We start from the raw sequence: 57,671 nt of genomic DNA on the forward strand, positions 1-57,671 counted from the left end.
ATGAACGGTTTTCATATAGAGCTTACTAAAAATATTATCGGCTTAAATGGGGATATAGTGATAAATCGGCAAGGTGGTAGTATTGATAACTATGAAGAGATTAAAGCCAAACTCCTAAAACAAGATTATGTAAAGCATGTAACATTCATTGCTCACGGTCAAGCTTTGGCTCTTGGTAAAAGTAATAATAGCGGTGTGCTTGTTAAAGGTATGAAATTAAAGGATCTAAGTGTAAGAAATGAAATTTTTAAAAATGTCAATTTTGGTAGTTTTGATAATTTTCACGGCAAAAACGTAATAGCACTCGGAGAACAATTAGCAAGCAATTTAGGCGTAACCGTTGGGGATAAGATTAGATTAATTTCACCGAATTCAGTTTCTACCGCCTTTGGTAGTATGCCAAGATCAAAAGAATTTAAAGTTATAGCAATTTTCAATAGCGGTATGTATGATTATGATTTGACAACGATATTAATGCCGCTTACCGCAGCACAAAATTTCTTATCTCTCGGCGACGATATTAATTTAATCGAAATTAATAGTCTAGATCCCGATAAAGCTCTCGCATATTCATATAAAATACAATCACTATTAGGTCCAACCCTATATGTATTTAATTGGCAAATCTTAAATTCACAATTTTTAAGTGCTCTTGCTGTTGAGCGTACTGCTATGTTTACTATTCTATCTTTAATTATTACGGTTGCCGCATTTAATATTATTTCAAGCTTATTTATGCTTGTTAAAGATAAAACTTCAGATATTGCAATTCTTAGAACTATGGGAGCAAGCACTAAGCAAATAATGCTTATTTTTATCTATAACGGAATGTTTATAGGATTACTTGGCACAACACTAGGTGTAATCCTTGGTGTTACCTTTTCTTATAATATTCAAACTATCAAGAATTATTTGGAGCGTATAACCGGTACTAAAATTTTCGAGGCAGCTATTTATTTTCTTTATAGTTTACCTTCAAAAGTAAGAGCTGAGGATATTATTTTAATTACCTCTTTATCTATAATATTGTGTTTTCTTGCGACAATTTATCCTTCTTATAGAGCCTCAAAATTAAATCCCGTGGATGCCCTAAGATATGAATAATACAGTCCTCATTTTAAAAAATATCTCAAAACATTACAGCCAAAGCAAAACTATTGTTAGAGTACTAGATAATCTTAATCTAACGGTTAATGAAGGTGAATTGATCGCTATAATAGGTTCTTCAGGTAGCGGCAAATCAACTTTACTACATATTGCCGGCTTGCTTGATAAACCTACAAACGGTCAAGTCATCATACCAAATAGCAAGTATCAAAAATATCATCTCATTCGTCTTCATTATTTAGGTTTTATCTATCAACAACATCACTTACTTAAAGATTTTACCGCTCTTGAAAATGTTATTATGCCAAGGCTTATTAGTGGTCTTGATCAAAAAAAAGCAATAGAAGATGCAACAAAGATATTAGATGATTTAGGGCTTGGGAAAAAACTCTATAATATGCCCGGAGAATTATCGGGAGGAGAACAACAACGGGTCGCTATAGCTCGGAGCTTAATTAATACGCCGAAAATTATTTTAGCAGATGAACCGACAGGTAATTTAGATCCCAAAACTACAAATGAAGTATTTAATTTATTTTTAAAAGTAGCAAGAGAACAAAATACCGCAGTTATTATGGTAACACATAACCATGAGTTAGCACATAAAATGGATAAATTATATAAGCTAAAGCACGGATTATTAAATATAGCTTGATTTAAAGCTCAAAAATTCTAATAATTATATGTAGGTGCTGTGAAGATTTCTAAAAAGATTTAATTTTGGCTCTTTTTTGCTGCAAATTATAAGATTTTTTTGAAATATGAATAACTATTCCTTCAAAAACCTTATTAATTTGCGCTAAAAAATATCTTAAAAATAGTAAATCAATTAGAAATTTTCACAGCACCTAATATTCTTTTAATAAAGGTTAGTAATGGCTGAGCCTATTATATTTACTCTTTTACTTGGAGATGAAGATCGGATATTAGAGACAATAAACAAGCAGGAAGCCCAAAATAAACTGCCTATTATCAGGCTAGAAGTTAATAAAGCATCACATATACCCGATAAAGAACGTATTTTTTCGGAGATCTTACAAGAATCCCGCAAAAAGGGCAAAACACCGATTTTTAATATTCAACTTAATAACAATAATATACAACCTATTTTTAGGGTACAAGATTTAATTAATTTACAAAATTTAAATATAAAAACTACTATTACTTTTGATCAATATAATTCATTACCCCAAAATTCTGAACTAGAAGCTTATTGGAAGCAAATTATGAAAAAAGTTGATCATGTTTTTTTTACAAATGAAGCAGATCAAAATTTATCTATAGCCGATGGTATAGTACCAAAAGATAAAGCCACTACAATTACGGATATAAGTTTAGTAACATCTGTTTTTAACAATCTTGTATATGATCATAAAATTGATCAATTACTTTCCGGTACAATACCTGATAAAGAAAAGCTAGATAAAATAATAAAAAACGCTAAAAATCAAGGCGGTAGAGTGATTATAGAAACTTGGCCTCTTTCTGCAGACGAAGCAACAAATCTGATCACTGCTAAATTCGGTATTACCGCTGAAGATCAAATTTACGGATTAAAACTCGAAATTAATGAAATCTTAAAAGATTCAAATAATGCTGCTGAAAACTTAAAAAAATATGTATCACAAATATCTAGGCAATTTCAAAAAGATTTAGGTAAAACTGCGGTAAATCCTATTGACTTTAATTTTAATACAAAGAAAGTTATGAATGATAGACCTAAGGATATACAAGTAGAGCAAACAACATCATATGAACCTCCAAAAGCAAACCAACCACAACCGCAAGGTTTTTTTAAAAGAATTTTTAACTATTTTAAAGATATAATAACTAGTTTTAAAGAAGCAATATTCGGCACAAAAGAAGAACCTAAAACTCACGAATCAACAACTCTAACTACGGAAGCAAAGCCGACAATAACAGAAGAACCACTAACCACTGTTGCATCTTCTATAAATCCACCGCAACAGCAAGCTCCCGCTAATAATCAAAAACCATGGGAAAAATTAGGAATTCCACAGGAAATGTATAAGGAATCTCTAAAAGCAGAACAACAATTAGCCAAACCAGTAATAGAGCCAAAACAGCAGATACCTGAAAAAAAATCATCACCAGTTATAAATACTGAAGATCAAGTTGGTGTTTATAATACAGGAAATATAAAACAACCTACTTATTTATACACTGAAGATGATATAAAAAATATATTGGAAGCAAATATAGATAATAATATGTTCTCTATATTTCATCATGCCTCTTTAGAAGAGCCGGAAATACTAAAAGATACTCTTCGTGTTACAGTAGAGGGTTTAATACTAGATAATAAGCCTGCAATTATACCACTAAATACAGGACATAAACATTGGTTACTCTTAATGGCTAGTAAAGATGATAAAGGTAATATAAACTTTATGTATAATGATCCCTATGGTGAGCCATTGGAATCTCGACCAAAAGTAACAGAATGTATTACCGAAATTTATCCCGATGCAAAAATAACAGACCTAAATACCAAGCAACAAGAAAATGTATATGATTGCGGAGTTTTCGTATGCGATAGTGCGATAAAACTCTCTAAAGGGCAAAAAATTCTAACTACTGAAGAATCTAAAGAACAAGGTATAAATTTAAGGAAAGCTCAAGCTAATACATTATTAATACAGCAACAAGCAATAGCGATTGGACACGAATCACGCAAGACATCATCTACAAATAACAAATTTCAAAATCTTATTAACAGCCGAAAAACAAAAGATACTGCAAGGAGTCGTTGATAACAAAAAAACATTAGGCAAAATCTATAATTACTAATATAATTATTTATAGTTAATTTATATTTTAACAAAGAATGACTACCATACTTGTGATCGTTATTATAATAATGATCGCCTTATCTGCTTTATTTGCCGCTACCGAAACTGCTATTACCGCTTCTTCCCCAGGGAAGATTCATAAGCTTAAAATCGCCGGTAATAAGCGTGCTAAAACAGTTTTAGAGGTTCTTAAGAAAAAAGAAAAGGTCATAGGAACTTTATTAATAGGTAATAGTTTAATCAATACTGTTTGTACTACTATTGCTACTACTCTCTTTATTAGCTTTCTTGGAGATAATGGACCCATTGTTGCTTCCGGCGTTATGGCTTTTATAATTATTGTTTTTGCCGAAGTAGTACCGAAAGCAATAGCCGTTGCTAAACCTGAACAATTAGCATTAAAAATGGCTTCAACTATCGTAATATTTTTAAAGCTTTTCAAACCTATTAATATTGCTCTTGATTACATTACAAAAATATTTTGCTTCATATTGCGTATTAATTTAAATCCTCAAATATCAGGAACGGAAGAAGTAAGAGGCGTGATTGAGCATTACCATCAAGAAGGCGGAGTTTATAAATCTGATCGTAATATGCTCGGCGGGATATTAGATATACGTAATATGACGGTATCGGAAATTATGACTCACAGAAGTAGTATTATAGCCCTTAATATCGACCTACCTCATGAAGTGATAATTAAAACTTTATTATCGGGTGCTCATACACGTATACCTTTGTGGCAAGATAATAGAGATAATATAATAGGGATTTTTAATCTAAAAGATTTGCTTAAAGCATTATACGAAAATAATAATGATGTAAAAAAAGTTGATATTAATAAACTTCTAACCCCACCTTGGTTTATCCCTGAGAATGCACTTGTAGTAGACCAGCTACATGCATTTAGAGAACGTAATAATCATTTTGCGTGTGTTGTAGATGAGTATGGTACTCTACTAGGTATTATTACTCTTGAAGATGTTATAGAAGAAATCGTAGGACCCATTACTGATGAACATGATAGACTTAATAATGAAATTATCAAGAAGTCTAATACCGAGTTCATTATAAAAGGAACTACGACTATTAGAGATATTAACCGAGAACTTGATTGGAATTTATCGGATGAAGATGCAAACACTATAGCAGGATTAATAATCCATAAAATTGCTAGAATTCCAAATCAAGGGGAAGTAATTGAAATATTTAATTTAAAGGTAATTATTTTAAAGAAAATTGCCAATAAGATTGATAGCGTAAAAATTACCGTATTACCTACTACCGAGGAAACAATAAGCAGTGAGTGAAATCGGTAATTTTTTACTGCTAACAACGATGTGCTTGTCGGTTATCGGTTTGTCTTTTGTCTTTTATGTAATTCCTGCGAAAGCGGGAATCCATAAAAAATCTCTATTTTATAGACTGGATTCCCGCTTTCGCGGGAATAACAACTACCTCTTTACTTTCCCCTTCTACATAGCTGCCTCATGTGCTATACTTGCCTTTTTTACCCTAGTCTATGCTTTTATTATCTCTGACTTTTCACTACAAAATGTTTTCTTAAATTCCAGTACTTTAAAACCTTTAATATATAAAATAGCCGGTAGTTGGTCGAGCCACGAAGGCTCAATGTTATTATGGTTTTGTTTATTACAAATCGTTAGTTGCTGTTATATATTTTTACTTGAAGATAACCGTCTTAAATTTTTATCTATTATTATTCTATCAGCCATACAATTATTTTTTAGCAGCTTTATTTACTTTACCTCCAATCCTTTTAACGTGTTTTCTTTCGTTCCTAAAGAAGGGTTAGGCTTAAACCCGATGCTACAAGATATTGCTTTGAGCATCCATCCTCCTCTGCTTTATTTAGGCTATGTTAGCTATGTAGTACCGTTTACTATTGTTTGTGCCTCTATGTCATTCTCATACCCACTTATGTCATTCCCGCGAAAGTGGAAATCCATTAATAACATAAGACTTCTCAAAACATTTTCCAATATCGGTATCTTATTTACTACCATAGGAATTAGCCTTGGTTCTTGGTGGGCATATAGAGAACTCGGCTGGGGCGGATTTTGGTTTTTTGATCCGGTAGAAAATATTTCACTATTTCCTTGGTTATCCGGAATTATGCTCCATCATTCTATAATTGTAACAACAAAAACCGGACGTATGCAAAACTGGACGATAATTTTATCCATCATTACTTTTTTATTAGTAATATTTAGTACTTTTTTAGTACGTTCCGGTTTTATTACCTCAATTCACTCTTTTACATTCTCACCTGAGAGAGGAATATACTTGCTCGGGATATTTTTGATTATGGGGATTGGTAGTATTGGGTTGTATACTACCACGTCATTGCGAAGAAATGCATTAGCATTGACGAAGCAATCTCAGGAAACTAGCCGAGATTGCCACAGCCACTTTCGTGGCTTCGCAATGACGAATTGTGGAAAGTCCATACTCCTCGGTAATATATTCCTCCTTCTTAGCCTTATTGTGCTAATAGCTGTCACACTTTATCCACCAATTTACTCTTTATTCGACGATAAAACTATTATTATTAGTGAAACATTTTTTGTTAATAATTTTATTATATTCGTTATCCCTATTCTTGGTACCATAGGATTATTTACTACCAGAAGCTCTATTAAAAAACATATTATAATTCTAATATTATCTCTAATAATTACTTATTTAATATCATTAAAAGTAACATTTAGTGTTATATCGATTTTAACTATAATCGCATCTATATTTCTTATGCTTCATAATATTCATTATCTTTTGGTTAAAACTAATTATTGTAGAAATAGACTTAAAGCAAGTAACGCTAGTATGATCCTTGGACATTTTGGTTTTGCACTAATTAGTTTTAGTATTACTATGAATACATTATTACAAAGTGAAATGGATTTTACCGGCAGAGTAGGAACAAGTAAAACATTTAACGAATTTAAAGTAACATTGCAAAATATTAAGTTTGCTCAAGGTAAAAATTATTATAGACAAATCGCTGAATTTTGGCTTGAGGATAATAGCCGTAATATAACTATATTAAAGCCAGAAAATAGACTTTATATAGTTGAAAAGAGTTTATCGCAAGAAAGTGATATATACTCTTACTTATCATATGATCTTTACGCAGTTTTAAGTAATATAGACGGCGATATAATCCATGCTAAAATATATTACATGCCAACGATGAGCTTTATTTGGCTTGGAATTATTCTTACCGCGTCCGGTTTTTTTATTGCACTAATCAGAAAAAATTCTAGCTAACTTGAACCATCACATTTAAGGTTTAAAATTTTTATACTATTCGGATGATCAGCTCCGAATTGTTCTATCTGATTATTACGGAATTTTTCATACCAAAATTTCTTAGGTAAAGTACAACTAGCTTTAGCGGCTGTAAAAATACATATTACTTATTATTGCATATACATTTTTCATATTTTCTTTATAGTTATTCCAATATATATTTTCAGCAGTAGCATAAGTATCTACCGCCTCTTCATTTTGATTACATAACACTAGTGCATCCCTTTCAGCAACAAACGTTTTTGCCAAATCTATATCCGGTGATATAATAATCTCTTTGTTAGGTCTAGTTGGATTATTAAGAAAAATTGTTTTAGCTTTTTTATTCTAGAGCTTCGGTAACATCACCTAAACCTAGTTTTGCTCTTGATTTTTGGGTAAAAATTCGTCCAAATACTTGATTTTCCTTTTTTTTACTCGACTTATTCATATCATATACTTGTTCTAATAAAGAAAGGGCTTCCTGATGTTTCTTAAGATTATTTAATACATCTAATTTAATGAGATATGAACCGGTAAGAAATAAATCTTGAGGTTTCATCCCGTTTTCGATACAAGCATTTATAGTATCGTCAATTCTTCTTAATGCTTCATAATTTTTACCTTGGATATTAAATAATTTAGATCTACTAGATTTTGATTGAACATATCTTCCATCATTTGGATATTTTTTTTCTGCTTCTTCTAGATTTCCTAGCTGAATATTGGATATAGCCGAACCAAAAACTACATTACATTTTATGGAATCATATCCTTTCACTTCATCAAATACCTACTTAACTTTCTTATCATATTCAATTGCTTTTTTAGGATCTGACCAAGTTCTATAATACCACCCTATGCGTCCTAAATATGCAGCATAAGCAAATTTTTCTTCATTATTCATTGTCCATAATTTAAATTTACCTTTTTGATCGTTTTTATCAAACCAATTTACTAATTTTTTTGAGTTATATAAATCGGAAGAATTAGCATATTGTATTAATAAATTTATAACTCTAAAATTTTATATATCGATATATCGTATTTTTCTGCATTTTTTGTAATTAATCCGGTATAGTTTTAGCATTTCTAAAAATACGCCCCTGTACTAAACTTTTAGGTATAGAATTTAAAAGATTAGTAACACTACGTTCAAGATATTCTTTATTTCCTTTATCTACATTTATTTGTAATATTTTTTCAGCTATAACATCATGCATTTCAAATATCGGATTAACTTCATTAGGTTCAATATTAGAGATCAAAGCAAATTTAGAAAGCTGATAAATATCATCGTCTAGACTATGCTTATCTTCAGTAATAGAATTTAATAATTCTTTTGAAAAACTTTGATTATTAAGCAATGCTATCCCATCTAGCAATCTCTTGGCACTAGGCTTTAATTCATTGCTAACAAGTTTTATATTTAAATTTTATCCTTAGAGGCTTTTATCTTTTTCTTGTATTTCTCTAAGTTTAAACCTTGTATTTGATTTAATATTTGTGCTCCTTGAACTACGAGAATCGGATAACCTCCAAATTCTCGAGTCAAAAAATTTATTAATTCCGGATTTTTATTTTCCAATATATTTTTTGCAAGTAATGCAGCTTCCGGCTTAGTGAAAGCGTTTGCTTTGATTATGTTAGATAATAATTCATCGTCTTGGGAACAAAATATAATATTACCGTTATACTCCCAATTAATAAAATCCTCTATTTTCTTATTCTCGCCTATTTTTAAATTATCAAACACCAATAACCATTTATCTTTACTTGCTAGATAAACCATTAAATTTTTCTTCATCACTGCCATATCTTCTGAAATCACCGGTGATTTTACCTCGGTATTAATAGCTTTAGATAATTTGAGTAATTGCTGCTCTATATTTAGATTACAATTAATCAACCAAATTATGTTATAGTTATCTTTATTTTCATAAGCGTACATTCTAGCAAGCTGCGTTTTACCCACACCGCTTACCCCTACTACACTAGATTGCTTATATTTATTAAGATTTTCTTTTAGTTTTTTCAATTGGGATACATGATTTATAAAATAGCTAACCGGTATAACTAAATTGGATATTTGACTTTGAGCAAACATACTTCCGCTTATTAGAAGCATAATAATCACTAATATATATTTTTTCATAATATTTATTAATTTTAAATTTTTAGCTGTAAAAATTTATATCTTTTCGACTAGAAGTCAATAAAATTTGAGGTTAGTGAAGGTATTGCACGGGGTGGAAAAATTTAAAGATTATACACAATAAGTTTGTAAAATTAAAAGCTCAAATTATCTCGCTTTTTTCTGGATCCCCGCCTACGCGGGGATGACATATAGTAGGTTTTTTGAGCCATACAACAAGGCATGTAGGCAGGAAGAAAGAACAAACAAAGCCCCCTTTTTTCAAAGAGGGCTTTTTTCTTGAGGAACTTATAAACTTGCTAATCGGGAGCGATTAGAAGTTTACACGGACTTTTAGAGTACCTTGATGTGCAGTATATTTACTTGCAATCTGAGCATCGTAACCGATTCCGTACTCCATCTTAGCATCAGGTCTTATGCTTGCACTTAAACCTAAATTATAAGATGTTTTAGCGGTTCTGTCAGGCTGGCTAATACACGGAGTAACTTGTCCGTCTAATACAGACTGAGTTTTAGATAATCTACCTTTTACTTTGTGAACCACAAAAGCGTGAGCTTCTGGATATACCGCAAGATCAGTTATGTTCATAGTACCGCCGGCTACTTTAGCACCTACTATTAAATCGGTTCTATCGCTAAACTTGCTGTTAACTTGCTTGTTTGCAACTGTTGTACCGGTTTCTTTGTAGTTTTCGTCAGAAGACTTTAAGTAGCTAAGTCCTGCCATTGGAGTTACTAACACACCTTGCATTGCATTGTAATCATAACCGACTGTTAAGTTACCACCGAATGTCATGTTATCATAATTACCGGCAGCAATTTGCTTGCTCATATTACCGTTAGCATCGAAGAAGTAACGCTGACTTTTGTTCTTCACTTGGTTTAAGCTAAATATTGCACTACCTTGAGCAAAGAAGTTCTCAACAAGCTGCTGGGCACCATATAGAGAGAATGAGAAACCGTTAACGTTGGTTTTATCACCTTTCTTATAATCTTGGTGTTTTATATCAGTTTTAGTGATACCGATAGCAGCACCAATCATTAAGTTATCGTTAGCTAGCGTATCTAAACCAATTACGACACCGGTGGTTTTAGCTTTATAACCAGCTAAACCACCTTTCTTACTTTGATGTGCATCAGTATAGAAAGGTTTTGTCCATATACCGTAAGCTACATTATCCACAGCCTCGTCACCTGCAGCAACCGCAGCCGGTATTGCTCCAGCTTCAGGTCCAGCCATTTCAGCAGTTTCAGGAGTACCTAAATATCTAAGAGCACCTAATCTGTTACCAAGTTGAGCTTGGATATCTTTAGCTACATCTAATTGTGCATTAGTTACGGCCGCACTTGTATCGGTAACGATAGCTCCGACAAAATTAGCAGAATCAGCACTATTTTTAGCTAAAAGAAGATTATTATAGGCTGCAGTATTAGTTGCATTTACAAATGTTGTAACGTTCTGACCTACACCTGGTGCACCTCCAAACGAACTATTTGCGATATCATTAGTAACTACGTTTTCTGCATTGTTAGTACGTGTTATTACATAATCTTGGTTAGCAGCACGTATTAAACCGTAATTTACGAAACGATTACTTCCGGTTACAGCAAAGTTAGGACCTCCTAAAGTACCGTTAAATCTAGCACCACCTTGGATTAAAGTATAAGTTTGTGTACCACTGAAATTTGCATTGGTATTATCTTGTACGTTAATGGTTGTAGTTCCTGTGGTTGTTGCATTAACTTGAGCACCTTCCGCGATAACGATGTGACCTATATTACCGTTTGCTACTGTTAAAGTAGTTTTAATAGAAGTATTGTTTCCCCATGTTGAAGTACCACTTGCAAATGTTAAAGTATTTGTAAGAAGATTGATTGCACCGTTAATAGCAGTAGTACCGCCGCCTAAAATTACATTAGAATTTAAAATATTTAAGTCATAAGTACCAAAGTCTATTACTTGTGAATAAATATTTCCTTGTAATCCTGCCCCATCATCACTACCTGTAAATCTAACAGAAGCTACAGGAGTATTTGAATCACCTATATTACCGACGCATGCATTACCTAAATAAGTTACAGTACCGTTATTAGCTTTAGTAGTAACAATCATACTTGTAGAATTAGAAAATATACCGTCAGCAAATCTTACATTAGCGTTACCGTTAACACTTCCAAGAGTAATTTTACCGTCAAAATCTGTTCCGGCTATACCGCCTGTAGTAACAGTTACACCGTCATTAATTGTTGCGTTAGTTGCAATAATATTACCTAAGTTGTTATAGTCTGTAGTAAACGTTACTTGCTTTAACTGTGAAGCGCCAATACCTGTGCCTAAGCCATAAACTGTACCAGGGGTATTAGGAACACCACCGCTAAGTGTGACAGTACCTTGATTATTGTTTATAGTACCGATACCTGCATATAATGTAGTAGCATTAACGATTATGCCGTTATCGCTTCCAAGACCTAGACCTACGATATTATTTTGATCACCGATTACTTGACCGTCAGCGATGACACTATCAACACCTAAAACAATCACTTTAGGAACATCAAAACCTGTAGCTGTTTTATTACCTACGGTACTTTTAATTGTTAAAGGCATTGTGTTGCCTGCATCATTGAATGGAATGCCGCTAGGTAAGAATAAAGCTGCACCTAAACTTGAATTTTCAAAAGCAATCGTATCAGTCGCAGCACCAGGATTATTACCTGCATTACCTACCCCATTAACCACTACGTTACCGGGACCAGAAACCGTTATTTGTTTTAAATAACCAACAGGTGCAGCTTGTTTGTTTAATGTTACGGTAATAGGACCGGTGTTAACGAATTCTACTATACCGGTACCATCGGCAGATGCAACAAAGTCTGCAGTATAGTTACCACCGATTTGTAAGGTAGAATTAGCTTCAATTGTAGTTTCACCGTTAAATGTTGCATTACCTAAGAACTTAACAGTAGTACCGTTATCTAATGCTACAATATTAAACTTATTACCTTGTTGTCCACCGACTGTACCGCTTACTATATTTGTTCCACCGGCATTAAAGACGAAAGAACCTACGTTAGCATCAGTAGTAGTAATATTAGTAGCATATAAATTTACACCTTCACCAACATTTAATATAGTATCAGCATGAGCCCCTTTAGATCCAAAATTAATTTCTGCAAGTGGATTTGCAGCACTACCTAAATTTGTACCAGCTGCAAGAGTTGTATTATTATTTACAACAGGATTAAATATTATTTTACCTTGATCAGCAGCATTTGTAGTGCTTGTTATTAAATAATTATTATGAGCGAATTGTACTGAACCGTTATTTCCAATAACTAACTCGTTAATAGCAACATTACCGCCATCTAAAGCTGTTTTACTTGAGCCAATATTAAATTGTCCAAGAGTTTTATTATTAGCTCCAATAGTACCGATTGTACCGCTAATAGTTAAAGTTTGAGCATTTGTTAGGCTACTCGCATCAACAACACCTGTTTGATCAGTAGTTATATCTAAATCAAAATCAACTAAAATATTATTTTGAGTACTTGTTAATTTAATAGTACCACCGTTAGCTTGGAAATCAATCGTTCCACCGACAGCACCGATAATATTTGCTCCACCAAGTGTTAATGTTTTTGTAGCATCGTTAGCTAAAGTAATGCCTTGTAACGCAGCAGCACCGCCACCGTTACCTATATCACCGGTAATTGTAGCACTACCATCTAAGGTAATAGCACCGGCTGCAAGAGCACCGCCGACAACAGCAGTTTGGTTAACTTTACCGTTTATAACTGTACCGTCAGCAAGTTTAAAGACAGAACCGGCATTTCCTAAACGTAACTCGGCAGTATGTGTTCCTGATAATTGGACAACTCCGATACCTGATGCTTCAATTGCTGTAATATTATTTGTCACCGCAACATTTGCATCTGCACTAGCACTTGCTAAAGTACCGTTAGCAGCAAAAGTGATCACACCTGCAGTGTTACCGGGATTGCTAGCATCACCTGTAAAATTACCGGTAAGGGTCATAGTATCAGGAACTGTAATCTGTGCTGCAAGATTACCGAAATCAGTAGTACCAAAGTTTGAGTTTTGGGTTATTGCAACTTTAGAAGCTGCTGTTTTAAAGGCAGTAGTACCGTCTGTACCAACGTCAACTATGTGTCCAAAATTTACTTGTCCGCCTGCATTAGCACTTTGTATAACCATGTCTTTAGCATAAACTTGTCCAGCGATTGTTGCTGCATTACCATTATCTACGCTAACAACAAATCCTGCAGCTCTACCTGCGCCATTATTAGTACCTATTACTGCATTAGCAGGGCCTGCATTAGCTATAAGTTGACCGGCTACTGCAACAGTGTTAAATGTGATTATACCTTTTAGATTACCGCCTAAACTTCCTGTAACGTTAAAGTCGGTAGCAGCACCATTCTTACTTAATAATACTAATCTACCCGTACCGTCTGTTCCATTAAAATTAATAGTAGCACCACCTGCTTGTAAATTTAAAGCATTACCGACAGTAGCATCAGTATTGAAAATGAAACCTTGACCGTCATCGATATTAATTGCCTTAACAGTAGCAAAACTTTTATCTGAAACTTGAATAAATCCATTAGTAACATTTAATGTACCGTTAACACCATTAGCTATTACAGTATTATTTCCAAGTACAAGAGGAGCTTTTTGAGTTGTAGGATTTGCTAAATTAAATACTAATGTAGAATCCGCAGCACCCCAGTCTATTGTTCCTACACCGCTAAGATCATTATTGGCAATAGCAGCACCACCATTAAATTGTGCAACAACATTTTGAGCATTTTTTGTAACAGCAGCTTGTGCATTAGTAATACCTTGACCTGTTATAGTAAGAGTTTTACCAGCACCAAGCATAAGGTCAAAGGAGTTACCTTGATTAGCAGCATTAGTGATGAACCCTAAGGTAGTATCTGCACTCACTGTCACTGCTAAATTGTTTGCAGTATCTAAAAACAAACCGTTAAAACTACCGGCTGGAGTATTTAAATTAATACCATTATTAGCATTAGCAGTAATAACTGCATTTAGAGCAACCGCAACATTTGCAGGAGCGACAGTTTGGTCAAATCCCGCACCATCAACAGTTGTAGCAGCTCTGTTTGTTGTTCTATTCTGCTGTGTAGCAGCACCCATAGCTGAACCTGCAAAACTGGCTACTATGGTAGCTGTAGAAGCAGTTACCAACCCTGCGGAAATTAATTTTTTTAGAAAATTTGGTTTTTGAGCCATAATTTTTGTCCTATATTTAAGTTAAAATTTAGTATATAGTATTAAAACAAACTTATCAAATGTGATTCAAGATATCCCACATTTGATAAGGAAATAACCTAACATTTTGTTTCAATAGTTTCTAAACTACGGACTGTAGCATACTATATATTGTATATAATTACAAGCATCACTATAGTTTTTTTATAAAGTTTTAATAAATGTTATATTTTTACCACATTGGCGTTATGCCTTATCAGTGTCATCCCGTGGTCAAGTCACGGGATGACATATTTTCGTCTCACGGAATGACAAACTAATTATCCCCCTACTCTTCATTAAATATTAGCACTTCAGCAGTATTTGCCCATTTTAGCATTTCGTCATATTTAGTATGCCAAATACGCATAATTTCTTTTTCATATTCTACAATTTGCTCTTCTAATCCTTCAAATTGTTTCACCATTTGACGTGCTTTAGAAAGTATCATGTCATTAGTAACGTCAAAAACTTTTTTCACATGACGGTCTTGTTCTTCTTTATAATTTAAATGAGCTGCTCTACCAAGCTCGGCATCTTTATGCATATCTTCACTTCTTATCTGTATTTCAAAATTACGTTTAGAGTATAAAAGCTGCATTATATTATGAAGAGACTGATAGCCGTTGCTTTTTGGTCTATTGATATAATCTTTGGTGTATAACCAATCTAAATGCGTAGAACTTTTAACTACATCCAAAGCATTATAGCATAGAGCTTTAGATTTAACTATAATCCTACATGCAATTAAGTCTTTCAATGCACCAATCGGCACTGCTTTCCTTTTCATCTTTTTTAAAACAGAATAAGGTTCTTTAAGACGCATATATATCTCATTTTCTATATCTGCTTTATCTAAATCTTCTTTAAGCAGATTAATAATATCACAAATCAAATCCCCTCCTGCTACCTAAAATTCTCTATATCTCTATTCTTAGTAAATATTACCTATAGCTTTTAGAACTTAAATCCACAAGACTGTTCATAACACTATTCAAGTAATTTATAAAATAAATTCTTTAACTAAAAATTAAAAAACAGATTAATAGTAAAAATAAATTTTTTCAATATAATGGTTTAATTGAATTTTAACTTAGATTAATTGTATAAGTTTCTTAATAGCCATTTTACGGCTAAATACCTGCCGTTGTGCAGTTCCGTTGTCATCCCGTAGCTATTGACCACGGGATCTTGCATCAAAGACTGTGTCCTAAGATACCGCGGTCGAGCCGCGGTATGATATTAAATGAATAATAGCATTAAGCAATAAACAAGTCAGAAAATTTATCTATAGAACTTTCCGAAACACTACCTAGAACTTCAGACATTTTGTTAAATTCTCTGCTACATTCAAGCACTATATCTACGCCTGCATCTAAAACTGCTTTGGTCATATCTGCCATACTACCGCTTAAAGCTTTCATATCTATTGCATCGGAAATAATAAGCCCTTTAAAGCCGATATTATTTTTAATATAGTCTATAACTTTTTTTGATAGGGTAGCAGGATTCTCAGGATCAAGAGCTTTGTAAATTATATGTGCCGTCATAGCAAGTTTAATATTATCGTGCTTCGCTAGCTCCTTAAATACTTTAAAGTCTGTTTTTTCTAACTCTTCTATATCAGTATCGACAATCGGTAATTTTTTATGGCTATCCACCGTAGCTCTACCATGGCCCGGAATATGTTTTATACAAGCCCTGACTTTCTCTTCTTGTAATCCGTCTATAGCAGCTAAACATAAAGGCACGACTACTTCCGGCTCCCCGCCGAAACTTCTATCGCCGACTATCTTGTCTCCTCCTTCGTGGATCAAATCCGCTACCGGTGCAAAATCTAGATTAATGCCTACTTCTCTCAGCGCTTTCGCAATATCACTATAATTTTGTTTACATGCTTGGGGATCAGTAAAAGTTTGAGCAGCCGGAGCGTCATAAAAAGTCGGTGCTATGAGCCTTTTTACTCTACCGCCTTCTTGATCTATAGAGATGATAGTATTTTCCCCTAATACTTCTTTTATATCTGCAATAAGCTTAATAAGGGCTTCTTTGTCCTGCACACCATTATCATTCTTTCTAATATTACGACGGAATAAAATTACACCTAAAGGATTATGCTCTTCAAATAATGCTCTTTCGGCATCGGTTAATTCAGGACCAGAGATACCTATAATTACTGGCTTTACCATTTGTCTTATTGTCATAATATGCCCCTTTCTGTTCTTTAAAACGTGATATGACAAGTACTATACGCGAGTCATCGAGGAATCGGCAAGAATTTTTTTTATTTGAAGAGACAAATTATAAGTTGGTAAGTAATATATCGATTCTAGCGGTAGAAAGAGATGTAATATCTTTATTTAAAGATTTTTGGAGTAGATCAATATCATTAGCAGTATAATATTTTCTATTATTTATTTTATAATTAGATAAATCAGGGCTTTTTGTCTCTAGATATCTTAATTGATGTAAAGCAATATTTAAATGCTTAATCACTTCACTAGCAGAATAATATTTTTTTGTTAGCTTATTGTTTGTCATATACTCCGAATACAGATTTTGTTGCATGTCTCGGAAAATGCTTTTTATGTCATTCCCGTGTAGGCGGGAGTCCCCAAATAACCTTAATACACATTATTGACACAATAAACCTAAAAAAACAAGTTTTTTATATGTTTTACTGGATTCCCGCTTTCGCGGGAATGACATAAAAAGCATTTTCCGAGACATGCAACAAGCCAACAAATTATAACGAAGTTCATCGAGTAGATTCATTAATTAAAGCTTTTAATTTAGAAGAAGGGACAAAACGTAAATGCTTTTTTGATTCTATAATTACCGGTGCTTTGGTATGAAAATTTATTCCGGGACGTGGATTTTGTTGTTTAACCTCAAAGCTACCAAAATTCTTTAAAGTTAATTTTTGCTCTTTTGCTATTTCTAAAATATTAGAAAAAACCGTATGAACTATTTCCTCGCATAAATTATTTGAAAAACCCAATTTAGAGCTTAATATAGCTGCAATTTTTTTTTGTAATAGTCATAAATAATACCGGTTTTTAATATATTGTCCGCAGTCATTGCAAGGAGAAACTATAAGTTTCGACGAAGCAATCTCAGGAGTTTATCCTACTTTATGAGATTGCCGCGTCGATGCTACGCATCTCCTCGCAATGACGTTAAAAAATTACGAATTTGCTGTTGTGTAATCCTTGGTAGACAAATCTGCAAAAATGCTAGGTGTTAATAATAAAGTAGCGGTAGCACCTAATGTTATTAAAATTTTTTTCATTATATTCTCCAATTATTTATGTTTATTATTATATTGTTCAACTTTCTTACTTAAATCATCAAGTTTTTTCACAAGAGTTTGTCTATATTCTTCCACTTTATCATCTTTAATTTTCTGATAATCCTGTAACTCTTTCGTTAAATTTTTATATTGCTCTTTTATAGTTTCTAAAGAATGGTCTTTACTATCCTTATCCTATTCCTCTAAATCATTAATTTTGACGGATAATTTATCCGCTACTTCATGACATTTTTTATTAAAATCGACAGTAATAATTTTAGCAGAGTCCTTAAGATTTTTATGTAATGCTTCAAGTGCGTCACTTATAGTTCTCATAAAACCTCTTTATTGAAATAGTTAATAAAAATTAAACTTAAGTATTATTATATACCGGTATCATAAATAATATAATTATAAAAAGCAATTTTAAAAAGTACATATTGAATATATAGTTATTGTATCAAATAAATTTGAGGGTATTATGACATTAGAACTAGGAAAAAAAGTTCCTGATTTATCTTTACACATAGGTAAAGATAACGTAATCAAACTATCGGATTTAAAAGGAAAATTTGTAATATTATATTTTTATCCGAAAGACGATACACCTGGATGTACTATTGAAGCACAAGATTTTAACAAGCTAAAACCGGAATTCGATAAACTTAATACGGTAATTATCGGAGTATCCAAAGATAAGCTTGACTCTCATGATAAATTTAAAGAAAAATATAGTTTAGGATTTGATTTAGCCTCTGATGCAAATTCAAATTTATGTGAACAATTAGGGGTATGGATAGAAAAATCAATGTTCGGTAAAAAATATATGGGTATTGATAGAGCTACATTTTTACTTGATAAGGAAGGCATAGTTAAGCATATTTGGCGTTCGGTAAATGCTAAAAATCACGCTCAAGAAGTACTTGAGAAATTACGGACTATGCTTTCTTAAAATGTCATACCGTGGCTTATTTTTTTGTCATTGCAAGGAAATTGCACAGCAATTGACGAAGCAATCTCAAGATATTTGACGAGATTACCACGCAGCCTACGGCTGCTCGCAATGACGTTTCATTCCTTCCATCTATTGTGAAACCAAAACCATTGAGAAGGATTTTGCTTAACCCATTCTCCTAGCATTTGATTAATATTAAGCATAATATTATAGCAATCGGCTTTATTATCGCCGGTTTGCTCAAACTTTAATTGCGGGTGAACTATTACTTTAAAATAACTGCCTTTAGTTCTAATGATTTGGCAAGGTATAATTGGATATTTATACTGCAAAGCAATTTTAGCGATGGCGCTTGCAGTCATAGCAGGATGCCCCAAAAAAGGCACTTCAATTCCATCGTTCATTTTTTGATCAACAAGCATAACAATAGATGTACTCTCCTTGATAGCCCTGACTAAAGCTCTGCTACCTTCAGGACCTTTCGGTATAAGTCTTAATTTATCACCGGCACGACTTTCATTAACCAACTTATTAACATACGGGTTATTTGCTTTACGATAAATTACGGCAACTTTCGGATAAAATTTATGAAGAAGCTTAAGACTAATATCCCAATTGGCAAAGTGACCGCTAAATAATAAAAAAGGTTGTCCTGCAAGTTTTTTAATATTTTCTATACCGATTATTTCGATTCTACGCTCTAACTCGGCTTCATCCATCTTGCCAACATATGTAAATTCACCGATAAACCTACCGAAATTATCCCAAGTTTGATCTATGATTTTTTCAACATCATACATATCGCCGAATACTACTTTAATATTTCGTCTAGCAATTTTATTAACAGCAAATAATATACCGACTTTTCTTGCTATAAAACTACAAATATCCGCCGCTTTATCTACACCGAATATTCCTATTACTTTCAGGAATATAACAACGATAAAATACTCAATTAAATATCTGAGCTTTTTTAAAAATTTTTTCATTTAATAAATCAGGATTATTTATAGATAACTCCACATCTAGACAGATAATATTATTATTTAAATCATTAAACTTAACATGATCTTTTCTTGTAGTAACTAAGGTAGCGTTATGCTCTTTAGCTAATGAATATAAATTTTCTAAATCTGCTTGTAAATAATTATAATGATCAGGAAAAATTTTGTAACCGGTTATATTTAATCCGTAATTTTTTAAAGTCGCAAAGAAACGCTCAGGATTACCGATACCGCTAAAAGCAAAATAATTTTTAGTTTTATCTATATTATTTGAAGGAACTATTTGAGCATTTATTAACTTATTGACATAAGGAGTTAAAATATTCGGTATTTTATCTTGGTGGCTACTGACTAAAAAAATTAAATCAGCTGCATCAAGGGCTTTATTTGGATATTGTCTTAAAGGACCGGCAGGAATTAGAAAACCGTTGCCGAAAAGCCTTTGTCTATCTACTGAGACTATAGTAAAGTCTTTATGAAAACAAGGATTTTGTAGGAAATCATCAACTATTATTATATCAGGTTTAAGCTCGTTAATTAACGGCACAATCTCTTTAATATTTTTAGTAGCAATAACTGCTCCGTACTTTGCAAGTATTACCCCCTCATCTCCTGCCTCTAATGCTGTATGTCCTTGATGTATGGTAGTTGCACTTTTAAGGTTACTACCATAAGCCTTAGTTACTATTACAAAACGTACATTTCTAGCTTTTAGTAATTTGGCTAGATACATTACTATCTGCGTCTTACCCGTACCTCCTACGCTACAATTACCGACACAAATAACTTTAGCAGGCAACATAATAGGACGTGCTAAACTAGCTCGTAAATAGCCTAAAAATTGATATATCAAGCTTATAGACAAAAGCAAATAAGCTATAATATTTCGCTTCTGCCAAAATTCAGGATATAAAAGTTTGATCATAGTTTAACATTTACGGTAGTTAAAAATAAAGTCAAATGGATTGATTACTTTATTATCTAACAGAATTTCAAAATGCAAATGTTCACCCGTTGCATTACCAGTGCTTCCTTGTATACCGATAAATTGACCACGCTTAATTTTATTTCCTTCCTTGACTGATATTTCTTTTAAATGAGCATATTTCGTAACAAATTTGCGTCCATGTTTAATCTCAACAAAATTCCCGTAATCAGGTGCTCTAGCGGCTTTTATAACAATTCCGCTTGCTGCTGCATATATCGGTGCTGCTTTTTTAGCTTGTAAATCAATACCGCTATGGAAACATTTTTTTTTTCTTTTCTTTTTATGAGGACTTGTCCTAGTTCCGTAATGGCTAGTAATTTTCGGCTCATATTCCGGCATCATAAGCGGTATTGTACTAATTATTTTATCAAGCTTGGTTAATTCCGAGATATTATTCCTATGAGTTTGTTTTTTTGCAAAATAGCTAGCTTCCGGTTTAGAGAGAAACTTATATTTTGAATTTAGTTTTGTTACAACTGCCTTTATATCAGCTATTTTTATTTCGGCTGCTTTATTAAATTCTGCCGGGTTTTTATTATGGAATTTGTGTAAAAAAATCTTATTTTGTTTAGGGTTATTAATTATTAGACCTAAGTTTTTAGCATATATACATTTGCTATTTTTGTTTGTTAAATCATACTGTACTACTAAATCCGCATGGCTGATTTTATATTTTTGCTTTAATTGAGATAAAGTAGTAGAAAGTAACGTAGTACCACTAGATTCTTTAATACTGCTACAACCTTGAACAAGAAAAACTATAAACAATAAAAAGATATATTTTTTAAAAGACATTAAAGATAAATGTATGTAAATTTCAAATTAAGAGTGCCACTTAAATATTCTGTTAATTTCTCTAATTCTCCTCTAATATTTGGAGGGTTAATTAACATTAACCCACACTTTACCATATTTTTATCACTATTTAAAAGCTCATATTCAATAATCATAGTTTCTTTAAATCCGATATTTTTGTAATTGTGGTAAAAATCACGGACTAAAGATAAATCTTTTATAGGATACCAAATTAAGACAGTATTATTAAGAACTCGTAGCTTAATTTTTTTAAGTGCTTCAAGTAATTTTTGAAACTCATTTTTTACTTCAAAAGGCGGATCAAGAAAAATTAATCCTCTATTCTCTTTAAATGGTAGCAAAGCTTTGATAGCATCATAAGCATCTATATTATGCGTATCATTTGGTAATAATTTTTTTAAACTTAAATAATCGCTTGGATGCAGTTCGCAGGCAATTAAGCGATCATTTGGTCTTAATAATTGTTTAATTATAAAAGGTGAACCTGGGTAGTGACTTTTGCCTGCTATATTTATTATATTTAAAAAAGTTTGTAAGAGCTGAGGAATAGGATCGGTCGCTTGCAGTAATTTATTAATTCCCGTATCGCTTTCTAGAGTTTTAGAAGCTGCCTCCGAGTTTAAATCGTAAAGACCTAGCCCAGTAAAAGCATCTAAAACCGCAAAAGGTTTTTCTTTTTGCTTGAGCTGTGCTAAAATACTAATGAGGACTAAATGTTTGACTATATCGGCAAAATTGCCTGCATGATAAATATGACGATAGTTCATTTTAAATTAATCATAAATTTCACTTCTATGACCAACTCGCGGGAATGACATAGAGCATATACTTTATAAACCATATTTAAGCATTCCGTTGCTTCTGCTGAAGTAAATAATTTTTAATGGCTTCTCGTATTAGTTTAGATTTAGGCATCTCGTCTAATTTAGCTACAGTAATTATATATTATATCATAGTATAATTTACTGTGCAATCTTTCGTAAAAGCATTGTAGATTAATACTATAGCCCTTAATTAGATGTTCTTTAAGTAAGTTAGTAGCCCATTTTCTGAAAGCGATCCCTCTCTTAGCATTTACCCTATATCCTATTGATATTATCATATCTAAATTATAGTATTCTACTTGGTATGTTTTACCATCAACGGCAGTACGTGCAAAATTTGTACATACTATATTGTCTAGTTTTCTTTCTTTTAGAATTTTATTAATATGTTTTGTAATAACTGTTCTATCTTTGTCAAAAAGTTTAGCATTGCGTAGAAAAAGTTGTTTTATAGTGTAGTTTAGCTTTCCGATGTCATTCCCGCGTAGGCGGGAATGACATCGAGTTTTTTATTTACTATCATTTAGTTAGCAATGCCTTGCTTTAAACATTTTTTATAAGCGTAAGCCATTCTTCTTCATCAATAATTTTAATATTAAGCTCTTTAGCTTTTTTAAGTTTACTGCCTGCATCAACACCGGCTACAACTAAATCCGTGTTCGATGATACGCCAGCTGTAACTTTAGCCCCAAGTTTCTCAGCCGTTGCTTTAGCTTCCGCTCTAGATATAGTCGGTAAACTACCGGTAAATACTACTATCTTGTCCGTTAAACTACTCTGTTCTCTAGTCTCTTTATAATCTTCAATATTTAATATTTCACCAAGTTTTTTGATAAGCTCAATATTTTCTTTAACATCAAAAAAATCAATAATATCTACTAAAATCTTATCACCGATTCCTTCTAAATTGTTTAGTTTTTGATAAATATCAGGCTCATTTGTTCTAAGCAATTCCATTTGAGCTATAAAATTATTATAGCTGCCAAATTCTCTAGCAAGTAATTTAGCATTTTGTTCACCGATATGCCTTATGCCTAATGCATATATAAATCTTGGCAAACTAACGTTTTTTGATTTTTCTATATTTTTAAAAAGATTTTCTACTGATTTTTTACCCCATCCATCCATATTTTCAAGTTTTGCTAAGCTAGAGTCATTTTTTTCTTTTAAAAAGAAAATATCTAAAGGATTACTAATCAATCCCTTATCTATTAAAAATTCAACTTGCTTACGCCCAAGCCCCTCAATATCCATAGCATTTTTCGATACAAAATGACGGATACGCTCATAATTCTGAGCAGGACAGTTAAGGCCATTATCACAGCGTATAATAATATCTTCAGGCATGTAATGCAACTTAGAATTACATGACAGACAAAATAAAGGAGTATCAAACGTTGCTGTATCATTAGGACGTTTATCAAAATCAACTCCCATGATTTTAGGAATAACGTCACCAGCACGTTGCAGGAATACATAATCCTTAATGCGCACATCTTTTCGTGCAATTTCTTGGAAATTATGTAATGTTGCTCTGCTAACAGTTACCCCGCCTATTTCTATGGGTTCAAGTTCGGCTACCGGCGTTAACGTACCAGTTCTACCAACCTGTACAGTAATAGAAAGTAACTTTGTTTGTCCTATTATTGCAGGAAATTTATGAGCGATAGCAAAGCGTGGACTTCGTGCAATAAAGCCCATTCTATTTTGCAGTGCAAAATCATTTAGTTTATATACTACTCCATCAATTTCATAAGGTAAATCTTCTCTATTTGTTTTGAGATATTCGTAAAAGGCGAAAATTTCTTCTTCAGAACTCGCAAGTTTAGATATTTCATTAATGTTCAAGCCGCATTCTTTTAATTTTGTAAGTAATTGATCTTGTGAAGAAGCAAGATTCTGTTCAGTTACCCCTCCTGAATATACAAAATATTTGAGCGGTCTTTTAGCCGTAATAGAAGCATCAAGCTGACGAAGTGATCCGGCAGCAGCATTACGAGGATTGGCAAATTTATCCTTGCCCTGCTCTTCTTGTTCTTTATTTAGATTTAAAAAATCTTGTTTTTCAATATAAATTTCCCCTCGTACTTCTAAAAACTCCGGAACATTATCTATTTTATGAGGAAAATTTTTGATTGTTTTAATATTTGCTGTTATATCTTCACCGACATATCCGTCACCTCTTGTAGCTCCCGTTGTAAGCACCCCGTTTTTATAAACAGCAGAAAAAGACAAACCGTCTATTTTAGGTTCACAAAAGATAGGAACAAACTCATTAAGGCGTAAGAAATTTTTTATACGGTCTACAAAATCTCTCACATCTTGCTCATCAAAAGCATTACTGAGAGATAGCATAGGCACTTGATGCGTAACTTTAGCAAATTTATTTGCTATTTTAGCCCCTACTTTTTTGCTAGGACTATTTTCTAAAATTAAATGAGGAAATTTTTGTTCTAACTTGAGATTGGTATTAAATAGCTGATCATACTCGCTATCAGAAACTAAAGGATTATCTTCTATATAATAAGCATGGTTATACGCTGCTATTTTATCAGCGAGTTCTTCTAGTAATTTTTGTGCTTCCTCTTCAGATATTAAATCAATATTTTGCATTAGTAGTTCATACTTTTATTTTAATTTACAATCAAATCCAATTCCTAAAATTTTTATTTCCTTCAAAATCGCTAATTGCTCGTTTTAGTCTTTCAGCATTTTTAGGACTTTTTAACAAGTATAGTTTCCTCCATAGCATTATGATCTTCAAGCGACATAATAACCACCGGTTTTTGTTTTTGTCTAGTTATAATCACTGAAGTGTGATCTGCACAAACTTTTTTCATAACATAACCTATTTAAGTAAGTTTACATGTAATAAGGCATGTTTTATAACTAGTCACTTTAAGAATCAAAATCAAAATCTTTACCTAGTTTAATATATGCTCTAATACGGCTCATGAGATTTTGGAAATATGTTAAATTATGCCATGTCATTAGCATAGAGCCAAGTATTTCACCGATTCTAACTAAATGATGTAGATAAGCTTTACTATAGTTTCTACAAGCAGGACATAGGCAATCATGTTCTAGCGGCTTGTTATCATCGGCATATTTGCTATTGCGGATATTTACAGTACCGTATTTCGTAAAAGCCTGACCGTTGCGACCTGCGCGTGTCGGGATTACACAGTCAAACATATCTATACCCCTGCTAACCGCACCTATAATATCAGCAGGCTTACCGACTCCCATTAAATAACGCGGCTTATTTTGCGGCAGAAAATCAGGAGCATAATCAAGTACTTTAAACATAAGCTCCTGCCCCTCACCTACTGCAAGTCCACCTATAGCATAACCCTCAAAATCAAGTTCTACTAGATCTTTAGCCGATTGCTCACGTAATTCTTCGTAAACGCTACCTTGAATAATACCGAATTGTGCATAGCCTTCCCGCTTAACAAAAGCATTACGTGATCTATTCGCCCATCTAGTCGTAAGCTGCATAGAAGTTTTAGCTTCTTCAAAGGTTACAGGGTAAGGCGTACATTCATCAAAAGCCATAGTGATTGTGCTACCGAGCAGATATTGTATTTCGGTAGAACGCTCAGGAGTTAACATATATTTATCGCCGTTAATATGAGAACTGAAACTGACTCCCTCTTCGGTTATCTTGCGTAACTTCGATAGCGACATTACCTGAAAACCGCCAGAATCGGTTAATATCGGCTTATCCCAATTCATGAATTTATGTAAGCCACCAAGCAGTACTATACGTTCGGCAGTCGGCTGAAGCATTAAGTGGTAAGTATTGCCGAGCAATATATCCGCCCCCGTTTCGGCTACCGATTCAGGTAGCATTGCCTTAACCGTTCCTCTCGTTCCAACCGGCATAAAAGCGGGAGTACGCATCTCACCGTGTGCGGTTACGATAATACCGCTTCTAGCTTTTTTATGCTGATGATGAATATTAAAAGAAAATTTTGACACTGATAATCACTTATTTTTAAAAGCAATATCTTAGCATACTATAGTTTATCCTGGAATATAAAAATTAAAAGCTCGATTTATCTCGCTTTTTTCTGGATTCCCGCTTTCGCGGGAAATGACAGAGAAACTTTAACCTCTGAGTGAATAATAGATGAAGAGGAGGAAAAGCGTTTAAAAGCTCAAAATGCAAGGAAAGAGCTTAAGTTAATATTAATAACATTTGCTATTATTCTCACTAGTTTTTTAACTTTTTGTTATTTCTTTTTTAACTATATAGAAGAAAAAGCAGCAGAGTATAAATTACAGCAAGAATAAGAAGCAAAAATAAATAATAACACAAAATGCAATTGTTTAAATACAATGTAACCAAAAGCTATTAATCTATTTAAAGTTAAAAAATTATTTGTTATTGTAATTTTTTAACTTTTGCTTTAATTGTAATCAACTATTATTAATATAAATAAAATAACTTTTATGAAAGATATAAGCTCTTGGAAAGAAAAGTTTGAAATTTGTGTTTACGCTAAAAAGCTACTTGATAAACTCGAATATTTAAACACTAAAGTAAAAAATCCTGTTGATATAGAGGAAGTTAAAAAAGGTATCTACTACGCTCGTAAATATCATGGTTCACAAATGCGTTAGTCAGGCGATCCGTATTATTCGTACCTGATCGAAGTCGCGATTATGCTTGCAGAGTTTGTAGCAGACGAAGCGCTTAAGCTTTTTACTTCTAATATGATAAATGCTGCTCTACTTCACTATAATATTGAGGATACAGAACTTACTGAAAAGATAATCATCGAAATTTTTGGTAAAGAAACAGCAAAACATGTAGAAGGTGTAACTAGAGAATTAAACCTCACGGAAAAATCAGTGTCGAGGAAAGCTTAAACCTATTAATTAAGCAAAAAAGATATGATACCGCACTTATAAAATTATTTGATCGTATTCATAATGTATAAACATTAGCAGCTAAATCATCTGAAAACGCGAAGCAGATCATTGTGGAAACATTTCAGAAGTTTCTAGTTGTTGCTATACATTTAGAGTGTTATGAAATTGAAGAAAAGTTTAATGAAATTTGCTATAGGTTTTTATACAAAGATAAATTTTCTCAACAAAAACAAATATCATTATTCACTATGAATAATCTGCTTTTTCAACTTTTGAAAATGATTTAGACCAAACATACACATTATAAGTAATGGAACCATCACAACAAACAAACCATATTGACCCAAATATTTTGTAAATATATAATTCCAAACGAAGTGATTATATACATTAAGGCTCTAGAAACAGCATATATCATACTACTGTAAAGCGTTTAAAAACCGGAAAATGCTTAAAAAAGCTTGAAACAGCAGAAACAGTATCAAATGAACATATTATCAAACCTATTTGAATTAAAAGAAGCTGGAAAGGTGTAGTTGTACTTTTTAAAAGGTATGGTGAAATAGAATAAATATAAAGAGTAAAGTTAATTTTACTCTAAGAATTTTTAAAGGATATATTTTATAACTTAGAAAACATATTAAAGACATACTAGCTAGGTGGAACATTGAAATAATAAAATTATGATGAATAACCTGAGCTGCACTATATCCAAATGCATTCTTTAAAACTTCACCACAAGTAATATAAGTATAGTAGAAACATATGGGCCAAGCACAACTCATTATGAAAAAATATATAGTTGTCTTCTTATTTAGGTTTTTGGTTAAAAATCTCATCGTTTTTTAATTCTTTTTTGTCGATATTTGCTTTTTCATATTTTCGTAAAAGTCTAGCATTTGCATCTACAAAATCAGGCGTTTCTCTAAGATGAGCTCTAGCGTAGCCTCTCACAACTGCAATAATTGCACCTATCCAAACGGCAAGACGCCAATTAAATCCTTGAGTAGTAACTAAAGATACTATAGCTAAAGCTGCAGTTGTCCCAATTACTGATGCTACGGCGATAAAAGAAACTACGGGATATTGTGTAGGTGGTTTTGTAATTTCAGTTAAATAAAGTTCTGCTACCACTATTTCACCTACAGAAGCCATACCTTGAATTGCACGGCAAATTGTGATTAATACAGCAGCAAAATAACCTACTGGTTCATAAGTAGGAACATTTGCCATAATTATACAGGATAAAGCCATTAAGGTAGTTGTCATAATAACAGTAGATTTTCGCCCTAATTTATCACCTATTCGACCAAAAACATATGCTCCTAGTGGTCTAAATATAAAGGTAGAACAAAAGGTAAAGGCAGAGAGAAGAGAAGCTGCACTCGAATCATATTTAGAAAAGAACAATTCATTTAACAATACTGCTCAATGGACGTACAACATTAAATCAAAATACTCAAGAAAAGTAGCTGTAGATAAAATTCCTGTGGCTTCTTTTTGGTCGCTTGTTAAACTTCTCTGTTCTTTTTCATAGCCTAGCATAAATTCTTTACAAAAAATTAAATTGTAAAGAAATTTATACTGTTTTATATAAAAATCAATAGGAAATTTCGCTTTATACGATAAATAAGAAAAGGAAGTACAACTTAATATATTTCGTGAATTGATAGAAAAAAGTTATAATATATTGCAATGTTTTTTATAGTTGTAATTATATAGGATTGAACTGTATTCCCCAGCAAATAGTAACGTTAAAAGCAAGAAACAAACTAATAATTAGTACTTTAAAATTTACTTTATTTTATTAGCATGATAGATATGTGATAAATAAACTAATTGAAAGAAAAAAATAAGTAATATACAGTAATGGTGCATTTTTTTGAGCAGCAAAAATACTATACTATCATTGGTAGTTATAATTAAATATATTCAAAATATGCTTTTTCAATCACTAAATTTATACTCTATCTTAGTTGCAGGCCTTACAACTACTGTTATCGTGTTTATGCGTCAATTATCTTATTACAAACAGCAAATTATTAATAAGGATTTAAAAATAATACCTGCATATTTTGATAAAAAAATGTTATATAAAATTCTTAATAATAACTGCGATAGATATTCTGCTCTTGAAATGATTAAATCATATTTTAAGTTGAAAACCGCAAGATCGTTATCATATGCAGAACTTGAAAATGATAAGCAATTAAGCGAATTGTTTAGAGATTCTTTAAACTATTTTCTTGATGATTTTATATCAAAATCCGATAAATCAGTTGCAGCAAATAAAGTGTTTAGTATACAAGATGAACATAACAATACTCATAAATTATACGCGTTTTTAGAGAAAAAAAAATATCGGACAAAACACATCAAATGCTTATATATGTCAAAGTGACTTATATAATGACCAAAGACGACGAAGAAAGCTTAAACACTTTCATACACTTGGCTAAGATAATGTAGATTTCCCAAAAACAAAATCAGACACTCAAATAGCAATAAGAGTGAGCTTAACGAAGTCGTATAAGCGAATCTTACAAAATTTGGCATCAAGACTTAATATTGAAACTATATTTTTAAGTAAGACAGAATTATTTAAAGCTCGGTTTAGAGTTACCTAAACCGAGAAATAAATTACTACTGACCTAAAAGTGGATATATAACATTTTTTAAGAATTTGCTTTTAATATAAGTACATACTAAAAATGTCAGTACGGTACTTGGAACATAGCGAATTATCGTAGGTAAATATCTTAAGGTCTTAGTTGAGACTAAGTCAGTAAACGACGGACTGATGCTCTCTACTAACTCTCTACTTTTTGATCTTAAACAATCTAAAGTACTATATCTATTTTTGTATTTTAAATAACATCTAACAACTTCAATAACCATAGAAGATATAATAGAAATTATTCCGCTTTGCATAAGAAAATAAAATTCCAGACTATCCAAACAATAACAATAATTAGCAATAATTATTAAAACTAAACCGAGAATATTTAAAAAATAGACAAATGGTTTGCCATAAGATTTCTCTTCTTGCTTAATGCTACTTTTTAATAATTAATATATTAGAGATTTTAACATTGAATTACCTATTTCATAAGAATAGCGAGCAATACGCTTGCACCAAAAGCGGAGGCGGGATTCCGCAAAGGGGTGGTCACGTGTCGACTCACATAAATCCGCTACATTAGCTTTACCTTTATCCATTCCTTTATCTTTATAATGTTCCATAACGGATGATAAATTACCTAACTGCTCATCTAGAGAATATCTCCGGATTTACCTTTTAAATTACGTAATCTTGACACTAAGCTTTCAATATCTTTTTTGATACCTTCGACATCTGCTTTAACAGAGTTTGACTTTGATTCTTTCATAATTTACTCCTTTATTAGTTTACATTTTGTTAAGCAAATTATTTTGCCTACAAAACTATACGATACTCCTCTTATAAGAACTTTACAATAGTTTAAACAATAAAAAAACCGAATCTAAACTAAATTCGGCTAAATTTAATGATTTTTTATTTCGTATTACTTCTACTTACTACCGAATGAAGAAATAATTTTATTAATTAATGATTCAATATTAATTGTTGATTGAGTATATTTTATCTCTTCATTAGCCGCTAAATTTTCATCGTCATTACCCGGTACAATTGAAATATATTTACCTCCAAGTAACCCGCTGGTGACTACTTGGGCTTTAGAATCTTTAGGTATTTTAACATCATCATTAATATTTAGATATACACTTGCATAAAAGCTATTTGGATCTAAAGTAATTTTCTTTACACTACCGATTTTTATACCTGAAATCATTACGTCGCTTCCGACTACTATCCCTTCCGCACTTTGGAAATGAGCAGTTACCTGATAGCCTTTTGAGCTAGTTATAGAACTACCCGTTTTGTAGGCAAAAATCAAAAATAGCAAAGCAATAATTAATACTACAAAGCCTATAATTGTTTCAATAATGTTCTGTTGCATTGTTTTTTATATTTTATTAATTAATTACGGTTGCCATCTATTATATTTAAGATTTGATGTTTTAGGCAGCTTTTTAACTATTTTATTATTCTTTTGCCATGGCAAAAGCTGAATATTTTTTGGTATCTCATTTACTAAATGATGTAACCAAGCGTGCCAACTTGGCGGAATTTTTGTAGGTTCATTTACATTTTTATAAATAACAAACCTCCTTGGACGCCCTAAATAATCAATATTACGGCTTTCATAATATTGATTCAAAAACTCATCTTCTCCTACTTTTTTGTGAAAAAAAGTAATAAACAACTTATCTATCCACGACATTTTAAAATTTCTATAGCAGTTTCTCTTCCTTGCACTGCAAGTTTATCGGCAGCAATATTACCGCTATTATTTGCATGACCTTTTACCCATTTCCAAATAATAGTATGTTTACTCAATTCTGCGTATAATTTTTGCCATAAATCGGCATTTTTAACGGGTTCATTGTTGCTTTTACACCAATTATTTTTTATCCAATTATGAATCCAAGCGGTAATTCCTTGTTGCAAATATTTACTATCGGTATAAATCTCAATATTACAAGATTTTTTTAAAATCCTCAAGGCTTCAAGTGCTGCCGTAATTTCCATACGATTATTAGTCGTATCTAACTCATACCCAAATACTTCTTTGCTAGTATCATTAAATTGAAGCAAAGCTCCCCACCCTCCGGGACCTGGATTCCCCGCACATGCACCATCAGTATATATCACTACTTTTGAATCCATAATATGCATTAACTAGGTTTAGAAGAATTACGAAACTTATCTAACATTATAACATTTGGACTTGAAGATGATGAAGTCTGATAACTTTTATTATTACTTATTTCCTCTTCATGTTGAGGATTTTCGTGTATATTTAACGAATGATTAAAAGTTAGACTGTAATTATTATTGGAATCAACAAAGCTAATAAGTGCATCAAAAGGTACGTAAATTATTTCTTTAACACCGTCAAAACTTACCGTTAAAGAAAAGCCCGTATCATTTACTATTAAATTTTCAAACTGATATTGCAGTACTATTGTTATCTGTTTCGGATATGCCTGTTTAACTTTTGAAGGTAAAATTACCGCAGGGTTATCGGTTCTGTACGATATATATATTAACTGATCCCAATATAAATTTTCATGCTGAATTTTTGTTAGAATTTTTTTCACAAATTCTAGCATATATTCATGCACAAATTTTTTATATTCAATATTCATACGAGAAAAATAAATAAAAATAGGTCGACGAAGTTTAATTTGAACAGTTTACGTCATTGCGAGGAAAAACTGTAAGTTTTGACGAAACAATCTTAGGAGTCCTACTTTATGAGATTGCCACATTCTCTACGTACGTTCGCGCGCAATGACAGGATCAACCGTTTTTAGGCAATGCCAATTTTTCAAATTAAAAAAGTATAAGCGAGGGTTTTTCTGTTGCCCGGCACACCCTCCAGCCGCGTAGGGTTAAGCTGCTAAAGCTAAACGACCTACAGAACGATTATTATCGTTTGCGTTTCTTTGTTTTGACCCATATGGCAAAAGCCATCGGCGGAATCATCCCGAGTAAAAGCAATCTTTTTATTAGGCACGTCGATCCTATTTCGCCCCCCAAAAATACTCGATGAACTTCGTATTGTCTACTCTTTAAGAGTTATTATATATTTATTTTCTAAATGACGTAGCTAATAAAGAGGCATTTGAAGGCGACACGGAACGCAGAACCGCAGCGTACACGCAAGTAACGTGAGGATTCGAGTACCGGATCGACGTACAAATTACCTTTAGGAGCAAGTTATTTAGAAAGTTTTGGTGGAGGCGTCGGGTACTGCCCCCGAGTCCGCAACCTCTATTCTAAATTACGTTTATTACTATAGCTATAATTAGCACCAAATATTATGCCTTAATTTGATTAAAATGTAAAGGTCAAATAAGAATTCTAGATTTATATTAAAAATGGACTTATAATAAATGTTTAGAATTCTAAATTAAAAACTTAATTATGCTACCAAATCTTGGAATTATCGCCGGCAGAGGTTCATTACCTTACTTAATAGCAGGTAATTATACAAAGCAAGGCGGTAATTGCTATATAGCGGCAATTAAAGACGAAACTGATATAGATCAAATTAAAGATTTTGAATATAAGATTTTAAAAATCGGTATGGTCGGGGAAGCTATAAAATATTTTAAGGAGCATGAGGTAAAAAATATTATTTTTATCGGTGGAGTTAATAGACCGAATTTTAAAAATTTAGCCGTAGATACAATAGGCGGTTTATTGCTTTTCAAAATAGTTGGGCAAAAAATTCGAGGAGATGATAGTTTGCTAAAAACAGTAGCGGATTTTTTTGAAAGTTACGGTTTCAAGGTAATTTCAAGTAATGAAATATATAAAAATCAACAAGGTAACTCCAATATTATAACCGATACTAACCCTATAAGTTCAAATAAAAATGATATTGAGCTTGGAATAAAATTATTGAATCATCTAAGTTCATTCGACATCGCACAATCGGTTATAGTTGAAAGTGGCTACATACTTGGTATAGAGGCTGCCGAAGGAACGGATAATTTAATAACGAGATGTGCAGCTTTACGTAAAAATCCTCATGGAGGAGTATTAGTAAAAATAGCGAAATTAGGTCAAGATAATAGACTAGATATGCCGACGATCGGTCCTAATACTATAAAGAATCTTGCTAAATATAATTACAAAGGGGTAGCGATTCAAAAAAATAACGTAATTATAGTCGAAGAAGAATTAACTATAAAACTCGCTAATGAACATAAAATTTTTATAACAAAATGTTAGCAATAGGTATTACCGGTAGCTATGCAGCGGGCAAAACTTTTATGTTGGATTATTTAGCAGAAAAAGGATATAAAACTTTTTGTGCCGATAGATGCATAAAAGAATTATATCAAGATGTAGTTTTGCAAACTCAGATTTTAAAATTACTACCTGAAATTGAGTCTTTCAATATTGGAAAAATGAGTAATTTAATTTATAATAACGACCTAGCTAGAAAAAAACTACAAAATTTTATTTACCCCTTACTAATAGATAAACTCATTTTATTTAAAAAAGAAAATGCTAATTCCAAATTTGGCTTTGCCGAAATACCGCTGCTTTATGAAGCTAAATTTGATAAATATTTTGATTTTGTCGTAACAATATACTGCTCTGAAGAAATAAGAATGCAAAGAGCAATAACAAGATCTTCGTTTGATATAGAAATTTATAATAAAATCAAAGAAATTCAACTATCACAAGAGAGCAAAATAGCAAAAGCAGATTTTGCTATAAATAGCGGTGTTGATATGTTAGACTTGGAGAAACAAATAGCGAAGCTAATAAAGGATTTGGAATGTCGAGTTTAAGAGAAATAATTTTAGATACCGAAACTACGGGACTTGACCCACGACAAGGTCATCGCATCGTTGAGATCGGTGCTATTGAGATGGTAAATAAGGTATTAACAGGCAGGAATTTTCATTTTTATATTAATCCTGAGCGAGATATGCCTTTTGAGGCTTATAGAATTCATGGCATATCCGGCGAATTTTTAAAAGACAAGCCTCTATTTCATACAATAGCCGATGATTTTTTAGAGTTTATTTCAGATAGCAAACTGATTATTCATAATGCTCCTTTCGATATTAAATTTCTAAATCATGAATTATCATTATTAAAAAGAACCGAAATTAAACTCTTGGAACTAGCAAATACTATTGATACTTTAGTAATGGCTAGAAGCCTGTTTCCAGGCTCAAAATATAATCTTGATGCATTATGTAAAAGATTTAAAGTTGATAATTCAGGTAGGCAGCTTCACGGAGCTTTGAAAGATGCAGCATTACTTGCAGAAATATATGTAGAGTTAATGGGCGGTAGACAATCCGCTTTTAAAATGGTTGATAAATCTGCCGGAATAAATAATTTAGCAACTAATCAAGTAAATAACCAAACAGAGCAAGCTACTATTGTTATTAAACCTACAAAAGAAGAGCTGCAAAAACATAAAGAGTTTCTCAGTAGGATTTTAAAAACTGCTTAGTAAAACGTCATTGCGAGGAGAGGCAAAGCCTCGACGTGGCAATCTCAGGCATTTTATATTATTTCATGCGATTGCCACGCTCCTTTTAGTCGCTCGCGCTCACAATGACGATTATCAACAATCCCCTTAAATTATCTATGAAAACAAATTTTCTTGTATTTATAACCTTTACAATACTTATCTCTTTAGGCTTTTGGCAGCTTAGTCGTTTAAAAGAAAAGAAATTATTTTTAGCTTCAATGCAAGCTAACCTAACCTCACCTGCAATTAATTTAGCAGAAATTCAAGACGCTTTACCTTATCACAAAGTAAAAATTGCCGGTCAATTTTTGCCTAATAAAGACATATATTTATACGGTAGAAGGTCAATGTCGAGTGAAAAAGACGGATATTATTTAGTTACTCCTTTTAAAACCATAGAAGATAAAGTTATTTTAGTAGCACGAGGTTGGTTCAGTCATCGCAATAAAAATATTATCACGCAGGCTACAAACGACCGGCAGCACGAGATTATCGGTGTTACCATGCCATCAGAAAAAACTCGTATCTACTTACCTGCTAACGATATAAAAAATAATGTGTGGCTAACACTAAATTTAAAAGAAACATCCAAAGTGTTAGGCTTAGATCTTGAGAATTTTTATATTATTGCGGCAGGAAAAGATATTAGCAATCTAGATATTTTATTACCTCTTGCAATAAATCATTTAGCAGCAATCAGAAATGACCATTTAGAATACGCCCTAACTTGGTTTGGACTTGCTATTTCTTTAATCGTAATATATGCAATTTATCGGCGTCGTTATATGGCTGTGGATGTCATCCCGCGAGCTTGTAGCGAGATCCAGAAAAATAATTAAAAAGACTGGACCACGTGGTCAAGCCACGGGGTGACAGTAGAAAATCGATACATAAATGAGTGATTTACAAAGAGAAGCATCCGATCCTAATTACTCCGTTTGGGTATCGGCATCTGCCGGTACCGGTAAAACCAAAATCCTAACTGATCGATTTTTACGTCTGTTAATAACGGGCGTAGAGCCTTCCAATATTTTATGCCTTACTTTTACTAATGCTGCAGCTATAGAGATGCAAGTAAGGATTAATAGCAGACTTAAATATCTTTCTCTTTGCAACGCCGAGAAACTAGAAGAAGCACTTTTCTTAATGAGCGGCAATAAGCCATCACCGCAAGAAACAGAAAACGCAAAAACTTTATATGATAAAATACTAAATAGCAATAAGCTTTTAAATATCTATACAATTCATGCTTTTTGTCAAAAAATCCTTAAAACTGTTCCCTTAGAAGCCGGCATAACACCGGAATTTAAAATCCTTGAAGAAACTAAATTACAAGATATCTTCCTAAATATCAGAAACGAAATTTACTTAAGCGATGAACATAATGACTTAATTAAAATTTTACTTAACCGATTTCATGAAATAACTCTGCAAGATATTTTTACCGAGATAATCGAGCAGAAAATTAAATTCAGAAAGTTATTTATAAATAAGCAAATTCCCAAAGAAATATCTAATAAAAGATTAGCGTTAAGGGAATTAAATAATATTTACGATAAGGTAAAAAACTTATTTGCCGAGTATGATTTGGAGATAGCACCGAAAGAAATTTTTTTTACCAAAGACGGAAAAAAACGACAAAGCCTTTTATCGAAAGAATTAATAAGGAAATATCCTAAATTATTACTCGAGCTAGAAAAAATTACCTCTGAAATTTACCGATTAGATGAGCTGCGTCGCATAGAAGAGCTAGAATATCATACAAACTTACTTACTAAACTTGCGCATATTATTTTAAAAAAATACGATTCATATAAGGAAGAAAATAATTTACTCGATTACGACGATTTAATTTACTACACCGAGAAATTACTAAATAATAAAACTACTCATGAGTGGTTGCTGCATAAGCTTGAAAGCGAGATAAATCATATTCTTGTCGATGAAGCACAAGACACAAGCCCCCCGCAGTGGAATATTATTACTACTTTAATAACAGAGTTTAATGCTGTAGAGAGGCCAAATAATAGTGTTTTCATAGTCGGCGATGATAAACAATCGATCTTCAGTTTTCAAGGGGCTGATCTTCATAATTTCAACTTAGTAAATGAGCGACTAAAAGCAAATCTTACAAATGCTAATAAGAAATTCAAAAATATCACCCTTAAATATTCTTATAGATCATGTGCAGAGATTGTACAATTTACTTATAATGTTTTAAAAAATATAAAATCCAATTACCCGAGTTTATTCCTTGCGAATAATCCTTTAATATCCTCATTTTGTACATATCAAGGCTCTGTAACGGTTTGGCCATTAGTGACGAGTAAAAAACAAGAAGAGCTTTTTTGGGCACTACCTGAAGATTATGAAAATTCTAAATCTGCTGCCGATTTACTCATAGAAAAAATCGTAAATTTTATCAAAGAACAAATAGAAAGCGAAGCAATTTTACCGTCTACTACAAACAAAATATCTGAAAAAGATTTCATGATATTAGTAAGAAAGAGAGATGAATTTAGTAATAATCTGATCAAAGAACTTAGCAAAGCTAAGCTTAAAGTTGAGGTAAGCGACAGAATGAACCTTAAGGAAAATCTAACTATAATGGATTTAATTTCATTAGCTAAATTTGTTTTACTACCTGATGATGATTTAAATCTTGCCGGTTTACTAAAATCACCGATTATTGGAATAAGCGAGCAGCAATTATACGAACTTCTTGTAAATAAAAGTGAGAATAGCTTATGGGATATACTCTCTTCACATGAGGAGATATATAATAAGTTAGATTCTCTAATTGAAATTTATAAAATATCGATTGTTGAGAACTTCTTTGATTTAGTGGTGCATAATCTAAATTTACGAGAGATTTACGATGATAATAGTGATGACTTTATGATAAATGAGCTATTAACATTAAGCAAAAACTATGCAAATGATATAGATAATTCACTGCAAGGATTCGTTGCTTGGTTTGAGAATAACGATATCTATATTAAACGTGATATGGAGCATTCAGACAAAATAAGAGTAATGACCGTCCACGGCTCTAAAGGGCTTGAAACTCCTATTGTTATATTATGCGATTCTACTACTTTACCGATAAACAGCAATAAATTTATTTGGGATGATAAAGGAGAAATGTTTTTCTCTGCTAATGCTGCCGATACTCCTGAGTTTTTGCAAGAGCTGAAAGAAGCTGAAAAATTAAAAGATTTGCAAGAATATATAAGACTACTCTACGTTGCAATGACAAGAGCTAAAGACAAGCTGATTATATGCGGTTTTAGTAATAAATCTACCACTCCTGAAAATTGCTGGTATGAAATAGCCAGACAAACTTGCGATAAATTTCTCAATTAGTAGCGGCTATATTAAATATAATATACTATTATACTATTAAGACGCACATATATTTAAATAGCGTCTTATGTTAAAAATTTTAGAAAGTTTCTTTGAAAATAAAGCAAGAATTAAAATAGAAAGGTTTAAACAATTACCATCCCTGCATTATGCTTATGAAAAAGGTAATAAGGAATAATACTTAAATTTTTTTCTTTTAAGGCTTGTTTATACTTTGTTATTTTAGAAATAACAACTAAAACAAGAAAAATAAAAATACTTATTAACAGAGGATATAAGATATTTAACTGATCAAACATCATTAATTCCACAGAATTTAGTTAGATACTACATAATAGTAGTAACATTTATTTAAATTTCAACTTAAATATTTTTTATTTCAATTTAACTCCTATATCTTAAATTTAAATCATTTATATTTAGATTGTCATAAGAAAATTAATAAGATTTTTATTGAAACCGCTACTTCTAAAATAGATAGCATAATAATTTATGCATTATGATAATAATCATGCCCTAATAAATCAGATTTAAGCATACCACAATTATATTCATATGAATCTAAATAAGCTTGTAATTCATGAACATTTTGTTCTATTTTTTCATAATTATATTTACATGAGTTTTGGAATTTTTCAACTAATTTACCTTTATTAACAACTTTTTTATAAGCATCTTCTTTAAAACACCCATCTTTTTGTTCTTCACTACGAAAGTAATCCTTAAATTCACTATGTTTTTTTCGGTAAATTAGAGATAAATTCTGCAAATTTTTCTAATTGAATATTGGTAATTAGAGTAAATACCAAACCTATATTTTCGTTATATTGGTTAACTCTTGAAATTTCATGCTCTATTGTATCTTTTTGTTCAATTTCAATAACATTATTAGATAAAATAACTAAATCTTTTTTATTAACCTCTTGCTTTTCAGATTCCTTTAGTTTTATATTCAGTATTTCCTCTTCTAATGCCTCTTTACTAAATAATTTTTTAAATGCAGCAAGCCACAGACCAACAGCTGTACTTTCTAACTTTTTAAAATATTCTTTTAACTTCATAACTAATTTCCTTGTTTATATTTTCTTAGTTTAATTTATAGTTAGTTGGAAGTAATCAAATTAATAGAGCTAAGAAAAATTAATACTTTTGTAAAAATTATATATAACGTAACAATTGAAAAACAGTTTTAAAATGCTTAAAATAATTTGACTATTTTAGAAAATTTTAATAAAATCTATTAATAAACTCAATCGATAATACAAAATATGAAAACAGCTTTTATCTTCCCCGGTCAAGGATTGCAATTGATCGGTATGGGAAAAGATTTTTATGATAATTTTAAACCCGCCAAAGAAACTTTTCAAATCGTTGATGAAGTACTAAACCGAAAACTCACTGATATAATTTTTAATGGACCTTCTGAAGAACTTACCTTAACCACTAACGCACAACCGGCATTAATGGTCGTATCTATGGCAATAATAAATATTATCAAAGCTGAAACCGGTAAAAGTTTGGATAGTCTTTGTGATTATGCTGCCGGTCATTCGCTAGGTGAATATAGTGCTTTATGTAGTACCGAAAGTATTAACCTTGAGACAGCAGCAAAACTACTTCATATACGTAGTACATCTATGCAGGAGGCATGTCCTGAAGGTGAGGGAAGCATGGCGGCTTGTATCAATATTCCGCTTCAAAAACTTGAAGAAATATTAGCAGAGATCAACAAAATAAATTTATGCCAAATTGCCAACGATAACATCGAAGGACAAATAGTTATTAGCGGTAAGACCACAGCTATAGATCATGCTATTAGTATAATTAAAGATTTAGGTTATAAAGCGATAAAACTGAAAGTCAGTGCTCCATTTCATTGTAGCTTAATGAAGCCGGCAGAAGAAAAAATGCGAGTAGCTCTTGATAAAGCTGTAATTAATAAGCCTCTGATACCGATAATCCAAAATTATACCGCAAAACCTACTCTAGATCCTACAGAAATCAAACAAAATTTAATTCTTCAGATATGCGGACGAGTTAGATGGCGTGAAACTTTAGAACTATTTAACAAATTAGAAATCACTCACATAGTAGAAATAGGGGCAGGAAGCGTACTAACAAATATGCTTCGGAAAATTAATTATCCATATAAGTTAAGTAATATAAGTAATTTAGAAGAACTACAGAATTGTTTAGATAACGTTAGTAAATAACTGTCTCTAATAACTTCTGATTCATAAAGTTTTTAAATTAACTTAATATACTTAATATTATTATATGCAAATTAGTTTTAGTTTTTTTTAAGCAATTGCTAGAATTATTAACTAGTGATTGGCAGAGCTATTTAGACAAGGTAATAGAGGATTTTAAAAATTTAACCTTAACAGATACTAATGATACATTTTTAAAAGAAGAATGTTATAAAAAAAATTGCTCTTATCCAAAAAGACATTAAAGAAGGTGAATATCCATGGTATGTTGCTCCTTTTAATAAAATAGATCATGCAAGTTTATTACTTACCAATCATATATTAGAGCTTGATTATCTAAATCAAAATACGGTAAAAGCAGTAAAAAATATGCTGCGAAATAACTTCAAAGATATATATAATCTGGAAATTTATATTATTGCTAATTATGAAGAACCTATAATTAAAAACTATACAATAATAGATAAAATAGCCAAAGGTAAAGTTATTACCTTTGAAGATTTAAATATTAAATATGTAGATCACACAGATGAAGAGTTAAAATATATAAGTGATATAGTAATGATATTAGAAAACTAGACAGCGAGTTAGTAGCAGATATTCAAATATCATCAAATTTATTTATCAATTTTATTTTGTAGATTTTCTTATTACTCAGTGTACAATCATTTTTATGGCTGCACATTGTGAAGAATTACAAAATTTTCATCAAAATTTAGATAACCTCAATTTTTTAGTACCGTTACAAAAATATATTCCCGAATGCCAACCAAAAGACTATACGAGTTTTGTTAATCTTGAAGCAATAACTTGGAATAGGTTTTTAGTTAAATATCAGAAATTATTTGAGAACATTCAAAAATATTATTTAGCATCTGTAGTGATAGTGAGAATTTTGTAAAATTGTTAATTTCAGACTCTTATCATCTTAGCTTCAACAAACGAATCGAAATTATAGAGTACTTAATAGATAAATATAAAAGTGATACTAAATCTATTTATTATATAACCCAACAACTTTTTGATATTTGTGATGATAACACGAATATTAAAACTATCGAAGCCAAGGCTAAACAGTTTTACAAATATATTGAATATTTCCGTAGTTGGGATGATTTACCTAGTTATTGGTATATGGACTTTAAAGGGCTACCCGGATGTGATAAGGAAGCTTTGATTATGGGCAATTCCGTAAAGCCGGAAAATGATTATATTTAGTTAGAAAAATTATAAAATAATTCTAGAAATTTTGCTTATTAGATGATATAAAGTAACGCCATAACGGAGAGATGGCCGAGTGGCCGAAGGCGGCGGTTTGCTAAACCGTTATACGGGTCATACCGTATCGAGGGTTCGAATCCCTCTCTCTCCGCCAGTCTGGACAGTTAGCCAATTCTTGTAGTTTATCGAACGGAAAAGCCAAGGAGTAATCAAGATTTCTGCCTTTCAAATTTAGGTTCGCAAATACAAATTATCGCCTTATTTCCTTTATTTGACAAGGATTTTAGCTCTTAATACAAACCTACTAATATTGTTCTGTTACTTATACGCTATTTTCTACAAATTTCACCAATTTTAGCCATTTTTTTTTCTAAAAATATGTACGCTATACAAAAAACGCGGGGCTATTCCTCGTAAAATAAGGGATTGGAGGGCTTTTTGTAAAAATTTTTTTTAATAGAATTAATTGTTTATACCAAAATTTTTCAGTTTTTGTGTATAAAAATTTCACCTATTACCGGAATTGAGTGAGGACTTAAATAAAGCTCAAGGGTTGGGTCGAAAATATAAAGGTTTAAAAATTCCAACGTTTCTTCTTTATTACTACAGTCTTGTGCTACCATTATTACACATGGTACATCCTAATTTTACTTTATCATTTGCTACTAAATCTTTTAATTGTGTTACTTCTTCTAGGTAGCCAATTTTATATCATTTGTGTTGCGAAAACCATTCTATTACCTCATTAAATATATTATTTACACCTTGCGACACTGTCCTTCTTATATCATTTATATCTATCATTAGTACGCCAAGAAACATAAGGTAAACTACTATCGTATTTGTGACACAAACCCCAACACCAACCTTGTACTCCTTCTGTATTTCCAGGAGTTGTAATATAGCTTGCATTTGCAAAAGCTACTCCACATTATTAAATATATATTATATGCATTTATATCCTCCTTATTAAGACCATACTCCCTTTTGAGAGTATAATCTATAATGACTCCAGTCCAATTAGATTTACATGTAAAATGTCTTGTCATACCTTACCTTTTGAAATGTTATTAAAAACTTTAACTATTTTAGATTATATAATGTCATATTCTTCACCCATTAATTTAATTAAGTCTGGATAAGTTTTTTCATATTGATCTATAAGCTCAATTGTTTCTATTTTATCATGAGATGATAATTTAACTTTATCACTTTCTACTAACTCTCTTAATTCTTTTATTTCTTGTATGGTAACGTAATGAACACTAACCTCTTCGCCATCTTTTGCTGCATACCATTGATTTTGAGCATCGCATGAAAGGGCATTTCATATATTAATATTTATGGGTTCTAAATAAATATTAATATATTAAATATCTAGTTTTACGAAGAAATTTCTTGTTAATAGGAATTGTGGAGTTTCGGTGATAGGTACGTATGATAATCCAAAAGATTCATTATTAAATATACAGAATGGCTCTGTTTTCTTTTGAAAACTACTGTTAGGAACAAAACCAAAAATATTGTACAGTGTTGATTTATATATTCATATCATTTATAAATAATTTTTGTTCTTTCATTTTTTACTTCTTACAATAGTTAAATTCTATTTATTCAAAATAGCCTAACTATTTCAGCTTTTGATTACAACATAAATTATAAAAATCTGCTAAATCATAAGTAGGAAAAGCTATAATAAACTATATAAATATAAGGTTTATCTCCTGTAACCTTAGGTTTAATGGAATTTATATATGAGTAGCAATTATACACCAAAAAATTATGGTTTATTCGGAAAGTACATAAGTAAGATATCAAAAACCATAATTACTAAATATAGAAAATAATATAAGCAATACTAAAAGTAGTAATTAATATACAAAGATATTTAGACCCAACGAATGATAGTTTGTTTAAAAAAATCTTTCGTGATTTAGAGAGATTAAAGGAATGTATATCAATGCAGTTCTTGAACTTCAGGAGGGTTTTAGAATTAAAGAAATAGAGTTTAATAAGGATATCATTATGTTCATACTAAACATTTTTAAAACAAACTGGCACAAAAGATTATCCGAAAGTACAACAAGTGACCTTAGTAATAAAAATATAACTGATGAACCAGCAAAAGATTTAGCTGCAGCACTTAAAGCTAATAGATCTTTAACGTCGCTTTATCTTCCTTGGAACAACATAGGCGAGACAACATTTAAAATAATTAATGAATCTCTGTACAGAAATAAAACTATAACCGAAAAACAGCAGAAAAGAAATATGAAGCACAGCAAAAGCAAGAACTAGAAACATGACAAGTAGAGGAAGAAAAAAGAAAACTGTTGGAAGAACAAGAAAAACAACAGCAAAACCTAAAGCTTGATGAGCTAAAATATAATCAACTAATTTTAGTAATAAAAGAAAGTCAGGAAGAAGAAGCAGAAAATTTAGTTAAAGAGCTAAACGGTGACACGCTTAACAAGATAGACGATAACGGCGATACGGCTTTAACTTATGCTGCTAGTAAAAGCTTAAGTAAAGTATGCATGCAACTAATCCCTCTAATGAGCGCTCCGGCTATTAATACTATTACCAAAACTTATGGTACTATAGCCTTAACTTGTGCTGCATGGAAAGGCTGAGGCGAGGTATGCATGTGGCCAATTTCAAGAATGCTGGATCAAGCTATTAATCATATAACTCATGGAGGTGATACTACCTTAACTTTAGCTGTATGGAACGGTTTAGAAAGGGTTTGTGAGTTATTAATACCTAGAACGACTCAAGCTATTCATCATGTTAATAATAATAAAGGTGCAACAGTATTAAATTTAGTTATAAAAAATAATTTTAAAAATATATATGACTTATTAACTTTAAGAGTAAAGGAGCTAAATAATCAATTCAATAAAACAAATATATATAAAAACGAGGACGAAAAACTTATTATTGCAGAGAAAGCAAATATTTACCAAATAATAGGCAAGATAATTTTTAACTTACAAAATAGTACTAATATTGATGAAGCAGACAAGCCTATAATAGAGAATAACTTATATAGAATACTTAATAAGGTTCAGAAGCTAACAGATAAAAACGACATAATAAATATAACTCAAAGTATAACAGAGCTTATAGGAAACGAAATTACCGAGGGGACAGTTGTAGATTTAGAAGATGAAGTTAATGAAATGGCAGAAAAACAAACTCAAAAAAGTTAAATATATTCAACGAAACAGTAAAAAAATAATTACGAAATTAGAAACTGCTAACATTAAAGATAGTGCAGTGATACAAACACAAATAAACGAAATATCAAGTAAAGTACAAACTTTAGAAAACAATGTTAGTATAGAGCAAATAACAAACTGGATGGGAAAACTTTTAGACGGCAACATTACTAAAGGAACAGTTATAGATTTAAGAAAGATACTTCAAGAAATAAACGAATCCACTAGTGTAATTACATTTATAGCAAAGGAAATAATTTATTACAAACCGCTTTTCAATAATCCAGAATTGCTACAAGTTGCCACTACATTACTAAGCCCTAATTTTAATCTACGAAGCAATTAATAATAATGGAGCTTATTTTAGCCGGACTAATGAGCATGGGGTATGATGTAGCAAAATATATTTAAACTAAATATTTGGAGCTGGTACTAATGCATAAAAAAAAGGCCTAAGTGTAGCCTGAATCAAGGCTAATCTAAACTGGTTAAGGGTTCGCATAACGTACCCCCCGCCAGTCTAGACAGTTAGCCAATTCTTGTAGTGCTATCTAAGTATAATATTTATCACCAAGCATATTATAGATTTCCGGCATATATTTATGTTTCAGCCAAATCTCAAGGCTACCGATAATATAAAGGTTATTTTTAGGTCTGCTAATACCGACGTTTAAGACGTTTGGCTTTTTCGTCATTATATTTCTTGCACCTTGATCAAGAGGATGCTGAGCTCCTAGTAGTATTATTATCGTTTTCTTTGCCTTGAAATGCATGAATAGTGCCGATATTTTTATATCCAAATGCTTGAATTGTTTTCTCATATCTTGAATCGTCATATATTTCATTCAATTTTCTACGAATAGATTCACTGTAATCTTTATACATTGTAATAATGTAAATTTGTTTGAGCAAATCATCCCCATTTTTCTCTTTTAATACTTGTTTTAATAACTCTAGTAATTTTTGCAATTCGGCTTCCGATTCATATTTATAACGTTGAACCTTATTATCTTTTATATCTATCCATTTTGAAGTACCTAAAATCGTTCTAATATCAGAGTTACAGTCAGAGGTAGCAAAAATCATTTTGTCACCGTAAGCTATTTTGTTACATATTTTAAACATCGGATTTTGGCATCTTCTATGCACTAATAAAGGGAAACCAACCGTAACATCATCTATTTTTGTTTGATATAAAGAATTACGGTCAGCTAGGTTTTGCAAGGAAACTTCCGAAGGTGACTACTCCAGGATATGAAACCTTAAAATGTTCACATAATTTGTTCATTAAATCTTGCTTTAATATAGAAATAGGATCTGTTTGCGGCGGATCACCGACTACTACGACTTTTTTTGATTTGTAAATAGCACTAGCTGCGTATTGTGGCGATATCTGCCCTGCTTCATCAATAAATAACCAAGGAATTTCATTATGTTCGGATGTTGCCAACATTTTATCGAATGAGTGAAAAGTTGTAGACACAACAGGTATGACCATAAAGAAATTTTGCCAAGCAATTTCGTTTATCTTAGGGTCACCCGATGAATGCACTACCATATCAAAGAAATATTGCAGGCTATGCCAAAAATTATCAGCATTAGCATTTATAAATATCTCATGTAATCTTACAGCACTTATGAATAATTTTGATCTTAATTTTTCAAACTTTTTATCAAAGTAAGGAGTGACTTTATTGAAATCTTCAAAATTTTCTTGCCAATTTTTCCAAAATAAATCTTCTTCAAAATCCTTAATATTGAAATATTTATCTTTTAAACTTACGATAGCCAAGCTTATATCGTCGTTAAGCTGTTTTATTTCTTCTACAGAAGCTTCAATTTTCTTAATTTCAGCTTTAATATTCTTAATATCAGTTTTTATCCGGTCAATTTCTTCTGAAGATTTATTTTTTAGCTTAATTAAATCCCGTTTTTGCTCATAGCAAGAATTGTATTTTGCGGTTTTAAAAAATGCATGAATTTTTTCAAAAAAAACCAAATTTAATAATTTTATTTCACAATCAATTTCAAGTATTTTAGAGCTTTTATAATCAAGCTCTAATTCTAACTCATTTTGCTCTTCTTTTTTTTCTGCATATATTATCGCTCCTAAATCCTCTTCCTTAATTAACTCTCTTTTCTTTTTATTAAGTTCAATAACTAATGCAATATTTTCATAAACTTCATGAATTTCACTGTATAAATTGTTAAAATCAACACACGCTTCTTTCCATTCATTATTAATTTCATCTATAGAATTACAATATTCAGGTTTAAAATGTGCAGGGGCTTTATCTTTACATTTATTATTAACTAGCGGATTAAGATATTGCAGCATTGTATGTTTTTCATCATTCTTATCATCGTTTTCTTCTTCATCTTTATATTTCCAAAACTTATTTGAAAATCTCTTTTTATTTCCATGCTTACCGAGCACCGCAGCAAATATACCCCAATCTTTCTCTTTTTCCTCTTCCAATAAAAGTTGTTTAAAATAACTTAAATCTTTATGATATATAGCTAACGATATTTCTTTAGATATATTTTCAACGGCATTGTTATTAGATGATGCAACAACCATACCGTAAGTTTGTAATTCCGGTTTTAAAGAATTAACATGATAATCAAAATTTGTTGTATGTACGGAAGATTTTTTATTTTGAAACCCATCCTTAGGATCTTCTAAAGTTGCTAAATATGAAGCACGATCTACATAGATATTTGCTATAAGATCAAAAGTATAGTGGTTTTACCTGTACCAGGCGAACCATTAACAGCAAAAAGCTTTCCTGAAAAGAGGGTAATACCAAATTAATCGCAGCAGCTTGCAGTGCCGCAAGAGAGTGCCTCGGCGATGAACACCAACGCATCGGTTACATCATAAATGGAGATAACAGTTCTTGTAGACTTTCTTGATGCTTTAAAACATCTATGGAATCCGGCTTATCTTCTTTACCGAGATATTTGGCAATTTCTGATTCCGAGTCAAATTTTTCTATATTACTTCGTACAAAATCTAATGGCCTTAGACAAAAACTATTAAACATTTCTAAAGAAGGAGTGGCAAAATTATAAATTACCGGTTTATCTTTTTGCTTTTTATGCGAGGTAACTCTTCTTACACATATTTCAGAGCGGCTAAATAAATATTTTTTGTCAATTTCTAACTTCTGCACTACAAGATCAATCATAAGATTAATCATTTTTAAATCTAGAGTTTTAACTCAAGAATCTTGCTTTTTATCCTTAAAATATATTCTCTCGCTTTCTGAAAATACTTCCTCTATTAGGCTGTTATTATTATCTACAAAATTTGGTAAATCTTTTAATTCTTTTTCTTGGAACTCATCTCTCATGATTCTACCGAGAGCATAAGCAACAGTAGAGATAACCATCGATCCTTCAATATATTGACCGTTTTCATCTATAGTTAAACCAGCAATAGGTGTTTGTCGGTTGCTCTTGCTTATCTTGATGGTTATTATAATCATTTAAGAACTCTTGATCTAATTTAGTTATATTTTGGATTTTCTTTAAAAGATCAAAGCTTCCTACCATTTTAAATAACCGAGATAAATATGCCAATGAACTGCTACTTCGTTTTTCTCAAGATCAATACCGAGTGTTGTTTTATCCAGTTTTTCAAACGGAGCATCTTTTAAGAAAAAAAGCGTTTCTTTCTTATCCAGTTTGCAACTAAAACTGCCTTTTTTACGGTATGTTCTCTAATAATTTCAAAATATCTATTTAAATTTTCGTTTTTATTAGGAGTTAGTACTTCAATAATCTTCCATACATCGAGGATAGATTTGATTTATTCATCAGATTGATTGTACATAAAAAGAAGTTTACACTTAAAATAGAAATATCCTAAGTATGAAACTAGAAGAAGTAAACAACTTTTTCATGTTACTATTTATAGCATATAAAGATGTGTATAATTAACACAATTATCACCAAATTATTAATGATTTTAATAAAATTTTAGTATTTTCTATAAATTCATTTAATATATTTCCTTAACCCAAATAGGATATAATAAATGCAAAATAATAAGGAAATTATTAAATATATAGTGTCTAGCATTTGGTCTTCTTGGAATCCTATAAACTGGTCACCAAGCATGCAATTAGCTACCTTAAGTTATATATTGTCTTGTTTAATTGATGGGAATGATGCATATCCAATTGAAGATGCACAAATAATAAATAATGACCAGGAATGGCTTAAAAGCAATCAAACTTATACCTTTTTTATAATACCCAATTTCCATCTTCTCGTTATATGGAACTTGCAAAAGAGATACCTATATATGCCTAAAAAGATTAAAAATATTTCATCAATTTGATGATGAGAATTATGTACCCAATGAAGCATTAGCCTCTCATAAACTCATAAATAACTTTTCTAATTTATTGAAGCATTTTCAACTAACTCCTCTTATAGATTCTACTGATTTCAATCCTAACTATTTTATGGTATGGAGTTGGGCAAAAAATTTAGGGCATATTCCTAAATATTTTGGTCAAAAGCTAAAGCGTGTTTGTAATAATATAGAAGAAGCAGAAAATTATTGGGAGAGTTATGAACCGGAGGCATTCTCTAATTTTGCTACCTTTCATGAGTTTATAAATACAATAACACATTGTAATGATGCATTATTAGGTTGTAGAGATATTAGATCAGATATATATTACAATGAACTATAGTTAATTCAGATGAATACAACTTTCTTCTTTAGCAAATAAAGCAATTAATGCCTATATAGTCAAATGTACATTTAAACCGCTTCAACGCACATAGCCATACCCATACCGCCACCGATACATAAAGTAACTAAGCCTTTTTTAGCTTTAGCTCTTCGTAAGCCGTGTAATCAGAGTAATAAGTACACGTCCGCCGCTTACTCCGATCGGATGACCGATTGCTATTGCTCCACCGTTAACATTAACCTTCTCCATATCCCATTTCATTTCACGGTTTACATAAATACTTTGAGCGGCAAACACCTCATGAACCTCGATAACTTCCAAATCATTAGCGCTCCAACCTGCTTTACTTAAAGCTTTTTTGGATGCAGGAACAGGGGCAGTACCCATATAATACTGGGACAACACCGGCTGAAGCATAAGAAACAATAGCGTTAAATTATGCTTTTTCAAAGCTTCCTCGGAAACTACCATAAGACATGCTGCACCGTCATTAATAGAGGAAGCATTACCCGCCGTAACTACACCGTTTTTATCAAAAGCAGGACGTAATTTACTCAAAATTTCAAGGCTGGTATCAGGTCTTACTGTTTCATCATGATCAAACAAACTAGTAGTTTTTTTAATCGTTACTTCGATAGGTAAGATTTCATCTTTAAAAACTCCTGCTAGCTGTGCTTTAGCTGCTTTCTTGTGAGAGCTTAAGGCAAACTCGTCCTGCTGTTGTCTGCTAATATTAAACTGTTTCGAGATATTTTCGGCAGTAATACCCATAAATACTCCTGAAAATACATCAGTTAATCCGTCATACTGCATTAGATCAACCATTTTAATATCGCCGAATTTAGCTCCTGCTCTGATATAGCTACCGTGCATACCGAGCGACATATTCTCCTGCCCACCTGCTATAACTATTTCATTATCACCCATCATAATTGAATTTGCTGCAAGTGCTACGCTTTTAATACCTGAGCCGCATATTTTATTAATCGTATAGCCCGGCACTTCTTTCCCGCATAAATCAGAGTTTGCCTCGCCAGATTCTGCCCGCTACCACCGGTTATTACCTACCCAAGAATTACCTCACCTACTAAAGCTGGATCGATTTTGCTGTTGTGCAGTATATCCTTTATTAAATGAGCAGCAAGCATAGGTGCAGCTGTTGTACTAAGGCTACCCATAAACGAGCCGAAAGCAGTCCTTTTCACATAAGTTATATAAACCGGTTTTGACATAATGTGTACTCCTTAAATAATTTATCTAGTTTATCATTTATTAAATAACTAATATGTCCGCCTGCTACATCTATAAGCTTAGAGTTTTTTAATAATTTTTGCAAAGGTAAAATGGAAGATTTAGGTACTATTTGATCATCTTCTGCTGCTACTATATATACAGGACAATGAATTAAACTCGGATTAATAATAAAATTATCGATTGTCCATTTAAGATGTATAAACATATTTTCATCTAATATATTTTGTATAATTTGATTATAAACCTCCTTAGATATACTATTACCTGACATAAGCCAATTCTCTATTCTAAATGCTAATTCTTGCTCCGTATCGGAAGTTATAGAGAAAAATTTTTTTAATTTAGCATTGAAATAATCAGGGAATAAAAGAAAAAATAAAATTTGAATATGAATTTTAGGAATTATCGGTAAATTTTCTATGCCACTATCTAGTTTTAAATATCGATGCAACATTCTTATATAGAAAAAATGAGAAAAATCCCACGAGCAGGTAAGTAAAGTCAGAGTTTTGATAAATTTAGGCATAAGTACGTTTGTAGCTATCGCAAGGTTACCGCCGATACAATGACCTATTAAATTAATGTCTTTAATTTTCAAATTATCTATTACTTCGATTATTTTATGCACATAGTCGTCTAGTAAATATTGAGGTTCCTCAATCTCTAGCCAATCTATTAAATAAACTTCACCGTAGCTTCTCAAATTTTCAATAAAACTTTTGTCACGAGCTAAAAAAAATATTTCCGGTGAGTTGAAGATAGAGGGGATGATCAGGAAAGTTTTGATGTCATCCTGACTTCTTTCTATGTCATTCCTGACTTCCCCTTTGTCATCCTCACAAAAGCGGGAATCCATTTTTAATTTATTTTTACTGGAACCCGTGGACAAACCACGGGATGACACCGAGTAATACACAATACCCTATAATGCTCTGTTTGCATTACTATTTTACCTGATTTTAAATATTTATTACCTAAATTAGGTGTCGTTGTATAATCTATTATAAAGGTCAAAAATATCCCTGTAGTTTATTACTATCTAGCATTGAGAGTATCTAATCTTATATTAGTAATTCTTGACAAAAGGCTAAATATATTGTATAAGTTCAGCACCTTCAGAATGTAATAACAATATATAGGCTCTAAAGTTTTAGGGGAAATATCTTTTCATAAAATCTTGAAGTGCTTAAGTTTTTTTTTTGTCCTTAGGGATTTATAATGCTAAGTACCTCATCACGATCGTTTAAAAACAAATTCAGAGCGGCATTTTGGCCTGTGCATAATTACGAACTCGGAAAGTTTATTCCGATGAGTACCTTAATGTTTTGTATTTTATTTAATCAAAATGTTTTACGAATCTTAAAAGATAGTATTTTAATCTCCGAGATTAGTGCAGAAATAGCAGGTTTTGCTAAAGTTTATTGCGTTATGCCTGCCGCTGCTTTATTCGTGATTATTTATGCTAAAATGATTAATTATCTTACTTTTGAAAAGATCTTTTATTATTTAAGTGCATTTTTTATCAGCTTTTTTGTTTTATTCACTTTTGTAATCTATCCTAATATTCATATTTTTCATGTACATCCCGAGAATCTAGCTAACTGGATGGAACGTTATCCTCATTTTAAGTGGTATATCTCATTAGTAGGTAATTGGGGTTATATAGTATATTATAGTCTTGCCGAGCTTTGGCCTAATATTTTTTACGTATTATTATTTTGGCAGTTTGCTAATGAACTTACTACTACCGAAGAAGCAAAAAGATTTTATACTCTCTTTTCACTATTCGGCAACTCTTCTTTAATATTAGTCGGCTTTTTAATGATGAATCTATCATCGGAAGATACTATTATTAAGAAGTTTATGAGTATTTCGGATAGTAAAATCACTTTAGTTCAAGTATCCACGACAATTGTGGCAATTGTTGCTATTATTTGTTGTTTGTTAGTTAGATTTATTAGCAAGAACGTTTTTACTAATCCACTATTTTATGCTAAAGCAAAAAGCGGTAGATCAACTTCAGAACGTATGGGGCTAATTAAAAGCTTTAAATATATTGCGAAATCAAAATATTTATGGCTACTTTTAATTTGTTCGGCAGCTTTCGGATTTGCTATTAACTTAGTCGAAGCCGTATGGAAAGCAAAAATTAAGGAATTATATCCGACTGTAAATACCTATGCTGAATTTAACAGTCTGTATATACTTTGGACAGGCGTGGCAATAATGGTTATGACCATCATCGGTAATAACGTTATGCGTATGCACAACTGGTTTGTAGCAGCAGTTATTTCACCGGTTATAATAATGGTGACCGGCATTTTGTTCTTTGTACTTATCGTATTTGACCAACAAATTTTATCATTATTTGATGGAGCAATTTTAATGTCACCTCTTGCTCTTGCCGTTTCGATCGGTGGTATTCAAAATATTTTAGCTAAAGGTACTAAATATTCTATATGGGATACTTCAAGAGAAATGTTATATATCCCTCTTGATGAGGAGCTTAAAACTAAAGGCAAAGCTGCGGTTGACGTGATAAGTGCAAAAGTCGGCAAATCCTCTAGCGGTCTTGTACAATCTATTATTTTTACTTTAGTTCCAACCGCTACTTTTACCTCAATCTCACCAATTCTAATGGTGGTATTTATTTTTGTATGCTTAGCGTGGATTTATGCAGTAAGAAAAATATATTTTGAATATCAAAAAATAGCATAAAATAAATTATTGTCATCCCGCGACTTGATCACGGGATCTAAGGATACAGTCTGCAACACAAGATACCGTGGTCAAGCCACGGTATGACACCGAACGCGTTTTTTGATCCACGCGGGCAATGCCCTTTTTAGCTAGGAACCTTACAGCATAAAACTTAAGATATTTTCAACATCTTTTAAGATAGGATCAAATTCGTCTTTACTTTGAGAAGAAGGCGGTTTAAATGAAGTTAGGGTAACTTTTTCACTCTTTATAAATTATGAGGCTGAGGCTGATCCTTAAGTTTAATAGTAACAACTTCGCCTGCTAGAGAGTTCGTATGTCTGTTCTCATTAATTGAATCTAGATGCGTAATTTCTAGGTTTTTTAGAGTATTATCTTCCTTGTTCTTACTACGGAATGAAAAAATTCTAGATGATGGCATTTGATTTACATTTTATTTAAAAAACGCCATTATAGGGCAATAATTTATATTTAACAAGCAGGATGGTTAATTGTCATAAACTTTTCTATCATTCTAGTAACGGAACGTTCTAGCTCAATATCTAATTTTGAATAATCAGAAAAGTTAAACCATTTAAGTTCATTCGATTCGTTATTTTTTATAAAATTATCATTATTTACTGTTTTTAGTAAAAATCGTACATCATAGTGATAATGAGCAGGCTCCTTATGAGTTTGCGGAATATAATGGGTGTCTATATCAAAAATCTCCTTATTTATAGTTTTGATTTCATTAATTCCGGATTCTTCTATAGCTTCTTTAACCGCTACATTTAATATATTACTATCTCCATCACAATGACCGCCTGGTTGAAGCCACTTATCAAGCTTTTTATGGTGCATCAATAAAAATTTAGTTTTATCATTATTAAGTAAAAAAGTCGAAGCAGTGAAATGTCCTATTTGTAAATCTCCGCTAAAAGGGTTTTCATATTCATTTAAAAATTCAAGCATTTTTGTTTTTGTAACAATTTCTTCAGGATATGTACTACTGTAATTTTGTAGTTTAATATGTAATTCATTCATAATGATAATTTTTTATGTATAGAGCTTCGATATTTAACTCAAATTTCTCTGCTAAGTCAAATGAAAATAATATCATAAAATTATATTTTCCATGTTTCATGGTAATTATCATTGACAATTAGGTTTATTTTTATGCTTAACAAAATAGTCGAGTTATTTAGAAGTAATGATACCAACCCCTTGGTATGATAAGCTTGCAGTAGTAAGAGCATGTGCTGTTGGAATTTATGTGATAGCAGGTGATTTACTTAAATCTCTGGCTTTTATTCTCAAATGTGGTGCCGATGTAGTAGCAACAATGGGAGCAATTCTAGCATATGAGCATTATACAGAAGCAACTTCGCAAGAAAGTCCGATGGCATTGATAGGAAATAAAGCACAAGCTGAAATATAATAATTAAATATTTTTAACGAATTTAGAGGACACACCGACTCTAAATTCGTATTCATTTACCATTCAAACCGTTTTTTAGTCTAATTTTGACTTGTTTTAAAGAACGAGGCGTTGCGTCCGTAACTTCAATTTCAATATTTTCTGAAATATCTATTCTAGTACCGATAGCCGGAACACTACTAACTCTAGTCAATACTAATCCACCTATCGTATCAAACTCATCATCATCATTTTGTAGCTTTTCTCCTATTATTTCTTCAAGCACTTCTACTTCAACACGTGCATTTGAAATAATTGTTGAGTTATTAATAACCTTGAAATTATCGCTATCTAATTGCTGATCATGCTCATCATCTATTCGTCCTACTATTTCTTCTATAAGATCTTCAATAGTAACTAAGCCGTCAGTACCGCCATACTCATCAACAACTATTGCAATATGTGTTCTCTCACGACGCATTTTTGCTAGCAAATCTAATAATTTCATAGAAGGAGCTGCAATTATATGCTTACGTATAAGCTTTTTTAAACGACCGTTTTGCTTTGTAGCCAATGCTTTAAATAAATCCTTGATATGAATGAACCCTACTACATTATCCAAAGTACCGTCATATATAAGAGTTCGTGTGTGTGGGACTTCTAACTTAATAGACTCACTTAATTCTTCTAGATTCGTAGTTAATTTTATTGCCGCAATATCGGAACGCGGTACCATTATATCTTCAATAGTTTTATATTCTAGCTCCAATAAATTAGCTAAAATATTACGCTCGTCTAAAGTCATTTTTTGGCTATTAATTTTAAGGCGTTTTATGACACCAAAAAAATTATCGGGCGTTTTTGTTTTTCTAAAAAAATTTTTTATCGGAGAGAATAATTTGCGTACAGTAAAAATTAACTTATTACTTTGATTTTTTTTACTAGAATCTTCTTTTTTTGAAGATTTTAACATAAATTTTTTTATTTAGTTAATAAGGGGAAAAAATACCGAAATATGATAATATTTCAATTTCTAGATTTTCCATAATATTTGCTTCTGTGTCATTTTGATGATCAAACCCAATTAAGTGTAAAATACTATGTATTAAAAGATGAATAAAATGATTCTCAAAAGTTTTTTGCTGCTCGCACGATTCATTATATATTACCTCATAACAAAATGCTATATCACCTAAATGCATATAATCAGAGTCACCTAAAAATTCAAGTTTAGAATATAAATCCTGCCAATTTAATTCGTTGCTTGGAAAAGACAGAACGTTAGTAGCTTTTTCTATATTACGAAATTGTTTATTTAAGGTCAATATTTCTGCAACATTTGTTAGTAAAATTGATAATTCAAATTGTTTTATTTTACTAAAATTATCAAATCGCAATAAAATATTTTGAGTTATTTTTTTGATTAAACTCTTATTTATCTGCTTATGCTCACGCCATTTGTTGTAGTTTCTTACAATTTCTACGTTTATCATTGTACCAAATATTGAATGAATAGTCGTTATAGACTTAGCTACAACTTAAGAGTATATTTTAAAAGCTGTATATCTTCATTAGAGATAACATTAATTTTAGATTTTAATCCTAATTTGTGTCATTATTTGACCAGTCATGGCTTTACCTTTTTTGCTACCTATCATTACGTAGGCTTCACAAGGATAGCATTTATCGATGTTACTAGTTAAAGGTATTACTTGCACACGATTTAATGAAGCATTTGAGTAATTATTGCCGGTCTTACCTTAGCGACTTCCCCACCTAACAAAGGATTAAAGTCGACCACCATACCTCACCTCTTTTCATAAAAATCGCGTTCTATTAACCCTTCTACCCACACTCATTGGCCTTCTCCTCAGCTTTTGTATCTTGAGCCATGGCTTTGTAAGAGGCTTCAAGCTCCTCATTAATTACATAAGGTTTTAAAAATTGCTCAATAAATTTGCTAATTTTACGTTCACCTATTGCAAGAATAAAGCCTATAATAAACCGCTT

General features: G+C 31.6%; 58 protein-coding genes, 1 tRNA gene, 1 other RNA gene and 8 pseudogenes (2 of these 68 running past the window's edge). 26 read left to right on the top strand and 42 right to left on the bottom strand.

All coding sequences use genetic code 11. From position 1 onward, the window contains the following. The 5 genes from MCC_RS06045 to MCC_RS06065 form a co-directional block, all read left to right on the top strand. A protein-coding gene (locus MCC_RS06045; RefSeq protein ID WP_014408967.1) for a lipoprotein-releasing ABC transporter permease subunit crosses the window boundary here: on the top strand, positions 1 to 1,104 show its 3' portion. 144 nt of this gene lie to the left of the window's left edge; only the last 1,104 of its 1,248 coding nucleotides appear in the window; its start codon lies beyond the left edge, outside the window; the stop codon is at positions 1,102 to 1,104. Next, a complete protein-coding gene (locus tag MCC_RS06050) occupies positions 1,097 to 1,762 on the top strand; it encodes an ABC transporter ATP-binding protein (protein ID WP_014408968.1) in 666 nt (221 codons plus the stop codon). The genes MCC_RS06045 and MCC_RS06050 overlap by 8 nt, the downstream gene beginning before the upstream one ends. Positions 1,763 to 1,982: 220 nt before the next feature. Then, positions 1,983 to 3,881, top strand: coding sequence for a Ulp1 family isopeptidase (locus MCC_RS06055; protein ID WP_014408969.1), 1,899 nt, complete (start codon positions 1,983 to 1,985; stop codon positions 3,879 to 3,881). 74 nt (positions 3,882 to 3,955) lie between these two features. Continuing rightward, the gene (locus MCC_RS06060) at positions 3,956 to 5,230 is read left to right on the top strand and encodes an HlyC/CorC family transporter (RefSeq protein ID WP_012153094.1); all 1,275 of its coding nucleotides are present in this window, start codon (positions 3,956 to 3,958) and stop codon (positions 5,228 to 5,230) included. Continuing rightward, complete coding sequence (locus tag MCC_RS06065) at positions 5,223 to 7,211, top strand: heme lyase CcmF/NrfE family subunit (protein ID WP_081498443.1); 1,989 nt, start codon at positions 5,223 to 5,225, stop codon at positions 7,209 to 7,211. Before MCC_RS06060 ends, MCC_RS06065 begins: the two co-directional genes overlap by 8 nt. A gap of 123 nt (positions 7,212 to 7,334) precedes the next feature. On the opposite strand, the gene MCC_RS10665 is transcribed toward MCC_RS06065, so the two are convergent. The 10 genes and pseudogenes from MCC_RS10665 to MCC_RS10670 form a co-directional block, all read right to left on the bottom strand. Further along, on the bottom strand, positions 7,335 to 7,502 hold the full coding sequence (locus MCC_RS10665; RefSeq protein ID WP_231288684.1) for a hypothetical protein: 168 nt from the start codon (positions 7,500 to 7,502) through the stop codon (positions 7,335 to 7,337). Positions 7,503 to 7,575: 73 nt separating this feature from the next. After that, complete coding sequence (locus tag MCC_RS09675) at positions 7,576 to 8,013, bottom strand: hypothetical protein (RefSeq protein WP_196793012.1); 438 nt, start codon at positions 8,011 to 8,013, stop codon at positions 7,576 to 7,578. 286 nt (positions 8,014 to 8,299) lie between these two features. Further along, complete coding sequence (locus MCC_RS06075; protein ID WP_155813871.1) at positions 8,300 to 8,599, bottom strand: hypothetical protein; 300 nt, start codon at positions 8,597 to 8,599, stop codon at positions 8,300 to 8,302. A 62-nt stretch (positions 8,600 to 8,661) separates the two neighbouring features. Beyond that, positions 8,662 to 9,387 carry a hypothetical protein gene (locus MCC_RS06080; RefSeq protein ID WP_231288685.1) on the bottom strand — a complete coding sequence of 242 codons (726 nt, stop codon included), beginning with the start codon at positions 9,385 to 9,387 and terminating at the stop codon, positions 8,662 to 8,664. 313 nt (positions 9,388 to 9,700) lie between these two features. Beyond that, on the bottom strand, positions 9,701 to 14,665 hold the full coding sequence (gene ompB / locus MCC_RS06085; RefSeq protein WP_014408971.1) for an outer membrane protein OmpB: 4,965 nt from the start codon (positions 14,663 to 14,665) through the stop codon (positions 9,701 to 9,703). Between the two features lie 307 nt (positions 14,666 to 14,972). After that, positions 14,973 to 15,578 carry a guanosine polyphosphate pyrophosphohydrolase gene (locus tag MCC_RS06090; protein WP_014408972.1) on the bottom strand — a complete coding sequence of 202 codons (606 nt, stop codon included), beginning with the start codon at positions 15,576 to 15,578 and terminating at the stop codon, positions 14,973 to 14,975. 364 nt (positions 15,579 to 15,942) lie between these two features. Further along, positions 15,943 to 16,887, bottom strand: coding sequence for a beta-N-acetylhexosaminidase (gene nagZ / locus MCC_RS06095; RefSeq protein WP_014408973.1), 945 nt, complete (start codon positions 16,885 to 16,887; stop codon positions 15,943 to 15,945). A gap of 42 nt (positions 16,888 to 16,929) precedes the next feature. Further along, positions 16,930 to 17,224: pseudogene (locus MCC_RS06100) on the bottom strand (MerR family transcriptional regulator). A gap of 217 nt (positions 17,225 to 17,441) precedes the next feature. Beyond that, positions 17,442 to 17,727: pseudogene (locus MCC_RS06105) on the bottom strand (HU family DNA-binding protein). A 443-nt stretch (positions 17,728 to 18,170) separates the two neighbouring features. After that, positions 18,171 to 18,311 carry a hypothetical protein gene (locus MCC_RS10670; RefSeq protein WP_014408977.1) on the bottom strand — a complete coding sequence of 47 codons (141 nt, stop codon included), beginning with the start codon at positions 18,309 to 18,311 and terminating at the stop codon, positions 18,171 to 18,173. Positions 18,312 to 18,456: 145 nt separating this feature from the next. Here MCC_RS10670 and bcp point away from each other — a divergent pair, with 145 nt between their 5' ends. Then, positions 18,457 to 18,927, top strand: coding sequence for a thioredoxin-dependent thiol peroxidase (bcp, locus tag MCC_RS06110; RefSeq protein ID WP_014408978.1), 471 nt, complete (start codon positions 18,457 to 18,459; stop codon positions 18,925 to 18,927). Positions 18,928 to 19,046: 119 nt separating this feature from the next. Here the strand turns inward: bcp and MCC_RS06115 are convergent, their stop codons facing one another. The 8 genes from MCC_RS06115 to tgt form a co-directional block, all read right to left on the bottom strand. Further along, the gene (locus tag MCC_RS06115; RefSeq protein WP_014408979.1) at positions 19,047 to 19,919 is read right to left on the bottom strand and encodes a lipid A biosynthesis lauroyl acyltransferase; all 873 of its coding nucleotides are present in this window, start codon (positions 19,917 to 19,919) and stop codon (positions 19,047 to 19,049) included. Further along, entirely contained in the window at positions 19,882 to 20,859 is a 978-nt protein-coding gene (lpxK, locus tag MCC_RS06120; RefSeq protein WP_014408980.1) for a tetraacyldisaccharide 4'-kinase, read from the bottom strand. The genes MCC_RS06115 and lpxK overlap by 38 nt, the downstream gene beginning before the upstream one ends. 3 nt (positions 20,860 to 20,862) lie before the next feature. Continuing rightward, a complete protein-coding gene (locus MCC_RS06125; protein WP_014408981.1) occupies positions 20,863 to 21,717 on the bottom strand; it encodes a M23 family metallopeptidase in 855 nt (284 codons plus the stop codon). After that, the gene (locus MCC_RS06130; RefSeq protein ID WP_014408982.1) at positions 21,717 to 22,505 is read right to left on the bottom strand and encodes a 23S rRNA (adenine(2030)-N(6))-methyltransferase RlmJ; all 789 of its coding nucleotides are present in this window, start codon (positions 22,503 to 22,505) and stop codon (positions 21,717 to 21,719) included. Before MCC_RS06130 ends, MCC_RS06125 begins: the two co-directional genes overlap by 1 nt. Positions 22,506 to 22,663: 158 nt before the next feature. After that, a complete protein-coding gene (gene rhuM / locus MCC_RS08510) occupies positions 22,664 to 23,035 on the bottom strand; it encodes a RhuM family protein (RefSeq protein ID WP_331270643.1) in 372 nt (123 codons plus the stop codon). Positions 23,036 to 23,105: 70 nt separating this feature from the next. After that, the gene (ligA, locus tag MCC_RS06135) at positions 23,106 to 25,175 is read right to left on the bottom strand and encodes an NAD-dependent DNA ligase LigA (RefSeq protein WP_014408984.1); all 2,070 of its coding nucleotides are present in this window, start codon (positions 25,173 to 25,175) and stop codon (positions 23,106 to 23,108) included. A gap of 101 nt (positions 25,176 to 25,276) precedes the next feature. Beyond that, on the bottom strand, positions 25,277 to 25,402 hold the full coding sequence (locus MCC_RS10675) for a type II toxin-antitoxin system Phd/YefM family antitoxin (protein WP_014408986.1): 126 nt from the start codon (positions 25,400 to 25,402) through the stop codon (positions 25,277 to 25,279). A 58-nt stretch (positions 25,403 to 25,460) separates the two neighbouring features. After that, positions 25,461 to 26,546 (bottom strand): tRNA guanosine(34) transglycosylase Tgt, encoded by a 1,086-nt coding sequence (tgt, locus tag MCC_RS06140; RefSeq protein WP_014408987.1) that lies wholly within the window; start codon positions 26,544 to 26,546, stop codon positions 25,461 to 25,463. Between the two features lie 144 nt (positions 26,547 to 26,690). Between tgt and MCC_RS11690 the strand changes: the two genes are divergently transcribed. Both MCC_RS11690 and MCC_RS10680 read left to right on the top strand, forming a co-directional pair. Then, positions 26,691 to 26,861 (top strand): RC1041 family protein, encoded by a 171-nt coding sequence (locus MCC_RS11690; protein WP_155813903.1) that lies wholly within the window; start codon positions 26,691 to 26,693, stop codon positions 26,859 to 26,861. A 159-nt stretch (positions 26,862 to 27,020) separates the two neighbouring features. Then, positions 27,021 to 27,730 (top strand): annotated as a pseudogene (locus MCC_RS10680) (HD domain-containing protein). On the opposite strand, the pseudogene MCC_RS06155 reads toward MCC_RS10680, so the two are convergent. Then, positions 27,683 to 28,988: pseudogene (locus tag MCC_RS06155) on the bottom strand (MFS transporter). The pseudogenes MCC_RS10680 and MCC_RS06155 overlap by 48 nt on opposite strands. A 364-nt stretch (positions 28,989 to 29,352) precedes the next feature. Here MCC_RS06155 and MCC_RS06160 point away from each other — a divergent pair. Then, a pseudogene (locus MCC_RS06160) lies at positions 29,353 to 29,912 on the top strand (hypothetical protein). 174 nt (positions 29,913 to 30,086) lie between these two features. Here MCC_RS06160 and MCC_RS06165 read toward each other — a convergent pair. From MCC_RS06165 to ssrA, 7 genes and pseudogenes are all read right to left on the bottom strand, one after another. After that, positions 30,087 to 30,497: a hypothetical protein gene (locus tag MCC_RS06165; RefSeq protein WP_231288784.1), complete on the bottom strand. Its 411-nt coding sequence runs from the start codon at positions 30,495 to 30,497 to the stop codon at positions 30,087 to 30,089. Between the two features lie 47 nt (positions 30,498 to 30,544). Next, positions 30,545 to 30,832: pseudogene (locus tag MCC_RS11270) on the bottom strand (hypothetical protein). A 162-nt stretch (positions 30,833 to 30,994) separates the two neighbouring features. Continuing rightward, on the bottom strand, positions 30,995 to 31,444 hold the full coding sequence (gene mlaD / locus MCC_RS06175; RefSeq protein ID WP_012153108.1) for an outer membrane lipid asymmetry maintenance protein MlaD: 450 nt from the start codon (positions 31,442 to 31,444) through the stop codon (positions 30,995 to 30,997). A 24-nt stretch (positions 31,445 to 31,468) separates the two neighbouring features. After that, entirely contained in the window at positions 31,469 to 31,768 is a 300-nt protein-coding gene (locus MCC_RS06180) for an NADH-ubiquinone oxidoreductase subunit NDUFA12 family protein (protein ID WP_014365468.1), read from the bottom strand. Then, positions 31,756 to 32,223, bottom strand: a complete 468-nt coding sequence (rnhA, locus tag MCC_RS06185) for a ribonuclease HI (RefSeq protein WP_004997577.1) — start codon at positions 32,221 to 32,223, stop codon at positions 31,756 to 31,758. Before rnhA ends, MCC_RS06180 begins: the two co-directional genes overlap by 13 nt. Continuing rightward, a complete protein-coding gene (locus MCC_RS06190) occupies positions 32,223 to 32,696 on the bottom strand; it encodes an SspB family protein (protein ID WP_014408992.1) in 474 nt (157 codons plus the stop codon). Before MCC_RS06190 ends, rnhA begins: the two co-directional genes overlap by 1 nt. A 200-nt stretch (positions 32,697 to 32,896) precedes the next feature. Beyond that, positions 32,897 to 33,403: a transfer-messenger RNA gene (gene ssrA / locus MCC_RS08535) on the bottom strand. Between the two features lie 74 nt (positions 33,404 to 33,477). Between ssrA and MCC_RS06195 the strand changes: the two genes are divergently transcribed. The 5 genes from MCC_RS06195 (at position 33,478) to MCC_RS06215 (ending at position 38,923) form a co-directional block, all read left to right on the top strand. Then, complete coding sequence (locus MCC_RS06195) at positions 33,478 to 34,290, top strand: LpxI family protein (protein WP_014408993.1); 813 nt, start codon at positions 33,478 to 33,480, stop codon at positions 34,288 to 34,290. After that, complete coding sequence (gene coaE, locus MCC_RS06200) at positions 34,284 to 34,859, top strand: dephospho-CoA kinase (protein WP_014408994.1); 576 nt, start codon at positions 34,284 to 34,286, stop codon at positions 34,857 to 34,859. The genes MCC_RS06195 and coaE overlap by 7 nt, the downstream gene beginning before the upstream one ends. Further along, entirely contained in the window at positions 34,847 to 35,536 is a 690-nt protein-coding gene (gene dnaQ / locus MCC_RS06205) for a DNA polymerase III subunit epsilon (RefSeq protein WP_014408995.1), read from the top strand. Before coaE ends, dnaQ begins: the two co-directional genes overlap by 13 nt. 137 nt (positions 35,537 to 35,673) lie before the next feature. Then, positions 35,674 to 36,396, top strand: coding sequence for an SURF1 family protein (locus tag MCC_RS06210; RefSeq protein WP_014408996.1), 723 nt, complete (start codon positions 35,674 to 35,676; stop codon positions 36,394 to 36,396). A 55-nt stretch (positions 36,397 to 36,451) separates the two neighbouring features. Further along, entirely contained in the window at positions 36,452 to 38,923 is a 2,472-nt protein-coding gene (locus tag MCC_RS06215) for a UvrD-helicase domain-containing protein (RefSeq protein ID WP_014408997.1), read from the top strand. 490 nt (positions 38,924 to 39,413) lie between these two features. Here MCC_RS06215 and MCC_RS06220 read toward each other — a convergent pair whose 3' ends face one another. Both MCC_RS06220 and MCC_RS06225 read right to left on the bottom strand, forming a co-directional pair. Beyond that, on the bottom strand, positions 39,414 to 39,692 hold the full coding sequence (locus MCC_RS06220; RefSeq protein ID WP_041405451.1) for a hypothetical protein: 279 nt from the start codon (positions 39,690 to 39,692) through the stop codon (positions 39,414 to 39,416). Next, positions 39,655 to 39,984: a hypothetical protein gene (locus tag MCC_RS06225; protein ID WP_041405452.1), complete on the bottom strand. Its 330-nt coding sequence runs from the start codon at positions 39,982 to 39,984 to the stop codon at positions 39,655 to 39,657. Before MCC_RS06225 ends, MCC_RS06220 begins: the two co-directional genes overlap by 38 nt. 207 nt (positions 39,985 to 40,191) lie before the next feature. Between MCC_RS06225 and fabD the strand changes: the two genes are divergently transcribed. The 9 genes from fabD (at position 40,192) to MCC_RS07275 (ending at position 45,921) form a co-directional block, all read left to right on the top strand. Then, positions 40,192 to 41,136, top strand: coding sequence for an ACP S-malonyltransferase (gene fabD / locus MCC_RS06230; RefSeq protein WP_014408999.1), 945 nt, complete (start codon positions 40,192 to 40,194; stop codon positions 41,134 to 41,136). Between the two features lie 366 nt (positions 41,137 to 41,502). Then, positions 41,503 to 41,712, top strand: a complete 210-nt coding sequence (locus MCC_RS06240; RefSeq protein WP_014409000.1) for a hypothetical protein — start codon at positions 41,503 to 41,505, stop codon at positions 41,710 to 41,712. Between the two features lie 94 nt (positions 41,713 to 41,806). Further along, positions 41,807 to 42,034: a hypothetical protein gene (locus tag MCC_RS06245; protein WP_014365457.1), complete on the top strand. Its 228-nt coding sequence runs from the start codon at positions 41,807 to 41,809 to the stop codon at positions 42,032 to 42,034. Positions 42,035 to 42,036: 2 nt separating this feature from the next. Beyond that, positions 42,037 to 42,351: a hypothetical protein gene (locus tag MCC_RS06250; protein ID WP_014409001.1), complete on the top strand. Its 315-nt coding sequence runs from the start codon at positions 42,037 to 42,039 to the stop codon at positions 42,349 to 42,351. 65 nt (positions 42,352 to 42,416) lie between these two features. Then, positions 42,417 to 42,508: transfer RNA gene (locus MCC_RS06255), tRNA-Ser, on the top strand. 1,796 nt (positions 42,509 to 44,304) lie between these two features. After that, positions 44,305 to 44,652 carry a hypothetical protein gene (locus MCC_RS06270; RefSeq protein ID WP_014409004.1) on the top strand — a complete coding sequence of 116 codons (348 nt, stop codon included), beginning with the start codon at positions 44,305 to 44,307 and terminating at the stop codon, positions 44,650 to 44,652. A gap of 35 nt (positions 44,653 to 44,687) precedes the next feature. Continuing rightward, a complete protein-coding gene (locus tag MCC_RS09680; protein WP_014409005.1) occupies positions 44,688 to 44,987 on the top strand; it encodes an ankyrin repeat domain-containing protein in 300 nt (99 codons plus the stop codon). 30 nt (positions 44,988 to 45,017) lie between these two features. Continuing rightward, positions 45,018 to 45,566: a hypothetical protein gene (locus MCC_RS09685; protein ID WP_196792953.1), complete on the top strand. Its 549-nt coding sequence runs from the start codon at positions 45,018 to 45,020 to the stop codon at positions 45,564 to 45,566. Next, positions 45,532 to 45,921 (top strand): hypothetical protein, encoded by a 390-nt coding sequence (locus MCC_RS07275; protein ID WP_014409007.1) that lies wholly within the window; start codon positions 45,532 to 45,534, stop codon positions 45,919 to 45,921. The genes MCC_RS09685 and MCC_RS07275 overlap by 35 nt, the downstream gene beginning before the upstream one ends. 205 nt (positions 45,922 to 46,126) lie before the next feature. On the opposite strand, the gene MCC_RS10685 is transcribed toward MCC_RS07275, so the two are convergent. The 5 genes and pseudogenes from MCC_RS10685 to MCC_RS09195 form a co-directional block, all read right to left on the bottom strand. Next, positions 46,127 to 46,270 carry a hypothetical protein gene (locus MCC_RS10685; protein WP_231288687.1) on the bottom strand — a complete coding sequence of 48 codons (144 nt, stop codon included), beginning with the start codon at positions 46,268 to 46,270 and terminating at the stop codon, positions 46,127 to 46,129. 19 nt (positions 46,271 to 46,289) lie between these two features. After that, a complete protein-coding gene (locus MCC_RS09170) occupies positions 46,290 to 46,799 on the bottom strand; it encodes an AAA domain-containing protein (protein WP_231288688.1) in 510 nt (169 codons plus the stop codon). A 481-nt stretch (positions 46,800 to 47,280) separates the two neighbouring features. After that, positions 47,281 to 47,574 (bottom strand): annotated as a pseudogene (locus tag MCC_RS11275) (hypothetical protein); the annotation flags it as partial. Between the two features lie 874 nt (positions 47,575 to 48,448). After that, positions 48,449 to 48,778 carry a hypothetical protein gene (locus MCC_RS09190; protein ID WP_231288690.1) on the bottom strand — a complete coding sequence of 110 codons (330 nt, stop codon included), beginning with the start codon at positions 48,776 to 48,778 and terminating at the stop codon, positions 48,449 to 48,451. 21 nt (positions 48,779 to 48,799) lie between these two features. Then, positions 48,800 to 49,066, bottom strand: a complete 267-nt coding sequence (locus MCC_RS09195) for a hypothetical protein (RefSeq protein WP_014409008.1) — start codon at positions 49,064 to 49,066, stop codon at positions 48,800 to 48,802. 924 nt (positions 49,067 to 49,990) lie between these two features. Between MCC_RS09195 and MCC_RS06320 the strand changes: the two genes are divergently transcribed. Next, positions 49,991 to 50,284 (top strand): hypothetical protein, encoded by a 294-nt coding sequence (locus MCC_RS06320; RefSeq protein ID WP_231288691.1) that lies wholly within the window; start codon positions 49,991 to 49,993, stop codon positions 50,282 to 50,284. Between the two features lie 71 nt (positions 50,285 to 50,355). Here MCC_RS06320 and MCC_RS11555 read toward each other — a convergent pair. The 4 genes and pseudogenes from MCC_RS11555 to MCC_RS06330 all read right to left on the bottom strand — a co-directional run. Further along, positions 50,356 to 50,403: pseudogene (locus MCC_RS11555) on the bottom strand (hypothetical protein); the annotation flags it as partial. Between the two features lie 25 nt (positions 50,404 to 50,428). Continuing rightward, positions 50,429 to 51,289 carry an acetyl-CoA C-acyltransferase gene (locus tag MCC_RS06325; RefSeq protein ID WP_269208676.1) on the bottom strand — a complete coding sequence of 287 codons (861 nt, stop codon included), beginning with the start codon at positions 51,287 to 51,289 and terminating at the stop codon, positions 50,429 to 50,431. Between the two features lie 62 nt (positions 51,290 to 51,351). Then, a complete protein-coding gene (locus MCC_RS10965) occupies positions 51,352 to 51,519 on the bottom strand; it encodes a thiolase family protein (protein ID WP_269208677.1) in 168 nt (55 codons plus the stop codon). Then, entirely contained in the window at positions 51,498 to 52,397 is a 900-nt protein-coding gene (locus MCC_RS06330; protein WP_014409010.1) for an alpha/beta fold hydrolase, read from the bottom strand. The genes MCC_RS10965 and MCC_RS06330 overlap by 22 nt, the downstream gene beginning before the upstream one ends. Positions 52,398 to 52,759: 362 nt before the next feature. Between MCC_RS06330 and tlc5 the strand changes: the two genes are divergently transcribed. Then, entirely contained in the window at positions 52,760 to 54,259 is a 1,500-nt protein-coding gene (gene tlc5, locus MCC_RS06335; protein WP_014409011.1) for a GTP/GDP exchange transporter Tlc5, read from the top strand. A gap of 250 nt (positions 54,260 to 54,509) precedes the next feature. On the opposite strand, the gene MCC_RS10695 is transcribed toward tlc5, so the two are convergent. Beyond that, positions 54,510 to 54,683 carry a hypothetical protein gene (locus tag MCC_RS10695; RefSeq protein WP_231288693.1) on the bottom strand — a complete coding sequence of 58 codons (174 nt, stop codon included), beginning with the start codon at positions 54,681 to 54,683 and terminating at the stop codon, positions 54,510 to 54,512. Positions 54,684 to 54,733: 50 nt separating this feature from the next. Further along, positions 54,734 to 55,165 (bottom strand): NUDIX hydrolase, encoded by a 432-nt coding sequence (locus MCC_RS06345; RefSeq protein WP_269208685.1) that lies wholly within the window; start codon positions 55,163 to 55,165, stop codon positions 54,734 to 54,736. Between the two features lie 289 nt (positions 55,166 to 55,454). On the opposite strand from MCC_RS06345, the gene MCC_RS06350 reads away from it, so the two are divergent. Then, the gene (locus MCC_RS06350; RefSeq protein ID WP_014409013.1) at positions 55,455 to 55,682 is read left to right on the top strand and encodes a hypothetical protein; all 228 of its coding nucleotides are present in this window, start codon (positions 55,455 to 55,457) and stop codon (positions 55,680 to 55,682) included. Between the two features lie 52 nt (positions 55,683 to 55,734). Here the strand turns inward: MCC_RS06350 and tlyC are convergent, their stop codons facing one another. The 3 genes from tlyC to MCC_RS09205 form a co-directional block, all read right to left on the bottom strand. Further along, positions 55,735 to 56,634, bottom strand: a complete 900-nt coding sequence (tlyC, locus tag MCC_RS06355; protein ID WP_014409014.1) for a hemolysin C — start codon at positions 56,632 to 56,634, stop codon at positions 55,735 to 55,737. A gap of 16 nt (positions 56,635 to 56,650) precedes the next feature. Further along, complete coding sequence (ybeY, locus tag MCC_RS06360; RefSeq protein ID WP_014365447.1) at positions 56,651 to 57,154, bottom strand: rRNA maturation RNase YbeY; 504 nt, start codon at positions 57,152 to 57,154, stop codon at positions 56,651 to 56,653. Positions 57,155 to 57,506: 352 nt separating this feature from the next. Then, a protein-coding gene (locus MCC_RS09205; RefSeq protein WP_014409016.1) for a hypothetical protein crosses the window boundary here: on the bottom strand, positions 57,507 to 57,671 show its 3' portion. 3 nt of this gene lie beyond the right edge of the window; the window shows 165 of its 168 coding nt (coding positions 4–168); its start codon lies off the right edge, out of view — the gene reads right to left on this strand; the stop codon is at positions 57,507 to 57,509.

It is taken from the genome of Rickettsia rhipicephali str. 3-7-female6-CWPP (genome assembly GCF_000284075.1).
In the GTDB taxonomy this organism is placed as follows: Bacteria; Pseudomonadota; Alphaproteobacteria; order Rickettsiales; family Rickettsiaceae; genus Rickettsia; species Rickettsia rickettsii.

Bases quoted from the DNA above. Each gene is read 5' to 3' on its own strand.
- MCC_RS06050 (WP_014408968.1), top strand. From the start codon at position 1,097: ATGAATAATACAGTCCTCATTTTAAAAAATATCTCAAAACATTACAGC.
- MCC_RS06055 (WP_014408969.1), top strand. From the start codon at position 1,983: ATGGCTGAGCCTATTATATTTACTCTTTTACTTGGAGATGAAGATCGG.
- MCC_RS06060 (WP_012153094.1), top strand. From the start codon at position 3,956: ATGACTACCATACTTGTGATCGTTATTATAATAATGATCGCCTTATCT.
- MCC_RS06080 (WP_231288685.1), bottom strand. From the start codon at position 9,387: ATGAAAAAATATATATTAGTGATTATTATGCTTCTAATAAGCGGAAGT.
- ompB (WP_014408971.1), bottom strand. From the start codon at position 14,665: ATGGCTCAAAAACCAAATTTTCTAAAAAAATTAATTTCCGCAGGGTTG.
- nagZ (WP_014408973.1), bottom strand. From the start codon at position 16,887: ATGACAATAAGACAAATGGTAAAGCCAGTAATTATAGGTATCTCTGGT.
- MCC_RS10670 (WP_014408977.1), bottom strand. From the start codon at position 18,311: ATGAGAACTATAAGTGACGCACTTGAAGCATTACATAAAAATCTTAAG.
- bcp (WP_014408978.1), top strand. From the start codon at position 18,457: ATGACATTAGAACTAGGAAAAAAAGTTCCTGATTTATCTTTACACATA.
- MCC_RS06115 (WP_014408979.1), bottom strand. From the start codon at position 19,919: ATGAAAAAATTTTTAAAAAAGCTCAGATATTTAATTGAGTATTTTATC.
- lpxK (WP_014408980.1), bottom strand. From the start codon at position 20,859: ATGATCAAACTTTTATATCCTGAATTTTGGCAGAAGCGAAATATTATA.
- MCC_RS06125 (WP_014408981.1), bottom strand. From the start codon at position 21,717: ATGTCTTTTAAAAAATATATCTTTTTATTGTTTATAGTTTTTCTTGTT.
- MCC_RS06130 (WP_014408982.1), bottom strand. From the start codon at position 22,505: ATGAACTATCGTCATATTTATCATGCAGGCAATTTTGCCGATATAGTC.
- ligA (WP_014408984.1), bottom strand. From the start codon at position 25,175: ATGCAAAATATTGATTTAATATCTGAAGAGGAAGCACAAAAATTACTA.
- MCC_RS10675 (WP_014408986.1), bottom strand. From the start codon at position 25,402: ATGAAAAAAGTTTGTGCAGATCACACTTCAGTGATTATAACTAGACAA.
- mlaD (WP_012153108.1), bottom strand. From the start codon at position 31,444: ATGCAACAGAACATTATTGAAACAATTATAGGCTTTGTAGTATTAATT.
- MCC_RS06180 (WP_014365468.1), bottom strand. From the start codon at position 31,768: ATGTCGTGGATAGATAAGTTGTTTATTACTTTTTTTCACAAAAAAGTA.
- rnhA (WP_004997577.1), bottom strand. From the start codon at position 32,223: ATGCATATTATGGATTCAAAAGTAGTGATATATACTGATGGTGCATGT.
- MCC_RS06190 (WP_014408992.1), bottom strand. From the start codon at position 32,696: ATGAATATTGAATATAAAAAATTTGTGCATGAATATATGCTAGAATTT.
- MCC_RS06195 (WP_014408993.1), top strand. From the start codon at position 33,478: ATGCTACCAAATCTTGGAATTATCGCCGGCAGAGGTTCATTACCTTAC.
- coaE (WP_014408994.1), top strand. From the start codon at position 34,284: ATGTTAGCAATAGGTATTACCGGTAGCTATGCAGCGGGCAAAACTTTT.
- dnaQ (WP_014408995.1), top strand. From the start codon at position 34,847: ATGTCGAGTTTAAGAGAAATAATTTTAGATACCGAAACTACGGGACTT.
- MCC_RS06210 (WP_014408996.1), top strand. From the start codon at position 35,674: ATGAAAACAAATTTTCTTGTATTTATAACCTTTACAATACTTATCTCT.
- MCC_RS06215 (WP_014408997.1), top strand. From the start codon at position 36,452: ATGAGTGATTTACAAAGAGAAGCATCCGATCCTAATTACTCCGTTTGG.
- MCC_RS06225 (WP_041405452.1), bottom strand. From the start codon at position 39,984: ATGAAGTTAAAAGAATATTTTAAAAAGTTAGAAAGTACAGCTGTTGGT.
- fabD (WP_014408999.1), top strand. From the start codon at position 40,192: ATGAAAACAGCTTTTATCTTCCCCGGTCAAGGATTGCAATTGATCGGT.
- MCC_RS06240 (WP_014409000.1), top strand. From the start codon at position 41,503: ATGCTGCGAAATAACTTCAAAGATATATATAATCTGGAAATTTATATT.
- MCC_RS06245 (WP_014365457.1), top strand. From the start codon at position 41,807: ATGGCTGCACATTGTGAAGAATTACAAAATTTTCATCAAAATTTAGAT.
- MCC_RS06270 (WP_014409004.1), top strand. From the start codon at position 44,305: ATGTATATCAATGCAGTTCTTGAACTTCAGGAGGGTTTTAGAATTAAA.
- MCC_RS09685 (WP_196792953.1), top strand. From the start codon at position 45,018: ATGCTGGATCAAGCTATTAATCATATAACTCATGGAGGTGATACTACC.
- MCC_RS07275 (WP_014409007.1), top strand. From the start codon at position 45,532: ATGAAATGGCAGAAAAACAAACTCAAAAAAGTTAAATATATTCAACGA.
- MCC_RS10685 (WP_231288687.1), bottom strand. From the start codon at position 46,270: ATGACGAAAAAGCCAAACGTCTTAAACGTCGGTATTAGCAGACCTAAA.
- MCC_RS09190 (WP_231288690.1), bottom strand. From the start codon at position 48,778: ATGATTAATCTTATGATTGATCTTGTAGTGCAGAAGTTAGAAATTGAC.
- MCC_RS09195 (WP_014409008.1), bottom strand. From the start codon at position 49,066: ATGATTATAATAACCATCAAGATAAGCAAGAGCAACCGACAAACACCT.
- MCC_RS10965 (WP_269208677.1), bottom strand. From the start codon at position 51,519: ATGTCAAAACCGGTTTATATAACTTATGTGAAAAGGACTGCTTTCGGC.
- MCC_RS06330 (WP_014409010.1), bottom strand. From the start codon at position 52,397: ATGGATTCCCGCTTTTGTGAGGATGACAAAGGGGAAGTCAGGAATGAC.
- tlc5 (WP_014409011.1), top strand. From the start codon at position 52,760: ATGCTAAGTACCTCATCACGATCGTTTAAAAACAAATTCAGAGCGGCA.
- MCC_RS10695 (WP_231288693.1), bottom strand. From the start codon at position 54,683: ATGCCATCATCTAGAATTTTTTCATTCCGTAGTAAGAACAAGGAAGAT.
- MCC_RS06350 (WP_014409013.1), top strand. From the start codon at position 55,455: ATGATACCAACCCCTTGGTATGATAAGCTTGCAGTAGTAAGAGCATGT.
- tlyC (WP_014409014.1), bottom strand. From the start codon at position 56,634: ATGTTAAAATCTTCAAAAAAAGAAGATTCTAGTAAAAAAAATCAAAGT.
- ybeY (WP_014365447.1), bottom strand. From the start codon at position 57,154: ATGATAAACGTAGAAATTGTAAGAAACTACAACAAATGGCGTGAGCAT.